This is a genomic window from Nonomuraea sp. bgisy101 (assembly GCF_057708945.1).
In genome coordinates this window covers 1-55,802 of sequence record NZ_JBYITD010000027.1, presented here as the reverse complement: position 1 = coordinate 55,802, position 55,802 = coordinate 1, and the positions used below count along the sequence as shown (strand labels likewise).

Below are 55,802 nucleotides of genomic sequence, written 5' to 3'. Positions count from 1 at the left end.
GCGGGTGTGCGCGAGCAGGTTCTTGGTCTGGGGCGAGGTACTGGTGGCCAGTTCCTCGATGACGCGCAGGTTGGCGTCGGTCCCCTCCCACTCGTTGCCGTGGATGTTGCCGTTGACGAAGACCGGCGCCTTGTACTTCCTCGCCTGGACGGCACGGCCGCTCTCGATCTGCCGGCGCAGCTGCTCCTGCCTGCGGGTCTCCGCGGCGCTCTCCGGGGCGGTGACCGTCACCAGATACATGTCGCGACCGCCCGCGGAACGGCCCACGACCTCCGCGCTGACCCTGTCGCCGACGGCCTGGAGCTGGTTGAGCTTGGCGGCGATGGCGTGGTGCGGGATGAGGCCGAGCTTGATGGAGGCGTCGGCGGGGTTCTCAGGCGGGATGGGGAGCGTGGTCCTGCGCGGGTAGCCGCGGCCGTGGTCGGAATGCCACGACAGCTCCGGCGCGAGCTCGCGAAGGGTCTTGGCCTTGGACTCGGCTACTCCCGCGGCCTCCTCGTTGCGGTCGGCGCCGTTGCCGAAGTCCCTGACGGGGGGCGTGGGGTCGGCGGAGGCCGTACCGGAGGGAAGGAGCAGGACGGACAGCAGAGGGATCAGAACACGTAAGCGCACGGAGTTCCTCCAGAAGGTTCAGTTCCGTTCGTACTGATCGCACCTGATCTGACACAAGGGGCGACATTCAATTCAGGCCGATCCGTGATCTGGAAGTGTCAGAGCGTTCCCCTACGCTGGGCCCCATGGCACGGGCAAACGACGAGGCGGCAGCCGCCCTTCAGGAGTATTCGGAGCTCTTCGCGCTCACCGGTGGAGACGCCTTCAGAGTGCGCAGCTACCAGAAGGCGGCCAAGGCGATCGCCGGGTTCCCCGAGGACATCTCGCAGGTCGACGTGCGCAAGGTGCCCGGGGTCGGCGAGGCGATCGCGTTGAAGATGGAGGAGTTCCTGCAGCGTGGCAGCTTCAGGCAGCTCGACGCGCTGCGCGAGCGCGTGCCCGACGGCGTGCGGAGCCTGACCAGGGTGCCGACGCTCGGGCCGAAGACCGCGATCATGTTGTTCGAGGAGTTCGGCATCGACTCGCCCGCCTCGCTCGCCGAGGCGATCGGCGCGGGGCGGCTCGACGGCGTCAAGGGGCTGGGGCCCAAGACGCTCGCCAACCTGGTGAAGGGCATCGAGCAGCTGGAGCAGGCGGGCCGCCGGGTCCACATCGGGGTGGCGATGTCGCTGGCCGAGAGCGTCATGGCGTCCCTGAGCGCCGAACGGCTCGCGTACGCGGGCTCGCTGCGGCGGATGAAGGACACGATCGGCGACATCGACATCCTGGCCGTGGCGCCGGAGTCGATCATGGAGGAGTTCAGGGCGCAGCCGTACGTCGCCGAGGTGATCGCCGCCGGGGACAAGAAGACCTCGGTGCGCACGACCAGCGGCATCCAGATCGACCTGCGCAGGGTGCCCGCGGAGGCGTGGGGGGCCGCGCAGATCTACTTCACCGGTTCCAAGGAGCACAACGTCGCCATCCGTGAAATGGCGGTGAAGAAGGGCTGGAAGCTGTCGGAGTACGGCCTGTTCGAGGGCGAGCGGCTGATCGCCTCGCAGACCGAGGAGGAGATCTACGCGGCGCTCGGCATGCAGTGGGTGCCGCCGACGATGCGCGAGGACGGCGGCGAGGTGCGGGCGGCGCTGCGCGGCGAACTGCCTGCCCTGGTCACCCTCGACGACCTCAAGGGCGATCTGCACACCCACACCGACCTCACCGACGGCATCGCCTCGTTGGAGGACATGGTCGCGGCGGGCCACGCGCTCGGCTACGCCTACTACGCGGTCACCGACCACGCGCCCGACCTGGCTATGCAGCGGATGACGCTCGACAAGGCGATCGAGCAGCGCGGCGTCCTGCGGAAGCTGCAGGGCCGCTACCCCGGCATGCGGCTGCTGCACGGCACCGAACTCAACATCGCCCCCGACGGCTCGGTCGACTGGCCCGGCGAGGTGCTGAGGGAGTTCGACGTGTGCGTCGCCTCGGTCCACTCCCACTTCACGCAGAGCCGCGAGGAGATGACCAGGCGCTTCATCGCCGCCTGCGAGAACCCCTACGTCGACATCATCGGCCACCCCACCACCCGAAAGATCGGCAAGCGGCAGCCCGTCGACGCCGACTGGGAGGCGGTCTTCCGCGCGGCGGCCCGCACCGGCACGGCGATGGAGATCGACTCCTTCCCCGACCGCTCGGATCTGCCTTCCGACCTCGTACGGCTGGCCAAGCACCACGGCGTGAAGTTCTCCATCGACAGCGACTCCCACGCCATCCCGCACCTGGGCAACCAGCGCTTCGGCGTCGGCATCGCGCAGCGGGCGTGGCTGACACCCGACGACGTGATCAACACGTGGCCGATCGACAGGCTGCTGGCGTTTCTCGGCCGCTGAATCCCCTCTGATCATCCCTGGGGGGCGCTCCATCACGCCAGGAGGTGGCCAGGCTGCGGGAACGCCCGGCGGGAAGGTCACGTCGCCGTGGCGCCGCCGCCCATCTGGAGGCCGCCCGGAAGGCCGACCCCGACCCGACATGGGACCTGGCCGCAGCTCGGCGCGGCCCGCCTTCCGACGGCGCCGCACGTCGCGTGACGGTGTCCTCGGCCGCGCGGGGCACCGGCGGGCTCCGGGGGAGGCGTGGCCGGCGTGGTGATCGGCGGTGACGACAGCTCCCGCGGCGGGGAGAGGTGGTGGCCGGACAGGGTGCGGGCCAGACGGAGGCGGAGGCCGGGCCGAGAAGACAGGCCGGGCCGAGCCGGGCCGTGTCGACGCCAAAGGTAGGCGAGCCGGACCGCGTCGACGCCAAAGGTGGGCGGGCCGTCAGGCTCGACGGGTCAGGGGGCGGGTGGGTGTGCCTCGGGGTCGAAGGCGAGGATCGACCGGCCGCCGTCGACGGGCACGGTGGCGCCGGTGATGAAGGCGGCCTCCTCCGACAGCAGGTGCGTCACGACCGCCGCCACCTCCTCGGGCCTGCCCACCCTGCCAACCGGATGTACCTGGGCCATCTGCGCCTCGACCTGCGCCGCCTCGTCCGGGCCGAGGTCGGCGAGGAGGCGCTCGTAGCGTTCGGTGGTGATCGTGCCGAGGGCGACGGCGTTGACCCTGATGCCGTGGGCGCCGTACTCGACGGCCAGGGCTCTGGTGAGTCCTTCCACCGCCGCCTTGGCCGTCACGTACGGCAGGCAGCCCGGCACCGCCCGCTGCGCCTGGTGGGAGGAGACGTTGACGATCGCGCCCCGGACGCCGCTCGACAGGAAGCGTCTGATCGCCACCGCGCAGCCCACGACGGCGGGGTCGAGGTTGACGCCGATGAGCCGGAGGACCTCCTTCGTGCCGGTGTCGTGGAGGGAGGCGTCCCTGAAGACGGCCGCGTTGTTGACCCATCCGGTGAGGGTGCCCGCCTTCTCGGCGAGGTCGGCGGCGCGCTCGGCGACCGCCTCGTCGGACGCGTCCCCTGTCACGGCGTGCACGCCTGCCGCGTCGGCCCATGTCAGGGCCTCGGGGTCCATCTCGATGGCGACCACCTCGGCGCCGTCCTCGCGCAGGCGGCGCACGATCGCCCGTCCGACTCCCCTGCCGCCTCCGGTCACGACATATGACTTCATGCGAGTTCCCCTTCCCGCTTGATCACCCTACGCTCCGGACGCGTCCCCGAGGGCGGGGTCCGGCCCGGCTGGCACGCGCTCGCCGCACCTGCGGGACACGAAGGTCTCTTCCCTGCCAGGATTGGATGGTTAAGAGGTAGGGAATTAGGAGAACCATGAGGCTAGCGACCGACACCATCGTCAAACCCCTGCCGGCCCACCTGTTCACCCTCCACGAAGGCAGCGCGGAGATGCGCTGGGAAGCGATGGCGGGCCGGGGCTACCACACCCCCAATGACCGATTCTTCGTCCGCAACCACACCTCCACCCCTCGCGTCGACCACACCACCTGGCGGCTGCGCCTGCACGGCAGGGGCCTGCGCCGCCACCTGGAGATCGGCTACGACCAACTGCGCGCCATGCCGTACCGCGTGAGGGACGTCGCGCTGGAGTGCGCCGGCAACGGCCGCCGCCTCTACGGCACGCAGCAGCGCGAGGCGACCCCAGGCATGCAGTGGGGGCTCGGCGCGGTCGGCGTCGCGCGGTGGAAGGGCGTCGCGCTCAGGCACCTGCTGGAGCTGGCCGGCCTGCGCGGCGACGCGGTGGACGTGCTGGCCACGGGCCTCGACGAGCCGTTCGTCCACGAGGGCGAGAACCTCGGCCACGTGCGCCGCCCGCTCCCGGTCGAAAAGGCGCTCGACGACGTGCTGGTCGCCTATGAGATGAACGGCGCTCCCCTGCCCCCGGACCACGGTTTTCCCGCCCGTCTCATCGTCCCCGGCTGGGCCGGAATCGCCTCCGTCAAATGGCTCGGCGACCTCGAAGTTTCGACCTGCGAGTTGTTCACCCCATGGAACACGCTTTTTTACCCGGGCGTGACCACCATGACGGTGAAAAGCGCGTTCGAGCTGCCCTGGCCCGCCGTGCTGAAGGCCGGCGCGCGGCACAGCCTGTACGGCAGGTCGTGGTCGGGCACGGGTCGTATCCATCACGTCGAGGTGAGCGCCGACAACGGCCTGACCTGGCATCTCGCCGAACGGCGCGGCCATCTGCGCGACGCGTGGCTGCTATGGCGGATCGCGTGGACCCCGCGCGAGGAGGGCCCGCACGCGCTGCTCGCCAGGGCCGTCGACGACACCGGGGCGCGCCAGCCCTTGCGCAGCGCCCGCCATCCCTTCGGCTACCACTTCGACGCGGTCGTGCGGCATCCTATTCTGGTTACCAGTGGATAGGAAAATGTCACTTCGATGACCTGAGCTGGGAGGTCATAAAGCTTTCCACAATGACTGGTCTGCGTCCTGGAATTCATCTGAAAGACTCTCGCAGAAACGTTCCCGAAATCCTGACGGGTCACGATGGCCGCATCGTGGAGAGGGAGGCCCGATGACGCAGCTGACCGCGCTCGACGCGCAGTTCCTGAGTGCCGAGTCCGCGACGACCGCCGCGCATGTGGCGGGGGTGGCGATTCTCGACCCGAGCTGCGCTCCATCGGGTGCGATCACGCGCGCGGGCCTGGCGGCCCTCCTGCTGGAGCGCCTGCACCTCTCACCGGCGCTGAGCCTGCGGGTGGCAGGCGTGCCGTTCGGCCTCGACCTTCCCTACTGGGCGCCCGACCCCGGCTTCTCGATCGACAATCATCTGTTCGAGGTGGAACTGCCCGCCCCCGGGGGCGAGGCGGAGCTGGCCGAGACCGTCGCCACGCTCCACGCCCGCCACCTCGACCGCGAGCATCCGCTGTGGGAGATGCACCTGATCACCGGGCTGGCCGACGGCAGGGTCGCCGTCTACACCAAGGTCCACCACGCGGCCATCGACGGAGTGTCGGGCGCTGAGACGCTGGCCACGCTGCTCGACCTCTCCCCCGAGCCGCGCTCGGTCGAGCCGCCCTCCTGCCCGCCGCCGCAGGCGCCGCACCTGTTCGACATGCTGGCGGGCGCGGCCGTAAGGGCGGCTTCGCATCCGGTCAACGCGGTGCGCTCGCTGGCCAGGGCCGCGGGCGACCTCGACGCGATCCCCGTCGCCGCCACGTTGCCGGGTTCGCGGCTGATCGCCAAGGCCGCCCGGTTCGTCACGGGCGACGCCAGGCCACGCCCCGAACTGCCGTCGCTGTCCGCGCCGCGCACGCCGCTGAACGGCCCCATCAGCGCCGAGCGGCGCTTCGCCTACGGTTCGGTGCCGCTGAAGGACGTCAAGCACGTCGCCAAGACCTTCGGCATGAGCGTCAACGACGTGGTGATGGCGGTGTGCGCCTCCGCGCTGCGCTCCTGGCTGGAGGAGCATGACGCGCTGCCCGACCAGCCGCTGATCGCCGCCGTCCCGGTCGCCACGCGTACGGCGAGCGCGCGCGACTGCGTGGGCAACCAGATCTCCGCCATGATCACGCCCATGCCGACTCACGTCGCCGACGCGCGCGAACGGCTGATCGCGACGGGCGAGACCATGCGCACGGCCAAGCGCAGGTTCGCGATGTCGCCGGCGAGCTGGCTGAACGAGCTGTGCGCGATGCTGCCCGCGCCGATCTCGGCGTTGACGCCGGCGGTGTTCAAGCTCGCCTCCGTGGCGTTCCCGCCGATCAACCTGATCATCAGCAACGTGCCGGGGCCGCAGTTCCCGCTGTACCTGTGCGGTGGGCGGGTGCTGTCGTATTACCCGGTGTCGGTGCTGACGGACGTGAGCGGCGGGCTCAACATCACCTGCTTCTCCTACGACGGCGCGCTCGACTTCGGGATCGTCACCTGCCCCAACCGCGTGGACGACGAGTGGCGGCTGATGCACCACCTGAGTGCGGCGATGGACGAGCTCACCGCCCTCACCCGCGACCTCGCCCCCGCCTGACGGGCTCGCCCCGGCCTGCGCGCCAGACGCCCGGAGGTCCACGGGCAGCCGAGCCTCAGGCGAGGGAGTGGGCGATGAGGTCGGCGACGGCGTCGGGGTCGATCTGGTGGCCGGTGAGCTGGCAGAGGTTCTCCTGATACAGAAGGACCGCCGCGAACGTCGCCGCCGCCACCTCCAGCCTGGCCTTGTCCCCCCGCGCCCCGGGAAGCGCCAGTTCCAGCGCGAACCGGGCCCGCCCGATGAGCTCCCCGTTCAGCCTGCCGAGCCGCTCGCGTACCGATCCGTGCGTGTCGGCCTCCCTGAACAGGATGCGCCGCATGGCCGGTGAGGCCCGCAGCGGGAGCCGCCGCGCGAGCTTGGACAGCGTGCCCGCGGGATCGCCGGGGACCGCGTCGACCTCTTTGGCCTCCTCCACCAGCGTCCGCTCGTCGACCAGGGCCACCAGGACGTCGATCTTGCGCGGGAAGTAGTGGAACAGCAGGCCCTTGGGCACCTGCGCCAGCTTGGCGATCAACGAGGTCGGCGTGGCCGCGTAGCCTCCCCCGGCGAACAGTTCCTCCGCCGCGTCCAGGATCCGCGTCCGCGAGTCGCTTTCCTCAAGGACCTGGGGTGAGTGTGCCGCGCGAGGCGACATGGAGGTCTCGTGCACAGCCCGAACGATAGCCAAGGCCCTCACGCCAGGTACCTGCCGTCAAGGGGAGATCACCGTACATGAAGGAATCATGTATCGTATGAGACATTGATGTCGCAAAAGAGACGGAGATGTATGATGGCGGTGACGGCCGACCAGATCGTCACAGCGGCGATCCACCACCTCAACGACCACCCCACCGCGTCCATGGCCGAACTGGCCGAGGCGGCAGGGGTGAGCAGAGCGACCCTGCACCGCCACTTCTCCAGCCGCGACGACCTCCTCGTCGCGCTGGGCAGGCGCGCTCTGGAGCGCTGGCAGCAGGCACAGGACGCCGTCGGCCTCACCGCCGCCGCCCAGGAGAACGACCAGGACCGGTTGCGGGGCACGCTGCGCGACCTGCTCACCGCCCTGGTCGAGGTCGCCGACGAGCACGGCTTCGCGCTGACCGACCACGCCATGGCCGTCCATCCCGACCTGCTGCGCCGCTCGGACGAGCTGGAGGAGCGGGAGATCGCCCTGTTCGCCGCCGCCCAGCGGGCCGGGGTGCTGCGCGCCGAGCTTCCGGTCCGCTGGATCAGCAACACGTGGTACGGCCTGCTCGTCGCCGTTCGCGAGAGCCTTCGCAGGGGCGACGTGGCCAGGAGGGACATGGCGGGGCTGCTCGTCGACGCCTTCTTCAACGGAGCCGGGCGATGACCGCCGGACGCCGCTGGGCGGCGCTGGCCGTCCTGTCGGCGAGCCTGCTGCTGGTCGTCATGGACATGACGATCCTCAACGTGGCGCTGCCCGCCATCTCGGAGGACCTGCGCCCGGGCGCGACCGAGCTGCTGTGGATGGTCGACGCCTACTCCCTGGCCGTGTCAGGGCTGCTGGTCACGGTCAGCGCGCTGGGCGACAGGTGGGGACGCAAGAGGATGCTGATCAGCGGGTTCGCGCTGTTCGGCGTGGCGTCGGTGGCGGTGGTGCAGGCTGACAGCGCCGCCGAGCTGATCGCGGTCAGGGCGCTGCTCGGCGTCGGCGGCGCGATGATCATGCCGTCGACCCTGTCCATGATCCGCAACCTGTTCACCGACCCGAGGGAGCGGGCCACCGCGCTCGGCATCTGGTCGGCGATGGCCGCGCTGGGCGGCGCGCTCGGGCCCATCCTCGGCGGGCTGCTGCTGGAGGTGTTCAGCTGGCACGCGGCGTTCCTGGTCAACGTGCCCGTCATGGCTCTGGCGATCGTGGCAGGGCTGATCCTGCTGCCCGAGTCGCGCAATCCGGCCCCAGGCCGCTGGGACGCGCTCGGCACGCTGCTGTCGATCGCCGGCATGGTCGCGCTGGTCTACGGCATCAAGCACTTCGGCGCGGTCGACGGTTGGCTTGCCCTCACGGTCGCCGTCGTGACGCTGGCGTGGTTCGTGCGCCGCTGCCTGGCCAGGAAGGACCCGCTGCTGGAGATCAGGCTGTTCGGCGGCCCTGCCTTCAGCGCGGGCACGGTGGCCGCGCTGACCACCTCGATCGCGATGGCCGCGATGATGCTGCTGCTGGCGCAGTGGATGCAGCTCGTCATGGGCTACTCGCCGCTGGAGACCGGCGTGCGGATGCTGCCGGCCGCGGTCGGCGCCTTCGTGGTGTCACCACTGGCGCCCGCCCTCGCGGCCAGGATCGGCGCCAGGACGGTGCTGGCGGGCGGCCTGCTGGTGGCGGGAGTGGGCTTCCTGGTGCTGTTCGTGGCGCCGAGCCCGCTCGGCTACGGCCCTGTCGCGCTGTCGCTGCTGCTGGTGGGCGCGGGCATGGGATCGCTGGCGATCGCCTCAGCGGTGATCATGGCGGGCGCGCCGCCGGAGAAGGCGGGCAGCGCGGCGGCGATCGAGGAGACCAGCTACGAGCTGGGGGGCGCGCTGGGCGTCGCCGTGCTCGGCAGCGTCGCCGCGGCCGTCTACCGGGCCCATCTCGCCGTGCCCGACGGTTTTCCCGCGCAGGCCGTCCAGGAGTCGCTGGGGGGCGCGCTGCGCGTCGCCCGCGAAGCGGGTGATGCGGGGGCGCTGCTGGCCCGGCAGGCGCAGGCGGCCTTCACCGACTCCCTCGCGGTCACGGGGGCGGCGGGAGCGGCGCTGATGCTGGTGGCGGGGATCGCGGTGTGGTGGCTCACGCCGCGTGCGCTCGATCTGAGCGGCCATCGGGAGCTCATCGAGCACCGATAGCGCGCATCAGCATGGGGTAGGCGCGGTGCAGCTCCCGCTGCCAGTGGGCGTGATCGTGCCTGCCCCGGTAGAAGTGCGTCTGTACGGCGATGCCGAGCTCCTCGAGCCTGGCGGCGAACGCCTTACCCGCCTTGCCCGCCAGGTGCTCGGCCGGGTCCTCCCAGAACTCGGCGGTGCCGGAGGCCACGTACAGGCGCACGCCCTTGAGCCTGCCGGCCTGGTCGTAGGGGTTGTGCGCGCGCCAGATGTAGCGCTGGGCGTCGGGGTCGCCCCAGATGCGCTTCCAGTCGGTGCCGAAGCAGCCGACCGTGGTCCCCGCCATGACCGCCTGCGGCACTCCCTCCTGCAGGATGTCGACGGCGCCGCTGAAGGAGGCCGCCGCCTGGAAGTGGCCCTCGGCCGCGTAGAGCATGGCGCCCTGCCCGCCCATCGAGTAGCCGGCGATGGCGCGCCGCCCGCCGGCCCGGTAGCGGGACTCCAGCAGCGGGAGCAGCTCCTTCAGGTGGTAGCCGGCCCAGCGGGGCGCCCCGCCTTCGCCGTCGTTCCACCAGTCGGAGTAGCTTCCACACCTGCCGCCGTCGGGCATGACCACGATGACGCCGGTGTCCCTGGTCAGGCGGTCGACGTCGGTCCTGGCGGTCCACGAGGTGTAGCTGTCGAGCCCGCCGTGCAGCAGCCACAGCACGGGCCACGTGCGGCCGGCGTCGCGCGACCAGCCCTTGGGCAGCAGCAGTCTCACCCTGGTGGTGGCCTCCAGCGCCGCCGACTCGATCGTCAGCTCCATGCGCCGCTCGTCGAGCCGCCGCTCGGTGACCTCGCCGATCTGTCCGGGGGTGTGCCGCACGGCGGGCGCCGGCCGATCGCCGGGACCGGGGCTCCTGGCGACGAGTACGGCGACCACGATCGCGACGGCCAGGACGAGCAGACCGCCCAGCACCATGACCCGGCCCGTCATCCGGCCTCCCTATGAGACCCGCGCATAATAGCCGGATGCGAACGATCAGCACCACGGCCCTGTCCGTGTTCCCCCTCTGCCTGGGCACCAACACCTTCGGCTGGACCGCCGACCGGGAGTCCTCCTTCGCGATCCTCGACGCGTACGTGGAGGCGGGCGGCAACTTCATCGACACCGCCGACGTCTACCCGAGCTGGGCGACGGGCGAGCCGACCTCGGAGATCATCATCGGCGAGTGGATGGCGGAGCGCGGCAACCGCGACTCGATCGTCCTGGCCACCAAGGTCGGCATGCTGGCCGGTTTCCAGGGCCTGTCGCCCGCCACGATCCGCGCGGCGGTGGAGAACTCGCTGCGCCGCCTGCGCACCGACCGCATCGACCTGTACTGGGCGCACATCGACGATCAGGACACCCCGCTCGCCGACACGCTCGCGGCCTTCGACGCTCTGGTACGCGAAGGCAAGGTCCGCCACCTGGGCGCCTCCAACTATGAGGGGCGGCGGCTGGCCGAGGCGCTGCGCGTCGCCGACGACGAGGGCCTGACCCGCTACGTGGCGCTGCAGCAGCACTACAACCTCGTCGAGCGCGGCTACGAGGGCGACCTGCGCGAGGTCGTGGCCCGCGAGGGGCTGTCGAGCACGCCGTGGGCGGGGCTGGCGCGCGGCTTCCTGACGGGCAAGTACGCGCCGGGCGTGGTCGTCGACAGCCCGCGCGCCGGCAAGGCCGGGGAGTACCTGACGACCGAGCGGGGACCGCGCGTCCTCGAGGCGCTGGCCACGGTGGCCTCGGGAAGGGGCGTCGAGCAGGCGTCGGTGGCGCTGGCCTGGCTGCTGGCGCAGCCGACCGTCGCCGCTCCGCTGGCAGGCGCGCGGGAGGTGGCCCAGCTCAAGCCGCTGCTGGACGCGGTCGACCTGCGGCTCGCTGCCGAGGAGCTCACCCTGCTGGACGAGGCCTCCCGCTGAGGGCGCCGCGGCCGTACGACAGTCGAAGGGCCCGGCTCCCGCGAGAGCCGGGCCCTTCGATCAGGCGGGTCAGTGCTCGACGGCCTTCTCGGCGCCGACGCCGGTGAGGGAGCGGACCTCGATCTCGGCGTACTTGCCGGCGTTGTACTCCTTGCTCAGCACGGTGCCGAGCCAGCCGAAGAAGAAGCCGAGCGGGATCGAGATGATGCCCGGGTTCGACAGCGGGAACCAGGCGAAGTTCGCGTCCTTGAACAGCGCGGTCGCCGAGCCCGACACCACCGGCGAGAAGATCACCAGGATGAGGGCGGAGACCAGGCCGCCGTAGATGGCCGAGACCGCGCCGACCGTGTTGAACCTCTTCCAGAACAGGCTGTAGAGGATCGCGGGCAGGTTGCCCGAGGCGGCGACGGCGAAGGCGAGGGCGACCAGGAAGGCCACGTTCTGCCCCTGGGCCAGGATGCCGAGGCCGATGGCGACCGCGCCGATGACGAACGCCGACACCCTGGCGACCACGACCTCCTCGCGCTCTGTGGCGTTGCCGCGCTTGAACACGTGGGCGTACAGGTCGTGGGCGAAGCTGGAGGAGGAGGCGAGGGTCAGGCCCGCGACCACCGCCAGGATGGTGGCGAAGGCGACGGCGCCGATGAGGGCGAGCAGGATCGTGCCGCCGACCGGGCCGAAGATGTCCTGGCCGATCTGCTGGGCGAGCATCGGGGCGGCGGTGTTGCCGGCCTTGTCGCCCGCCGCGATGGCCTTGCTGCCGACCAGGGCGGCGGCGCCGAAGCCGAGGACGAGGGTCAGCAGGTAGAAGGTGCCGATGATGCCGATGCCCCACAGGACGGACTTGCGGGCGTCCTTGGCGGTCGGGACGGTGTAGAAGCGGATGAGGATGTGCGGCAGGCCCGCGGTGCCGAGCACCAGCGCGAGGCCGAGGCTGATCAGGTCGATCTTGCCGGCCAGGCCCTGGGCGTCGGTGCCGTACTTGCCGCCGGGCTGGATGAAGGCGTCGCCCTTGCCGCTCTGCGCGGCCGCGTCGCCCAGCAACGCCGAGAGGTTGAAGCCGAACTTGCCGAGCACCAGCAGCGTGACCAGGGCCGCGCCGCCCATCAGCAGGACGGCCTTGACGATCTGGACCCAGGTGGTGCCCTTCATGCCGCCGACCACCACGTAGATGATCATCAGGACGCCGACGCCGATGATCGTCCAGACCTTGCCCTCGGCCGAGTGGATGTCGAGCAGCAGGCCGACCAGCGCGCCCGCGCCCACCATCTGGGCCAGCAGGTAGAAGATGCTCACCACGATCGTGGAGACGCCGGCCGCGGTACGCACGGGCCGGGGGCTCATCCTGAAGGCCAGGACGTCGGCCATGGTGAACTTGCCTGAGTTGCGCATGAGTTCGGCCACCAGCAGCAGCGCGACCAGCCACGCCACCAGGAAGCCGATGGAGTAGAGGAAGCCGTCGTAGCCGGACAGCGCGATGATGCCCGCGATGCCCAGGAACGAGGCGGCCGACATGTAGTCGCCGCCGATGGCCAGGCCGTTCTGGAATCCGCTGAAGGAGCGGCCGCCGGCGTAGTAGTCGGCGGCGGTCTTCGTCTGGCGGCTGGCCCAGAAGGTGATGCCGAGCGTGACGAGGACGAAGGTCAGGAACAGGATCGCGGAGAGGTTCACTGGGTCTTCTCCTCGACCTCGTGGCGCAGCTTGTCGGCGATGGGGTCGAGCTTCTTCTCCGCGTGCCTGGCGTAGGCCCAGGCGATCCAGAAGGTGGAGACGAACTGCAGCAGACCGAAGACCAACGCGACGTTGATGTTGCCAAGGAGCTTGATGCCCATGAAGTCACGCGCCCAGGCGGACAGCACCACGTAGAGCAGGTACCAGGCCAGGAACGCCACGGTCATGGGGAAGGTCCACGCCCTGAAGCGCCGCTTCAGCTCCTGGAACTCACTGCTTGCCTGCACCTGTTCGTAGACAGACGTGTCATGTTCTCTGGTAGTCACGGCTCAACGCCCTCCAGGGTGTGATGCGGATCACGCACAAGGTAGGAGGGCAAGCTACCTTCCGTGGAGGGGGTCAGTCCGCTCCTTCGGCGAGCCGCCACGCCGCGGCGGCCAACTGAGGAGGCCTTGCGATGAAAGGTCTGATTTGCGGGTTGAACGGTCGGGCGTGCGCCGCGATCAGCCCTTCACCGCGCCCGCGGTGAGCCCTTCGACGATGTAACGGCGGATCGCGGCGAACAGCACCAGCGTCGGGATCACCGACACCACGGTGGCCGCCGCCATCGATCCCCAGTCGATGTCGTACTGGGTGATGAAGGAGTTCATGGCGACCGGGACGGTCTTGGCATCCTCGCTGTCGATGAACGTGATCGCCAGGAACAGCTCGTTCCACACCTGGACGAAGGCGAAGATGAAGGTGGCCGCGACCCCCGGCAGCATGACCGGGATGATCACCCGCACCATCGCCTGCAGCCTCGACGCGCCGTCCACCTGCGCCGCCTCCTCCAGCGCCGCGGGCACCCGCTCGTGGAATCCGCGCATGATGATCGTGCAGAACGGCACCAGCATGGCGACGTAGACGACCATGAGCCCGGGCAGCCGGTTCAGCAGCCCCAGGTCCGACATCAGAAGATACAGCGGGCCCAGGGCGATGAACAGCGGGATCATCTGCGTGACGAGGAAGGCCAGCATGAGCGCTCCCCTGCCGGGGAAGTCGAAGCGGGCCAGCACGTAGCCGCCGAGCACCCCGATCACGGTGACCACCGCCGCCGACACCAGCGCGACCACCATGCTGTTGAGCAGGTAGCGGCCGAAGTCGGCGAAGGAGAACAGCTCGGCGTAGTGCTCGAAGGTGAGCTCGCCGGGCCAGTAGCGCAGCGGCATGGAGAAGATCTCGCTCTTGGGCTTGAGCGAGGTGACGACGATCCAGTACAGCGGAAAGACCGTGATCAGGAGCCAGGCTCCCAGCACGACCGCCTTGGCCACTCGCCGCACGCTCATCGGGACCTCTCGAAACGGGTGGCGTTGAGATAGAAGACGCTGAAGGCCAGCAGGAGGCCGAGGACGAGGAAGCCGACCGCGCCCGCCCTGCCGTAGTCGCCGCCCATCACCTGCTGGATCAGGAAGGTCGTCACGATGTCGGTGGAGCCCGCGGGACCGCCGCCGGTCATGGAGTAGATGAGGTCCGGGAAGTTCAGGATCCAGATGATCCGCAGCAGCACGATCAGCGCAAGCGTCGGGCGGATGTGCGGCAGCGTCACGTGCCAGAACTGCCGCAGCCTGGAGGCTCCGTCCACGGCGGCGGCCTCATACAGCTCGCGCGGCACCGACTGCAGCGCCGCCATGATCATGATCGCGAAGAACGTCACGCCGTACCAGACGTTGGCCACGATCACCGACGTCATGGCCCAGCCGGGCGAGGAGAGGAACCCGATGCGGGTGTCGATGAGGCCCGTCCGCAGCAGCAGGTCGTTGATCACGCCGAACTGGCCGTTGAACATCCACCGCCACAGCAGCCCGATCAGGAACCCCGACATGGCCCAGGGGAAGAACACCCACGCCTGGTAGAGCCCCCGGCCACGGAAGTGGCGGCGCAGCAGCAGGGCCAGGCCGAACCCGAGGAAGAACTGGAAGAACAGCGAGACGACGACCCAGGTGCCGGTGTTGCGCAGTGCCGTCCAGAACCGGTCCTCGGCCAGCACCGCCCTGAAGTTGTCCAGCCCGACGAACGGCGTCGAGGTCAGGTCGAACAGGTTGTAGCGCTGGAAGGCGATGACGCTGCCGCGCACCATCGGGTAGTAGGTGAAGAGGGCGACGAAGACGACCCCCGGCAGAAGGCAGAGCGCGATGAGCCCCGCCTTCCGCGTGGTGAAGGCGGGACGGCTCACGAAGCCTGACCAGCCCAGAACGCGTCCCAGCTCTTCAGCACGTCGGCCGCGCTCTTCTTGCCGGTCAGCAGCGCCTGCACGTCACGGTCGGAGTCGACGAGGAACTGGCTCCAGCCGGGCGAGTCGACGGGCCTGATCGTGATGACCTGCTTGGGGTCCTGCTGCGCCTCCAGGTAGGCCTTCCACGCGCCCTGTGAGAACTGCGGGTCCTTCTGCGCCGAGGCCGAGATCGGGATCAGCGAGTTACCCTTGGCGAAGGCGATGCTCTGCTTGGCCTCCGACAGGAACTGCACCAGCTTGACCGCCTCGGCCTTGTGGGCGCTGAAGGAGGTCACCCCCCATCCGGCGTAGCCGACGGGCTGGAAGGCGTAGCCGGTGGGACCCTTGGGGATCGGCGCGGTCGACCAGGCCTTGACCCCGCTCTCCTCCACCGTCTTGATCACCTCGGGGTCCTGGATCAGCATCCCGGTGACGCCCGAGGCGAAGCCCTGCACCATCTCCGGGTAACCCCAGGAGACCGAGTCGGGCGGCGACGCCTCCTTGAAGATCTTCACGAAGAGGTCCATGGCCTGGGCCGCCTCGGGCGTCGAGAAGATGGTCTTCTTGTCCTTCAGATAGAAGGACTTCTCGGGGTCCAGCGCCTCGCCGTTGTAGGCACTGATCATCTGGACCGCGTAGTCGGCGCCGCCCTTGCCGCCCCTGAAGGAGTAGCCGTACCGCTCGGCGGTCGTCATCTTCTTGCCCTCCTGGTAGAGCTCCTCCCAGGTCGTCGGCGGCTTGGTCATGCCCCAGTCGGTGCGGTAGAACAGCGCCCGCTGGTAGAAGCCGTAGGGGATGAGGTACGGCTTGCCGCCCACCTCCACGGCCTTCTTCTTGGCCAGCTCGGTCAGGTCGTTCCAGCCTGGCCACTGCGTGGTGGGCAGTTCGGCCAGCCAGCCGTTGTTGGAGAAGGACTTGACCGTGTGGTCGCGCACTTCCAGCACGTCCAGGTCCTTCTTCGTCTGCAGGATCTGGGTGATCTTCTGGTCCGCGCTGTCCAGCGGCGGCGAGATGAGCTCCACCTCCACGCCCGGGTTGGCCTTCTCGAACTCGGCGAGCAGACCCTTGATCAGCTTGGTCCTGTCGGGGCTGGTCAGGCTCTCGATCATGCGGAGCCTGACCGTGCCGCCGCCGTCGGACGATGAGCCCGAACCGCACGCGGCGATCGTGAGGGTGGCGGCGGCCAGGGCCGCGAGGAGGGGAGTTCTCATGGGTGCCTCCTGAGTGACAGCGCTGTCACTCAAGCTAGGGGTACAACCCCCTCGAGCGCTAGAGCCAGATCCTCGATGAGCGTGTCGGCGGGTTCGAGACCCACCGACAGCCGCACCAGCCCGACGGGGACGCCCATGGTGGCGCGCACCGACTCCTCGATGGTCAGCGCGGGCGCGGCGACCAGGCTCTCGAACCCGCCCCACGACACCGCGATCCTGAAGACCTTGAGCCGGTCGAGGAAGGCGGCCACGACCTGCCGGTCGTCGCTGCCGAGCTCGAAGCCGAAGACGCTGGAGAAGCCCGCCATCTGCCGCGACGCCAGCCCGCGGTCGGGATGGGAGGCCAGCCCCGGATGGTGGACGACCCGCACGGCCTCGTGCGCGTCGAGGAAGGCGGCCACGGCCAGTCCGCGCTCCTGGTGGGCGGCCATCCGCACGGGCAGCGTGCGCAGCCCCTTGATCACCTTGGCCGCGTCGTGGGGCGACATGGCCGCTCCGTACAGCTGGTACTCCGTCAGCGCGATCGGCCTGATCAGCTCGGTCGAGCCGGCCACCACCCCGCCGACCAGGTCGCTGTGCCCTCCCACGTACTTCGACAGCGAGTGGATCACCAGGTCGACGCCCATGGTGAGCGGCTTCTGGAACAGCGGCGTGGACCAGGTGTTGTCCATCACCGACACCAGACCCTGTCCCGAGGCCCACGCGGCCACCTCGGCGATGTCCACCAGCCGGTAGCTCATATAGGACGGCGACTCGAAGTAGAGTACTCGCGTGTTCGATCTGATAGCGCTGTCAAGGCCGGTGAGGTCGCCGACATGTGTGTGCGTGACGCCGAACTTCTCCAGGTAGCGCAGGAACTGCGTGGTCGGCCCGTAGATGGAGCCGAGCACCAGCACGTGGTCGCCTGCCGACACCAGCGACGAGATGGTCGCCGAGATCGCGCCCATCCCCGAGCCGAAGCACTTGGCCCGCTCGGCCCGCTCCAGCGCGGCCAGCTTGCGCTGCGCCAGGTCGACGGTGGGGTTGGTGCCGCGCCAGTAGACGTAGCGCTCGTCCTCGTCCTTGATCGCCTCGGCGAGCTCGGCCGCCGTCTCGAAGGTGAACAGGGAGTTCTCGAAGATCGGAGGATTGACCGCGCCCAGCGCCCACGGTTCGTCCTCGCCCAGCCTGCCGCAGATCCAGTCATCGTTCATGGGGGGACCCTATGACAGCGCGCAAGCAGGTTCCCACCATGGCCGACGTGGCCAGGCACGCGGGGGTGAGCCTCAAGACCGTCTCCAGGGTGGTCAACCAGGAGCCGCACGTCAGCGCCGCGCTCCAGGTCAGGGTGCAGGAGGCCATCAACGCGCTCGGGTTCCGGCGCAACGAGGCGGCCAGCCGCCTGGCCAGGGGCGCGGCGATGCTCACGATCGGCCTGGTGATGGAGAACATATCCAACCAGTTCTACTCCCACCTGGCCGCGGCGGTGGAGAGCGCGGCGGCCGAGCACGAGGCACTGGTGGTCTTCGGCTCCTACGAGGAACGGCCCGAGCGGGAGCGGATGCTGGTCGAGTCGATGTTCGCGCGCGGCGTCGACTCCCTCATCCTGGTGCCCTCGGCCGACCGGCACGCCTGGCTCGGCGAGCTGCTGGCCGGCGGGCTGCGCGCGGTGTTCGTCGACCGGCTGCCGTCCGGCGTGCCCGAGTCCAGCGCGGTGCTGCTCGACGACTTCAAGGGCGGGCGCCTGGCCACCGAGCACCTGATGGCGCGAGGGCACCGGCGGATCGCGCTCATCTCCGACGACGATGCGCTCAGCTCGGTGCACGACAGGGCGCGCGGCTACCGCGAGGCGCTCGGCGTCGTGGACGAGACGCTGGTGACGCGCGGCGTGTTCGACCCGTGGCGGGCGGGGCGCGAGGTGGAAAGGCTGCTGGCGCTGCCCGACCCTCCCACGGCCTTCTTCGCCACCAACAACAGGGCGGCGATCGGCATCCTGCAGGCGCTGAGGGGCCGGCAGGACAAACCCGCCTTCGTGGGGTTCGACGACTTCGCGCTGGCCGACGTCTTCGACCCGGGGGTGACGGTGGTGCGCTACGACACGGCGCTGCTCGGCCGTACCGCCGTGGACCTGCTGTTGGGCGCGGGGCCGCCGCGGCAGGTCAGGGTGCCGGTCGAGCTGGTGGTGCGCGGGTCGGGCGAGCTGCCGGTCACGACGAGCGCGGACGCCAGTCGCCGCGGTCCAGGTTGAGCGTCTCGGGCGTGTGCAGGCGCACCATGGTGCGGGCCACTCCCGCGGGCACCCGATGCGGGGTCAGGAACGACGCGACGATCATCACGGCGAACGCGATCGGCACCGTCCACGCCGCGGGCTGGGCCAGCAGCGCCCCGACGAGCCCGCCGTACGGGCCGCCGGTGATCTGCGCCATCACCGCCGCGCACGCCAGGCCGCCGCCGACCAGCAGCCCCGCCAGCGCGCCCGCCGACGACAGCCTGCGCCACCAGATGCCGAGCACCAGCAAAGGGCAGAAGGAGGAGGCGGCCACGGCGAACGCCAGCCCGACCACGTCGGCGACCGGCAGCGCCCTGGCCCAGACCGCCAGGCCCAGCGGCACCGCCACGGCCATCAGCGTCGCCAGGCGGAAGGCGCGCACCGCGCCGCCGCCGAGCAGGTCCTGCGCGATCACGCCCGCCACCGACACCGTCAACCCCGAGGAGGTCGACAGGAACGCCGCGAACGCGCCCGCGGTCACCAGCGCCGTCAGGACGTCGCCGAGCGTGCCGCCGATCACCCGCGTGGGCAGCGTCAGGACCACCGCGTCCGTGCCGGCCAGGTCGGGGGTGTAGATCCTGCCCAGCCACCCGTAGAGCGCCGGCAGCAGGTAGAAGGCGCCCAGTAGGGACAGCACCACCAGCGTCGTACGGCGGGCCGCCCGCCCGTCCGGGTTGGTGTAGAAGCGCACCAGCACGTGCGGCAGCCCCATCGTGCCGAGGAAGGTCGCGAGGATCAGCGAGTAGGTGGAGTAGAGCCCGTACTCCTTCGTGCTGGCCAGCGGCAGCTGCCAGTGGACCGTGTCATGCTCCGACAGGCCGGGCGAACCGCCGGAGTGCCACGCCATGAGCAGGAACACCAGCGGAAGCGCGAGCGCGGTCAGCTTGAGCCAGTACTGGAACGCCTGGACGAAGGTGATCGACCGCATCCCGCCCGACAGCACGTTCACCGCCACGACCACCGCGACCAGCAGCCCGCCCACCCAGCCCGGCGCCCCGGTGATCGCGCGCAGCACGATGCCCGCGCTCTGGAACTGCGGCATCAGGTACAACCAGCCGATGAGCACCACCAGCACGCTGGCCGTCCTCCGCACTGCCATCGACTCCAGCCTGGACTCGGCGAAGTCCGGCAGCGTGTAGGCGCCCGAGCGGCGCAACGGCGCCGAGACCAGCACCAGCAGCACGAGGTAGCCGCCGGTCCAGCCGACGGGCAGCCACAGCATGTCGGCGCCGTGGGTGAGGATGAGGCCCGCGATGCCGAGGAAGGAGGCGGCCGACAGGTACTCTCCGCCGATGGCCGAGGCGTTCCACAGCGGGGTGACGGTGCGGGAGGCGACGTAGAAGTCGGAGGTGGTGCGCGACAGCCGCAGCCCGAACGCCCCGATCAGGATCGCCGCGACCATCACCAGGCCGATGGCCGCGAGGCTCACGCCGCCACCCCCGCCGCTCGCGCGAGCCAGGAACGATTCACTGGCGCTCGACCAGGTCTTCGAAGTGCCGCTCGTTGCGTTCGGCCTGCCGTACGTAGAGCCAGGCGCCCACGACGAACAGCGGGTAGATCAGCCCGGCCAGCATCGCCCACGGCAGCGGCACGCCCATCAGGTCGGCCGAGCGCAGGTCGGGCGCCAGCAGGAACAGCAGCGGCAGGCCCAGCACCACGCAGGCCAGCACCGTGCAGACGAACAGGGCCAGCCTGAACTGGGTGCGCAGCAGCGAGCGCATGTAGACCTCGCCCAGGCGCGTCTGCTCGTCGATCTCCCTGCTGGCCGGATAGCGCGGACGGCGCGCGGCGGCCGTGCGCGGGCTGGTGACGGTGACGCGGCCCTTCATCGTTTCGCCCTCCTCAGCAGCAGGTCACGCAGTTCGCGCGTGTGCCGGCGGCTGACCGGGATCTCGGTGTCGCCCACTCTGACCGTGCACCGGCCCGAGTCGATGTGCAGTTCCTCGATGTGCTTGACCGCCACCAGATGGCTGCGGTGCACGCGGACGAAACCCGAGGAGGCCCACCGCTCCTCCAGCGTGGCCAGCGGGATGCGCACCAGGTGGCTGCCGGTGGAGGTGTGCAGGCGCGCGTAGTCGCCCTGCGCCTCCACGTAGACGACGTCGGCGGTGGAGACGAAGCGGGTCACGCCGCCCAGCTCGACCGGGATCGTGTCGGACTCCGCGCTCTCGACCGGCACGTCGGCGGAGACGCACACCCGCCTGATCGCCTCCGCGAGCCGTTCGGGACGCACCGGCTTGAGCAGGTAGTCCTCGGCCTTGATCTCGAAGGCGTCGACCGCGTGCTCCTCGTAGGCGGTCACGAAGACCACCCGCGGCGGGTTGGCGAACTGCGACAGCAGCCTGCCCAGCACCACCCCGTCCAGCCCGCGCATCCTGATGTCGAGGAAGACCGCGTCGATCGGCCTGCCCTCGGCGATGGCCCTGTCGAGCAGCCGCAGCGCCGCCGCCCCGTCGCGGGCGGTGGCCACCTCGCCGATCCTGGGGTCGGCCCGCAGCAGGTACGACAGGTCCTCGAGCGCGGGAAGCTCATCGTCCACCGCCAGCACCCGCAGCCCGTTCACAGCTCTCCCTCCAATCATTTGAGAGTGATGAAACAGACATCAGGCGTCAAGCCTGTCACGACCCGGTCACATGCTCGCGAAATCGTCGAATGGTCCGCGGGACACCGCCTCGATCGGTTCCGCCGCCACGTCGAGAACCCGTACGGCGTGCCCTGCCCCGCGCGCGGTCGAGGGGCCGAGGCCGGAGGGCCTGCTCAGCGGGCCGAGACGCCGGGGTGGTACTTCGGGACCCTGATGTTGACCTTGGTGCCCGCGCCCTGGGCCGTCTCGACGACGAGGCCGTACTCGTCGCCGTAGACCTGGCGCAGCCGCTCGTCGACGTTGGCCAGGCCGACGCCGCTCTCGGCCGTGATGTCTCCCGCGAGGATGCGGCGCAGGCGGTCGGGGTCCATGCCGAGGCCGTCGTCCTCGACGCTGATGCGGCACTCGGCGCCGGCGTCCTCCGCGAGGATCGTGATGCGGCCGACGCCGTGCTTGGATTCGAGGCCGTGCCGTACGGCGTTCTCGACCAGGGGCTGCAGGCACAGGAAGGGCACGGCGACCGGGAGCACCTCGGGCGCGATGCGCAGCGTGACGCGCAGGTGGTCGCCGAAGCGGGCGCGCTCGAGGATGAGGTAGCGGTCGATGGAGCGCAGTTCCTCGGCCAGGGTGGTGAAGTCGCCGTGCCTGCGGAAGCTGTAGCGGGTGAAGTCGGCGAACTCCAGCAACAGCTCGCGGGCGCGTTCGGGGTCGGTGCGGACGAAGCTGGCGATGGTGGTGAGCGAGTTGTAGATGAAGTGCGGGGAGATCTGCGCGCGCAGGGCGCGCACCTCCGCCTCCATCAGCAGGGTGCGGCTGCGATCGAGCTCGGCGAGTTCGAGCTGGGAGTCGACCCAGCGGGCGACCTCCTGGGTGGCGCGGACCAGCCCCGCCGAGGTGTGCTCGCCGTAGGCGGCCAGCGAGCCGACCACCCTGTCGTCGGTGGTGAGCGGCACGACCACCGCGTGCCTGATCGGGCACTCCAGCAGGTCGCAGTCGAGGTGGAGCACCTGGGTGCGGCCGTCCTTGAGCGTCCCGGCCGCGTGGGCGAACGCCTCGGGCGCGTGGTGCTCGCCCGCGCCGTCGTAGACCAGCAGCCGCTCGCCGTCGGTGATCGCGATCGCCGGCGAGCCGAGCAGCTCGCGCAGGTGCCTGGACGCCTTCTGGGCGCCGTCCTCCGACAGTCCGGCGCGCAGCGGCGGCGCCGCCTGCGAGGCGGTGTGCAGCGTCTCGAAAGTGGCCCGCTCGGCGGGTCCCGAGCCGAGCTCGCGGCGCCCGCGCAGCACCCGCCACAGCACGAGCGCGGGGCCGCCCACGAGCAGGGCAAGGAGCACGACGACGACCACGGGTTCCACGGGCGGAGCCTACCTCTATGCTGCCGGTGTGGACGATCTCGCGCGTCGCTACGAGCTGTTCGGGCGGGTGGAGGCGACCGGCTACCGACCGTTGACCAAGGGGATCGCCGCAGATCCCGCTCTCCTGAAGTCGCTCGCCACCCTGCCGCCCGCCAAGCAGCAGCCCAATCTGCTGTTCGCCGCCGTCCGCTACCTGGGCGGCCCCACCACCTCCTATCCCGAGTTCTCCGCGTTCGTCAGGCGGAGCTGGCCCGCGGTGCGCGCGACCATGATGGCGCGCTCCACGCAGACCAACGAGGCCGCCAGGTGCGCGGCGTTGCTGCCCGCGCTCGGTCTGCTCGAAGGCCCGCTGGCGCTGATCGAGGTGGGCGCCTCGGCCGGGCTCTGCCTGTTTCCCGACCGGTACGGCTACCGCTACACCCGGCCGGACGGGGCCGAGCACGTGGTGGGGCCACGCGAGGGCGCCTTCAGGTGCGAGGTCACCGGCCCCGCGCCGCTGCCGGACAGGGTGCCCGAGGTGGTGTGGCGGGCCGGCGTCGACCTCAACCCGCTGAGCGTGCGCGACCCCGACGCGGTGGCCTGGCTGCGGGCGCTGGTCTGGCCGTGGCAGCCCGAACGGCTGGCGAATCTGGAGCGCGCGCTCGCCGTCGCGCGGCGGGAGCCGCCCCATCTGGTGCGCGGCGACCTCAACGACACGGTCGAGGAGCTCGTGGCGGCGGCGCCGGAGGAGGCCACGGTCGTCGTCTTCCACACCGCGGTCATGCCGTACCTGAGCGAGGCCGAGCGGGAGCGCTTCGCGGCGACCGTGCGCGGGCTGCCGTGCCGCTGGCTGGCCAACGAGGGGCCCGCGCGGATCCCGTGGGCGCGCCCGCCGTACCCGCCGCCGGCCGACCGCTACGTGATGGCGCTGGTCATGGACGACAGGCCACTGGCCTACGCCGGCCCGCACGGGCAGTCGCTCAGCTGGTTCGCCTGATGGCGGCGGCGTAGGACTCGGCCTCCTCGTCGGAGTCGTACCTGACGCGCGGCCAGAAGAAGCCGCGCAGCCCGTCCTTCCTGTTGCGCGGCACGATGTGGACGTGCAGGTGCGGGACGCTCTGGCTGACACGGTTGTTCACCGCCACGAACGTGCCCGCCGCCTCCAGTCCCTTCTCGACCGCGCCCGCCAGGTGCTGGACACGCTCGAAGAAGGGCCCCACGTCGGGCAGGTCGGTCAGCGTCTCCACGTGCTCGCGCGGCACGACCAGCAGGTGCCCCTTGAAGACGGGCCTGGCGTCGAGGAAGGAGACCGCCACCTCGTCGGAGGTGACGACGAAGGCGTCCCGCTCCCCCGCGACGATCTCGCAGAACAGACAGCTCACCAGCCGACCCTAACCGCTCCCTTCAGCAGCTCCCTCGCGATCACCATGCGCTGCACGTCGTTGGTGCCCTCGCCGATGGCCATCAGCGGCGCGTCGCGGTAGAGGCGCTCGAGGACGAACTCCTGCGAGTAGCCGTACCCGCCGTGCACCCGCATGGCCTCCATCGTCACCCGCAGCGCCACCTCGGAGGCGAAGTACTTGGCCATGGCGGCCTCCGCCTTGGCCGATCGGGAGGCGGCCCAGTAGGTCATCAGCCTGGCAGCCTGGATGTCGGTGGCCATGTCGGCGAGCTTGAGCTGGATGGCCTGGAAGTCGCCGATCGGCCTGCCGAACGCCTCGCGCTGCCTGGCGTAGGCGAGAGCGGCGTCGAAGGCGCACTGCGCGACACCGACCGCGCGGGCGGCGATGTTCACCCTGCCGAGCTCCAGCGCGGACAGGGCCTGCTGCATGCCGCGCCCCTCGACGCCGCCGAGCAGCCTGTCCTTGTGCACGCGCACGTCCTGCAGCGTGATCTCGCAGGTCTCGGTCCCCTTGTAGCCGAGCTTGGGCAGGTCACGGCTGACGGTGTAGCCGGGCGTGTCCGCCTCGACCAGCAGCATCGACATGCCCTTGTGCGCGGGCGTCTCCACCGACGTCTTCACCAGGACGGGCATCGGGTCGGCGTGGCGGGCGTTGGTGATCCACGTCTTCGCCCCGTTGATCACGTAGTGGTCGCCGTCACGGACCGCGCGGGTCGTGATCCCCTGCAGGTCGGTGCCCGCTCCGGGCTCGGTCAACGCGATCCCGGTACGGCGGGCGCCGCTGGCCAGGCCGGGCAGGTAGCGGTCCTTCTGCTCGGGCGTGCCGTACCGGTCGATCATCCACGCGGACAGCGAGTGGGAGCCGAGCACGCCCGCCACACCCATCCAGCCGCGCGCGATCTCCTCGAAGACCAGCGCGTAGGAGACGCGGTCGAGCTCGAGCCCCCCGTAGCGGGCGGGGATCGTCATGCCGAACAGGCCGAGCTCCTTGAATCGCTCGACGATCTCCGCCGGGTAGCGCCCTGAACGCTCCCATTCGGCGGCGACGGGCACGATCTCCTTGTCGACGAACTCTCGCAGGGTGGCGCGGAACAGCTGCTGGTCCTCGTCGAGTTCGAAGTCCATCACATCGGTCCGTTCTTCGCGGTCGGGAAGTAGCCCTTGTCGTGCGGCGCGTCCCGCTTGTAGACCATGACGGTCCGCCGCCATGACATGATCTCGTCGCCGTCCTGGTTGAGGCCGCGGGTCGCGCAGGTGACGATGCCCGCGTAGGGGCGCGACTTCGACTCGCGCTTGTCCAGCACCTTCGACTCGGCGTAGAGCGTGTCGCCGATGAAGACGGGGTGGGTGAGCCTGATCTCGTCCCACCCGAGATTCATCATGGCGGTCTGGCTGACGTCGATCACCGACAGGCCGAGCACGATCGCCACGGACAGGCCGGAGTTCACGATGATCTTCCCGGCCGGGGCGCCCGCGGCGAAGTGCGCGTTGAAGTGGTTCTGGTTGGTGTTCATCGTCAGGAGCGTGAACCAGGTGTTGTCCGCCTCACTGATCGTGCGGCCGAGCGGATGCTGGTAGACGTCGCCGACGACGAAGTCCTCGTAGTACCGGCCCAGGCCGGGTTGGTGCACCGTCACCTGGGCAATCTATGATTAGAACTTTCTTCGGTCAACGAACGTCGTCCAGCTCGACTGGTTGGGCGCGCTCCACTCGGTGGGCGCGCTCATCGGCCCGAAGAAGGCCTCCAGGTTGCCGGGCACCTCGCCGACCTTGGCGCCCCTGCAGTGGTAGACCAGCGCGCCGGGCCGCTGGGCCATCTCCATCCACGGCAGCCACGGCGAGACCCTGCACCACGACAGCGTGCTCGGCACCGAGGACGCCTCGCCTTCCAGGTCGGCGGCGGGGGCGAAGAACTGGAACAGCTCCATCGCCCGGTAGGTGTCGCTGAAGGAGTTGTCGGGGTAGTCGGCCACCTTCAGCGGCGAGGGATAGGCCAGCAGGATGTCGGTGTTGAACACGACCGTGCCGCCCAGTCTGGTGGTCGGCACGGTGAAGCCGCGCAGCCGCTGGTTGACGGGGTCGTTGTAGACGTGCTGGACGTCCACGGCCCGGCCGGTGAACGGGTTGTCCCACGTGTCGAGGGGGTCGCGCGAGGCGGGGTCGAGGTAGGCGGCCGCCTCCCTGGTCAGCAGCTCCCAGCCGCCGTCGCCCTCCACCGCCCGTGCCACGTTGACGCCCTCGAAGCCGAACAGGTGACGTGGTCCGTCATCGGGGAGGTAGGCGTAGACGTCGCCGGTCCACCAGGTCACCGTCTCCGCCCCGTCGGCGCTGGCCCGCACCCGCATGAACTCTCGGAGATCGCTCATGCGCGGCACCCTACTGCACGGTGATCTCGAAGATCACCTCTCCCCTGCCGGTGATTTCCACGCGCGTGCTGCCGGGGTGCTTGGCGTTGAAGACGAAGTAGGAGTGGCCGTCGGCGTGCTCCTCGCTGATGAAGGAGGCCACCTTGGCGTCGGGCACGCCCTTGAGGTCCCACTCACCGTCGGTGAGCGAGAGCGAGAACCGCTGTCCCTTGGTCACCAGGACCTCGGTGGTCGCGCCGGGCCCGCGTTCGACGATCTTGCCGAGGTCGCTGACCGCGCCACCGCCCGCGCACCCGGCCATGCCGGCTGCCAGGATCGCGGCCATCACCGCGCGACGCATCATTGCGGCAGCGTATCGGGCTCGTTCGCCTCCCCCTGAACCGGTCCTACCTCCGGCCGCGCCTCAGCAGCCTGCGGGCGACGAGCAGCGCGAGCGCGCCGGCGGCCGCGATCATCAGGCGCGGCCTGCGCTTGGCCTCGGCGCTGACCTTGCCGGCGGCGTCCCTGACCTGGTCGGGCACCTTGTCGGCGACGGCGGCGACCTTGTCCTTCGCCGCGCCCGCCATCCCGCTCGCCCTGCCCTTGACGTCGGCCTTGTTGACCATGGCTTCGACGGTGCCGCCCCGTTCCCTGCGCGTCTCGGTCATGTCCTTACCCATGTCGTCCTCCGCCCCGCCTGCCGTCCGGCTGCCCGTGCCCCCGGGACGGCCGGCGCCTGTCGTCCTCGTGTCCTGGTCGTCGCGCTCTTTCCTCGCCCGCGCGGCCGCCTCCGCCTCGGCCTTCTCATCGGGGATGGGAGGCTCGGGCACGAATTCCTCGTGCGGCGTGCGCGCCTCGGCGGCCGCCTCCGCGTTCTCGGCGGCGCCCGCCCTGGTCGGCGGGACGTTGATGGATTCGTGGTCGGTGGGGGTGCCCACCGTGGCCCGGCGCGCGCCCACGTCGCCCGCGTGCGCCTCGCTGAAGCCCGGATCGGTCTCGGTCATCGTCGTGCCCTCTCTTCCACCACGTCGATGTCGGTCTTGGCGCTCTCGATCTCCGCTTCGGGAATCGGGGGCGTCGCGTGATTGACCCGGTTTCTACCGATAAGACCAAGAATGGCGGCAAGCATGAGCAAAGCTCCGGCCACGATTGCGGCCGAGCTCCGACTGTCCGCGTAGTCGGCGGGCTCCAACCGGGCCGGTCGCGTCTGGCACCGCATGACCATGACGACTACCCGCACCGCGCGGGGGAAACCTCAGCGCTTGGCGGCCTTCAGCAGCGCGCCGAGAACGCCGAGCACCGGGGACTTCGGCACCTCGCACCAGGGGGCGGCAGGCGCGGGACGCTCGCACCACGGCTGGGGCGGGCGCGGCGTTTCGCACCATGAGCCGGGACGTTTCATGCTTCCTGTCTACCACCGATGAGATGTGTCAGCGCGGCCACTCCTCTGTAGGGGTCGGTACGGCCCGCGAGCTCCTCGCAGTCGATCAGCTCGTCGAGGTCGCCGGGCGGACAGGCCACGGCGGAGTCGGCGTCGGTGAAGACGCGCACGCCGTACCAGTGGGTGACCTCCAGGCCGCGCGCGGCGAGGGCGGCGGTGAGGTCGGCGCGGCGGTCGGCCCTCGCGCGCACGCCCAGCCTGTTGGTGTAGCCGTCGGCGGTGAAGGCCTCGCGGGCCGCGCGCCAGTCGCCCGCCAGGCCCGGACGCATGGCCAGCGCGTCGCCGTTGCGCACCAGAAGTGACAGGAATCCGCCCGGCCTGACCAGGCGCGCCAGGTCGGTGAGCAGCGGCCCGGGATCGTCGAGGTACATCAGCACGCCGTGGCAGAGCACCACGTCGAACGACGCGGGCTCGAACAGCGACGGCAGAGCGGCCAGGTCGGCGTGCACGGCCCTGATCCGCCCCTCCGGCAGCAGGTCGAGCAGGTCCCTCGATGCGTCGACGCCGGTGACGTCGTGGCCCCGTCCGGCCAGGCGCAGCGCCTGCGTGCCCTGGCCGCAGCCCGCATCGAGCACGGCGGCGCGCCCGGCGGGCAGGTGCCGTTCGAGCTGCCTGGTCACCAGTTCCTGGCGCACGACGTTGCGCAGGTTACCGAGATTGTCGCGCCATCTGTCCTCGGCGCCCTTGAACCCCACAGCCACCGACCCTAGCCCCAGCGAGAAACCACAGAGGAACCGAAGTGAAACTCGGCGCCACGACACTCGGTGCATCGCACGCCGATCCCACCGCTGAAAGGGATGTTCATGCACGTCGTCATATTGGCGGGCGGCAAGGGGGTGCGGCTGCGGCCGTACACCTCCGCGCTGCCCAAGCCGCTGGTGCCGATCGGAGAGGAGTACGCGATCCTCGACATCATCCTGCGCCAGCTCGCCGCGCAGGGGTTCACCAGCGTCACGCTGGCCGTCGGCCACCTGTCACCGCTGATCAGGGCCTTCGTCGGGGACGGCGCCAGGTGGGATCTCGCCGTCGACTACACCGAGGAGATCACGCCGCTGTCGACGATCGGACCGCTGTTCTCGATCAGGGATCGGCTGCCCGAGCACTTCCTCGTCATGAACGGCGACGTCCTGACCACGCTCAACTACGCCGACCTGCTGCGCCGGCACACCGACTCGGCGGCGCCGCTGACGGTGGCCACGGCCCCGCGCGTCGTCAAGATCGACTTCGGGGTGCTCGAGGCCGCGGGCGGGCACATCACGGGCTTCAGGGAGAAACCGCTGCTCAGCTACCTGGTCAGCATGGGTGTCTACGCCCTGTCGCGGGGCTGCATCGAGGATTACCCGGAAGGGATGTCCTTCGGTTTCGACGAGCTGGTGCTCGACCTGCTGGCGCACCGGCGCCCGCCCGCGGTCTTCGAGTTCGACGGCTACTGGCTCGACATCGGCAGGCCCGACGACTACGACGAGGCCAACGCCCGCTTCGAGGAGATCAGGCCGCTGCTGCTGCCGGAGCGGGAGCGGGCGCGGTGAGGGTGCTGCTGCTGGGCGCGTCGGGGTTCCTCGGCCGCCAGGTGCGCGCCCAGCTGGAGCGCGACCCCAGGGTCGGGGAGGTGGTCTGCGCGGGCAGGTCGCGGCTCGACCTGCTGACCGCCGACGTGCAGGCCGTCGCGGAGCTGCTCTCGTCCGTACGGCCCGGCGCGGTGCTCAGCTGCGTGGGCCGGATGGCGGGCGGGCCCGACGAGCTGCTGCGCGGTAACGCCGGCGTGGTGGCGATGCTCGTGGAGGCGATGGGCGCGGTGACGCCCTCGGCCCGGCTGGTACGGCTCGGCTCGGCGGCCGAGTACGGCCCCACGCCGTACGGCCGGTCCGTTCACGAGGACGACGAGGCACAGCCGGTCACCGCCTACGGCGTGAGCCACCTGGCGGGAACGGGCCTGATCACCTCGGGGGCGGTGGACGGCGTGTCACTGCGCGTCTTCAACCCGGTCGGACCCGGCCTCTCGCAGGCGAACGTCCTGGGACGGGCCGCGGCTCTGCTGCGCGAGGCGAAGGACGACATCACGCTCGGGCCGCTGGACGCGCTGCGCGACTTCGTGGACGTGCGCGACGTCGCGCGAGCCGTGGTGGCCGCGACGTTCGCGGACCTCGGAGAGGAGCGGGTGTTCAACGTGGGGTCGGGGCAGGCGGTGACCGTGCGCGAGGCCGTGGGGCTGCTGGCCCGCGCGATGGGCTACACCGGCGGCATCCACGAGGTCGCGGGCGGGTCCGACAGGTCGGGGGCGGCGCCGTGGAGCCGGGCCGACATCACGCGCGCCGAGAAGGTGCTCGACTGGCGTCCCGTCCACGGCCTGGCCGAGTCCGTCGCGGCCATGGCGGAGGAGGGGTGAGGCGGCTTGCCGCGACGTTCCTCCTGCTGCTGGTGACGACCGGCTGCGCGCCCGCCTCGGGCGCGCAGGGGCTGCTCAGGGTCTCCTCGTTCGCCTACGTGCTGACCGGCTATCCCGGCGGCAGGCTGGACACGGTCGCCGCGGCCCCGCACGACCTGGCCATCGTCGACCTGTCGCGCGACGCCACCGTTCCCGGATACTTCACCGCCGCCGAGATCGCCGCGGTGCGAGAGAGCGGGAAGAAGGTGCTGGCCTACTTCGAGATCGGCTCGGTGGAGGAGTTCAGGTCGGAGTACGCGGGCCTGCCCGCGGAACTGAAGCTGAACGTGTGGCCGGACTGGCCGGACGAGCATTTCGTCAGATATTGGGATCCGCGGTGGTGGGAGCGGGTCATCAGGCCGCGAGTCGACCAGGCAGTGAAGGCCGGCTTCGACGGGGTCTACCTCGACACGCCCCTGGCGTACGAGGAGATCGACCTGGCACGCGTGCCCGGCGAGACCCGCCACAGCCTCGGCAGGAAGATGACCGACCTGATCGTCCAGATCAGCTCCTACGCCAAGGCCGCCAAGCCCGGCTTCCTCATCGTGCCGCAGAACTCGCCCGAGCTGCGGCACCACAGCGGCTACACCGGTGCCATCGACGGCATCGGCATGGAGGAGCTGTTCTTCAGGGCGACGGACCAGGCGTGCGCCGCGGACTGGTGCGCGGAGAACCTCGCCGAGGCCGCCGCGCTGCGCGCCAGGGGCAAGGCCGTCCTGGCCACCGACTACGCCACCACCCCCGCGAACCGCCGTACCGCCTGCGCGGCCTATCGCAGGCACGGATTCGCGGGCGACGTCACCACGGTCGCACTGGACCTGGTGAGTTCCCCCTGCGAAGGAAAGGAGTGACGATGCCGAAGACCGTCGGCGTTGTCGGCATGGGATACGTGGGCCTGACGCTCACCGCGGCGTTGGCCCGCAAGGGTTTCGTCGTCCACGGCGTGGACGCCAACCCCGCCGTCGTCGAGGCCCTGTCCCACGGCCGCGTCCACGTGTTCGAGCCGGGCGTGCAGGAGATCTTCGCCGAGCAGCTCGGCACCCGGGTCCGCATCGGCTCGGCGTTGCCTGACGAGCCACTGGACGCGGTCATCCTGTGCGTCTCCACGCCCGTCGACCTCGGCACGGGCACGCCGCGTCTGGACAACCTGGCCGCCGCCGCGCAGGCGTGCGGGGAGCAGACCCTCGTGGTCGTGCGCTCCACGGTCCCGATCGGCACGAGCCGCGCCGTCGTGCTCCCCCGGCTGCGTCCCGGCACCCATCTGGTGATGGCACCCGAGCGGACCATCCAGGGGCAGGCGCTGCGCGAGCTCGTCGAGCTGCCCCAGGTGATCGGCGGGCTCGACCAGGCGGCCCTCGACGCGGGCATCGAGCTGTTCGAGGGCCTGGCCGACCAGATCGTCCCCGTCTCCAGCCTCGAAGCGGCCGAGATGGTCAAACTCGCCAACAACTGCCACACCGACCTCATCTACGCCTACGGCAACGAGCTCGCCCTCGTCGCCGAGCAGCACCGGCTCGACCCGCTGGAGGTCATCCGCGCGGCCAACCTCGACTATCCCCGCCCCGACCTGGCCAAGCCCGGCTACGTGGGTGGCGGCTGCCTCACCAAGGACCCCTACCTCATGCAGGCGAGCGCCACGACGTCCCTGGTCGGCCATGCGCGCGCGCTCAACGAGCGGCTGCCGTCCCACGTCGCCGAGCGTCTGGTCGCCATGATCCAGGAGGTCTTCGGCGAGACCGACGGCGTCACGCTGTCGGTGCTGGGGTGGGCCTACAAGGGCTGGCCCGCCACCGACGACATGCGCGGGACCCCCGTCGAGGACATGATGCCGATCTTCGACCGGGCCGGGCTGACCGTCCTCGGCCACGATCCGCTGGTCGCCGACGAGGTCATCGCCCGGTACGGCGGGCGGCCCGTCAGCCTCGACAAGGCCTTCGCCGAGGCCGACGCCATGCTGATCATCAACGACCACCCGGACTACCGGGGCATGGAGATCGGCGACACCCCTCTCAGAGTGCTGTTCGACTCCTGGCGCATTCTCGACGAGGACCGGCTCACCGGCCGCGGCATCCGCTACGCGGGGATCGGATACGCGCGATGAGAACCCTTCTGCTCGGCGGCGCCGGCTTCATCGGACTCCACCTCGCCAGGCGCCTGCAGGCCGACGGCCACGCCGTCACCATCGTGGACGACTTCTCCAGGGGCAGGCGCGACGCGAACCTGGAGGGGATGGCGCTGGACGTCCGCCACGCCGACCTCACCGACCCCCGGTCCTACTTGGAGCTGGAGCACGGCTGGGACCAGATCTACATGCTGGCCGCCGTCGTGGGCGTCCGCAACGTCGAGCGGGACCCCTCGCGGGTGCTGCGGGTCAACACCCTGGCGCTGATGCACCTGCTGGGCTGGATCGAACGGGACGCGCCGCTGTTCTTCGCCTCCACCAGCGAGGCGTACGCCGGCGGCGTCACCGCGGGCCTCGTCCCCGTGCCGACGCCGGAGAGCGTCCCGCTGGTGATCCAGGACGTGGCGTCGCCGCGCTTCTCCTACGCGATCAGCAAGCTGCACGGCGAGGCGGCGGTGCTGCACGGCGCGCACGCCGTCGTCGGCCGCTTCCACAACGTGTACGGGCCCAGGATGGGCACCGCCCACGTGATCCCGGAGCTCTCGCTGCGGGCCATGCGCGGAGAGAACCCGTTCACGCTGTACGGCGGCGAGCAGAGCCGCGCCTTCTGCTACGTCGACGACGCGGTCGAGGCGATGGTGCGGCTGATGGCGACCCCCGAGGCGTTCGGGCGGATCGTGCACATCGGCGACGACACGGAGGAGACCAACATCGCCGACCTGGCCAAGCTGGTTCTCCGCGTCGCGGGCGAGGACCCGCTCATCGACCCGGTTCCCGCTCCGGCCGGCTCGGTCGCCCGCCGCTGCCCCGACATCTCCCTGCTGCGGCGGCTGACGGGGTTCGAGCCCAGGATCGGCCTGGAGGAGGGCGTCCGGCGCACCTTCGACTGGTACAGGCAGGCCTCAGCTGTCCTGGAAGTCTGACGGCACCATCACCCGCACCCCGTTGGGCACCACGCGGAGCCTGATCGGGGTGCGCAGCCGTACCTCTCCGTCGACGTCGGCCGCCATCGGCGGGTCGGTCTCCAGGAGCATCTCGCGGCCCATCACGAACGGCCCGCCGGCGAGGCTGCGCCACCTGCCCGTGGTGGCGCGGGCCAGGGTCTCGCCGAGCAGCCGCAGTTTCTTGCCGGAGCCGAGCTGGTAGGCCACCAGCATGCCGTTGTCGATGCTGATGTCGCGGGCGACCTGCCAGCCGCCGTGGAAGCGCCCGTTGGCGATGTTGAGCTGGTCGGTGAGCAGCTCGTGGCGCTGGCCGTCGACGGTGAGGACGGCGCGGAAGGGCTTGTGCCCCGGAAGGATCGTCAGGGCGGTCAGCGGGTAGGCGGGCCGGCCGAGGATGCGCTTGAGCCACGGCTTGACCGTGTTCGCGACCTCCACCGACACGCCGAAGCTGGCCAGGTTGGCGAACGGCCTGTCCTCGGCCATGCCCAGGTCGATGTCGGCGACCTTGCCCGTGTCGAACACGCGGATGGCGCCGGCCAGGTCGAGGGGCAGGCCGAGGCTGCGGGCGAAGTTGTTGGTGGTGCCGAGCGGCAGCACGCCCAGGGCCACGTCGCGGTGGGCGACGTGGCGCACGGCCGACGAGAGCGTGCCGTCGCCCCCGCCGACGACGAGCAGGTCCGGCTTGGTCTCCAGCGCCCTGTCCAGGTGGGCGCGCAGCCGTTTGGGGTTGACGACGGAGTACTCCGCCAGGGGCTCGAAGCCCAGGGCGTGGATCTGGTCCAGCACCTCGAAGTAGTGGCGGCGGCCACGGCGGGAACGCGTGTTGATCACCACGGCGATCCTGCGGTCCCTGCGGATGGCCTCGGTGTGCTCGGCCTTGCTGCGGAGCTCGGTCATGGATGACATGGTAGGGCCGCCGGGGCCTTCACCTCGGCGGCCGGGTGATCACTTCTTGGGCGGGGTGACCCGGACGATCGCGCCCAGGTTGCCGGGAAGCGCGGTGACAAGGGCGAATCGGACGCCGAACGCGCGCTCGCCCGGGTCGCCGGTGCCGAGGACATGGCCGCCGGCGATCTCGGTGCCGTACAGCTCGGTGGCGGGGCCGCCGTCGGCGTCGACGACCCTGGTCGAGTAGGCGCCCTTGGCGGGGATGACGGCGGAGGCGTCGAAGTCGCGGTAGTCGAGCGAGCCTTCGACCAGGTCGAGGCCCGGATACCAGGTCCTGGCGTCGGTGAAGGCGGGCACACCCTTCTGCGCGGGATAGGAGGCGCAGTGTTCGGTGAACGGCTCGCCTTCGACGCACTCCCTGAACGGGTAGGTCCTGGCCGAGGAGAAGGCGGCGTTGGACGACTGGACGCGGCCGTCGAGGTTCTTGCGCACCCTCGGGTCGGCCGCGGCCGCCTTCCCCGTACGGCGCAGCGGCTCGTAGTGCGAGTCGACGAGCAGCAGCCCGCCCTTCACGCCGAGGCTCGGCCCGTCGAACAGGGTCGGGGCGAGCACGTTGTTGGCGTAGGTGGAGTCGCGCAGCCATATCAGCAGGCCGGGGGCGTTGTACTTCACCCGCTCGACCTTCCACGCGCCGTCGCGCAGGTAGCTGGTGTCGTAGGCGTGGGCCAGGCCCCGGTCGAAGCCGTCGAGGTTGCGCCATTCGGCCAGGTAGAAGCGCGAGATCCGGCGGGAGCCCGTGCTGACCGTCCAGCCCTGGCCGGCGGTGTTGGTGAAGGTGCCGCCGGTGGCGACCCATCCGTCCGCGCCCCGTTCCACGCCGTCGCTCCAGACGGTGACCGCGCCGCTGGTGAGGGCGAGGTCGTCGGCGAACCAGCCGCGCGCGGTGGTGCCCGCGTCGGTGTTGTAGGCGAGCCTCAGCCTGATCGTTTCGCCGGCGAACGGGCTGAGATCGACGTAGTCGCGCCGCCAGCCGTTGGTCGTGCCGGTGAGGCCGTAGCGCTTGCCGCCGTAGCCGTGCAGGGCCTTGTTGGGGTCCGTGTAGTCGTCGGGCGTACTGACCTCGCCGCCCGAAGCGGTGAACACCTTCTGCTGGGCCCAGCTCGCGCCGCCGTCGGTGGAGACCTCGACGAAGCCGTAGTCGTAGTCGGCCTCGATGTCGAAGTTGTTCCACATCCACAAGCGGGGCTCGGCTCCCGCGGGAACCTCGAGTTGCCTGGTGAGCTTGACGTCGGCCCACTCCTGGTCCATGCCCGACCACCACATCCGCCCGCCGCCGTGCGGGTCGAGCATCTTCAGCGGTTCACTCGGCAGGTCGACCCTGACCCCGTCCGCGGTCAGCCGCGGCGTACGCGAGGACTGCCCGATGGTGAGCAGGCGGCTGCCGTCGCCGGGGCCGAGGATCTCGGGGTCGGCCCAGCCGAGCACCCACTTGGCCCACAGGCCCATGTGCGACGGCATGGCCTGGTAGAGCGGGCCCGCGTGCGAGCCGGCCGCCATGAGGTCCCAGAAGTCGACGGCCGAGCTCGCCGCGCCGCTGGTGTCGTAGAGGTCGGGCAGGCCGAGGTCGTGTCCGTACTCGTGGGCGAACACGCCGACGCCCGCGTCCTCCGGCTGCACGATGTAGTTGGAGACCTTGAGGTTCGTGCCGGGAACGGGGTGGCCGCCCGCGACGGCGCCGGAGTGCGCCCATAACGCGTAGGCGCCCTGCGCGCCGCCGTCCGCCGACTTGTCCTTGCCTGCGTGCACGAGCACGAGATGGTCGATCACGCCGTCGGACTCGTCGAAGTCGCCGTCGCGGTCGGCGTCGCCGAGGTCCTCGATGTCGTAGTCGGACCACCTGAAGCGGGGCTGGGCGGCGGCCAGCGCGTTCACGGCGTCGACGGGCAGCTGCGCGTGACCGCGCGGGTTGCCGGGGTGCCCGGACATGTCCTGGTACGGCTTGCCGCAGGCGGCCGCGCCGTACCAGGCCTCGGAGTGCGGCACCGTGATCCATCCGGCGGCGGCGCCGGTGACGGAGTAGGCGCCCTTGGACATCTCCTCGTACATGTTGCGCATCGTCAGCCCCGACAGGTCCACGCCGCGGGCGGTGACGCCCTGCTTGGAGTAGAGGAGCCGGCTGTAGTGGGCGGGGCTGAAGTCGGGCACCCAGAAGCTGAAGTCGTCCCTGCGGGGCAGGGTCGCGGGGTCGGGGATGCGGTTGTGGCGAGGACCGTTCGCCTTCGTGCCCGGCGGCTCCTTGACGCAGTCGTCGGGCGCGCTTCTCGGCCCTGCGAGCCGTTCGAACCCGGAGAAGTCGTCGTCGGCCCGGTCGTTGAACTCGACCAGGATCGTCAGCAGCCTGGCGGTCTTCGTCGTGCGGGACTTCTTGAACAGCAGGTCGGCGGGGTTGCGGCCGATTCTGACGGCCTGGTTCTCCCTGGCGGCCAGGACTCGGGCGGTGACCGGGTTGCCGCTGCTGAACTTCCTGTCGTGCTCGCGGGCGGGGATCCTCGCGCGGGCGTTCCTGCCGGGAGCGGGCGGGTCGAGGGGTGTGAAGCCCTCGGCGGGCTGGACGTAGTTGATGTAGGAGTCGCCGGGGGCGGGCTCGTAGCGGGCGGCGCCGTCGGCCTGGCCCGGCGGCGGGCCGCCGGTGAGCAGAGCGAGCGCGGGCAGCACCGCTAAGAGGCGCTTCGTGCTGTGCACTACATTCCCTCTCTTCCCGGGATCTACCGGGCGAATGGCCACAGAGGTTCTGCAGTGCGGACGTTAAGCGCCTAACTGGAGATCGTTCCGAATGTCGCGGAAAGCGGTATGTCAGAAGAGCAGGAGGACGGCGACCACCACTCCGGCGATCGCGGCCCCGTAGCACAGGACCGCGATGATCGGGTCGAGCCTGGCGATGCCGAGGACCTCCTCGCTGGTGAACCTGATCCGGTGGGCGGCGTGGAACAGGCACAGCAGGACCACCGCGACCAGCGCCAGCCGTACAGCCAGGGGGTCGAGCAGCGCGGCGAGCTCGGCCTGCGCGGGCCAGTCGAGCACGCCGAGGGGCATGAGCACCCCGAACAGCAGCACCAGCACGGGCAGCAGCAGCGCGGCGACCACACCTCCTGCGCTGAACAGCAGCCACAGGTAGGGCTCGGGCGTGCGTCTCATCGCAGCACCACCCACGCCAGGACGGCGGAGACCAGCAGCCACGCGGTGTGGTTGCCGCCCTGGATCATGAAGTCGGGCACCCGCCAGCCGTCCAGCCTGACGACGGTCGCCTTCGGGGCCAGGTTGAGGAAGGTGACCGCGTGGAAGGTGGTGGCCGCCAGCGCCAGCACGTTGAGCGCGATCATCCACGGGCGTGCGGCCAGGACGGCGAACTCCTGGAGGGTGCCGCCGGTCACGGCCGCGATGAGCAGCAGCAGGTAGGCGATCGTCCAGGCGACGAAGACGCTGGTCAGCTCCCTGGCCACGAAGACCGCGTAGGCCCGCGAGCGCAGGAACCACACCCTGTCGCGGGGCGGCCGATAGGCTCCGGCGGTCATCTCCTGCTCCACGGCAGGACCGACCGCATGGCCGCGGTGACCTTGTAGCGCTGGATCGCCTCGGCGGGGTCGACGTGCTTGGGGCAGACACTGGTGCACTCGCCCACGAACGTGCAGCCCCACACCCCCTCGTCGCTGTTGAGCAGGTCGAGCCGGTCGCCCTGGTCGCGTGAGTCGAGGTTGTAGCGCTGGGCGAGCGCGATCGCGGCCGGGCCGAGGAAGTCGGGGTTGAGCACGTAGACGGGGCAGGCCGAGTAGCACAGCAGGCAGTTGATGCACATCGAGTACTGCTTGTAGGCCTCGAGCTGCTCGGGCGTCTGGGCGTACTCCGCCGTCAGCGGCAGCTCTTCGCCCTCTCTGATCAGCCACGGCCGCACGTGGGAGAGCTTGGCCAGGAAGTCGTCGATCTCCACGACGAGGTCGCGGATGACGGGGAAGCCCTTGAGCGGCTCGATCCTGACCGGCCCCCTGCCGAACTCGGACAGGAAGGTACCGCAGGTCAGTCTGGGCTTGCCGTTGACGTTCATGCCGCAGGACCCGCACACGCCCATCCGGCACGACCACCGGAACGACAGCGTGCCGTCCAGCTGGTCCTTGACGTAGTTGAGCCCGTCGAGGATCGCCCAGTCCTCACTCATCGGCACGTCGAAGGACTCGAAGACCGGCTCGGTGTCCTGCTCGGGGCGGTAGCGACTGATCTCCAGCCTGATCGTCTCCGTGCCGTGCCCGTCGGCCGCCGCCTTCCTCCGCGCCGCCCGCTCGCTCTCCTTGGTGCTCATCGGCCTCCCATCCGCATCGCCGCTTCCACCGCCCGCTTCTCAGTCACGGCCGTACACCCTCTCGCCGGGGGGCCACCGGGTAAGGGTGACGGGCAGCAGGCCCACCGAGGGGACACCGGACGGGGCGCGGTGGACCAGCGAGTGGGCCAGGAACCCCGCGTCGTCGCGGGCCGGGAAGTCGAGTCGCTGGTGCGCGCCCCTGGACTCGGTCCTGTTCAGCGCGCACGCCACGACGGTCTCCGCGACGTCCAGCATCGCGTGCAGCTCGATCAGCGAGATCAGCTCGGTGTTGAACGTCGCGCTGTGGTCGTCCACCCGCGCGTCCACCGCGCGCTCCCGCAGCGACGCCAGCGTCTCCACGGCCTTGGCGAGCGGGTCGCCTGTCCGGTAGATGCCCGCCGCCCCCTCCAGCGTCTGCTGCATCTCCTCGCGCAGGTCCGCGATCCTCGGCCCGGTGCCGCGGCCGTCGTCGAGCACGCGCCGCAGCCGTCGCCGCTCGTCCTCCCCCTGGCTGCGCACGGCGGACGCCTGCCCGCCCTGGTGCGACCTGGCGAACCCCGCGGCCGCCGCGCCCGCTCGCGCGCCGAAGACGAGGATCTCGGGCAGCGAGTTGGAGCCGAGCCTGTTGGCCCCGTTGATGCTCACGCACGCCGTCTCTCCCGCGGCGTACAGACCCGCGATCGGCGTCGCGCCATCGAGGTCGGTGTGGACGCCGCCCATCATGTAGTGCACGACGGGCCTGACCGGGATCAGATCGGTGGCCGGGTCGAGGTTCTGGTAGCTCCTGCACAGCTCCCTGACGAACGGGATCCGCATGTCGATCTTCGCCTCGCCGAGGTGGCGCAGGTCGAGGTAGACGACGGGCCCGTAGGGGGTCTCGACCGTGCGGCCCTTGTTCTGCTCGGCGACGAAGGCCTGCGACAGGCGGTCGCGGGGGCCGAGCTCCATGCTGCGCAGTTTGGGCGTGTCCGTGGGCTGACCGAGGTCGTAGTCCTGCAGGTAGCGGTAGCCGTCCTTGTTGATCAGCCAGCCGCCCTCCGCGCGGGCCGCCTCCGTGATGAGGATGCCGGTGAACGGCAGTCCCGTCGGGTGGTACTGGACGAACTCCATGTCCTTCAGCGGCGCGCCGGCCCGGTAGGCCAGGGACATGCCGTCGCCCGTCTTGATCGCCGCGTTGGTGGTGAAAGGGAAGACGCGCCCGCAGCCGCCGGTGGCCAGGATGACGGTCCTCGCCGCGATGGCCTCGACCCTGCCCGTCCTGATCTCGATGGCGACGACGCCGTGGACACGCCCGTCGTCGACGATGAGCTGGGTGACGTACCACTCGTCGTACCGGATGATCTCCTGATACTTCAGCGTGGTCTGGAACAGGGTGTGGAGCAGGTGGAAGCCGGTCTTGTCGGCGGCGTACCAGGTGCGCATGCGTTTCATGCCGCCGAACGGCCTGACGGCGACCCGCCCGTCGCTCTCCCTGCTCCACGGGCAGCCCCAGTGCTCCAGGCGGATCAGCTCGCGCGGCGCCTCGGCGACGAACGCCTCCACCGCGTCCTGGTCGCACAGCCAGTCGCCGCCCGAGATCGTGTCGTAGGCGTGCTCGTCGAGGGTGTCGCCGACCCCGATGACCGCTGCGGCGCCGCCTTCGGCCGAGACCGTGTGGCTGCGCATGGGATAGACCTTCGACACGACCGCCACCGTCAGCGAGGGGTCGGTCTCCGCGACCGCGATCGCCGCCCGCAGGCCCGCCCCTCCGCCCCCGACAATGAGCACGTCGATCATGTCTCAGCTCCCGTGGTCGGGCTGGTCCTGTTCCCTGACGCGTTTGCCGTCGTGGCGCACGGCGCTCAGGTGGATGCTGCCGTCGTGGTACTCGTGGCGGATCCTGCGGCACCCGCAGTCGAAGTACTGGTCTCTGATCAGCAGCCCGTAGCCGTCGTCGTCGACCAGCCGCTCACCGCCGGACGTCCTGCCGCAGGGCGCGGTCTCCGGGCTGAAGGGAGTACGTGAACCTGTCATCGCCGATCTCCCTAGATTGGCGAAACGTCGCTTTCCACGTAAGCACCGGGCCGGGGTTTGGGAAAGCCCCGATCTGGTGCGGCGTGGTACCTCATGTCTGGGCGCCGGGCCCGCCTTCCCTCGGCGCCTCGTGGCCCTCCTCTGCGTGTGCCCGGTCTGCCGGGATGTGGTCCTTCTCGAGCCGTGCGGGCTCCGGCTCGTCGACCAGGCCGGCCTGCACGGCGAGGCGCGGGTAGTGCAGGTCGAAGGCCGGCCGCTCGGAGCGGATCTGCGGGATGCGGACGAAATTGTGGCGGGGCGGAGGGCAGGAGGTCGCCCATTCGAGAGAACCGCCGTAGCCCCACGGGTCGTCGACCGTCACCTTGGGCGCCGTGCGCGCCGTCTTCCAGATGTTGTAGAGGAACGGCAGCGTGGACAACCCGAGCAGGAACGCGCCCACCGACGAGATGAGGTTCAGGGTGGTGAAGCCGTCGGCGGGGCTGTAGTCGGCGTAGCGCCGGGGGAAGCCCACCATGCCGAGCCAGTGCTGGATCAGGAACGTGGTGTGGAAGCCGACGAACAGCGACCAGAAGTGCACCTTGCCGAGCCGGTCGTCGAGCATCCGCCCGGTCATCTTCGGCCACCAGAAGTAGAACCCCGAGAACATCGCGAACACGACCGTGCCGAACACCACGTAGTGGAAGTGCGCGACGACGAAGTAGGTGTCGCTGATGTGGAAGTCCAGCGCCGGGGAGGCCAGGATGACCCCGGTCAGCCCGCCGAGCAGGAACGTCAGGAGGAAGCCGACGGCGAACAGCATGGGCGTCTCGAAGCTCAGGTGCCCCCGCCACATGGTGCCGATCCAGTTGAAGAACTTGACGCCGGTGGGCACGGCGATGAGGAAGGTCATGAACGAGAAGAACGGCAGCAGCACCTGGCCGGTCGGGAACATGTGGTGGGCCCACACCGTCATCGACAGCCCGGCGATGGTGATCGTGGCCCCGACCAGGCCGATGTAGCCGAAGATGGGCTTGCGGCTGAAGACGGGGATGACCTCGGTGATGATGCCGAAGAACGGCAGCGCGATGATGTAGACCTCGGGGTGGCCGAAGAACCAGAACAGGTGCTGCCACAGCAGCGCCCCGCCCGTCGCCGGGTCGAAGACGTGGGTGCCGAGCTTGCGGTCGGACTCCAGCACCAGCAGCGCGGCGGCCAGCACGGGGAAGGCCATCAGCACGAGCATGCTGGTCAGAAGCGTGTTCCAGGTGAACAGCGGCATCCTGAACATCGTCATGCCGGGGGCGCGCATGCCGATGATCGTGCTGATGAAGTTGACCGAACCGAGGATGGTGCCGAGCCCCGACAGCGCCAGTCCCATGATCCACAGGTCGCCGCCGACGCTCGGCGAGTACGTCCCGGCCGACAGCGGCGTGTAGGCGAACCAGCCGAAGTCGGCCGCGCCGCCCGGGGTGACGAATCCGGCGAGCACGATGATGCCGCCGAACAGGAACAGCCAGTACGCCACCGCGTTCAGCCGTGGGAAGGCGACGTCGGGGGCGCCGATCTGGAGCGGCATGATGACGTTGGCGAACCCGGCGAACAGCGGGGTGGCGAAGAGCAGCAGCATGATCGTGCCGTGCATGGTGAACAGGGCGTTGTACTGCTGCTGGGTCACGAACTCCATGCCGGGCTGGGCGAGCTCGGCTCGGATGATCATGGCCATCACGCCCGCGATGAGGAAGAAGACGAACGAGGTGATCAGGTACAGGTAGCCGATGACCTTGTGGTCGGTCGTCGACAGCCACGAGACGATGACGGTTCCCGTGCGGCGACGTCTGACCTGCTGCATCGAGGTCTCGCGAACGGTCGTCACGGCTGCTCCCCTCCACGCGGAGTGTTGCCCCGATCACTCCATTTCACGCCAATGGCCGCCGTACCGGAAGCCGTCCGCGCGGATTTCTCCCCTCAGTGGGATTCCCTGCCGGCCTCGTGGCCGCTCGATCCCACCAGGAAGTCGAGGTCGGCGCCCTGATCGGCCTGCATGACGTGGTCGATGTACAGCCGCTGCCATCCCCGCTCGGGGGCCGCGAACCCCGTGGTCACAGGCTCCCTGGCGGCCAGTTCCCGCTGCGGGATGTCGATGTCGAGCCGCCTGGAGGGCACGTCGAGCACGATCGGGTCGCCCGTGCGCACGAGCGACAGCGGCCCGCCGATCGCCGCCTCGGGCGCGGTGTGCAGGACGACGGTGCCGTAGGCGGTGCCGCTCATCCGGGCGTCGCTGATGCGCACCATGTCCCGTACTCCCTTGGCCAGCAGCTTCGCGGGCAGCGGCAGGTTGCCGACCTCGGGCATGCCGGGGTAGCCGCGTGGCCCGCAGCCGCGCAGGATCAGCACGCTGGTCTCGTCGACGTCGAGGTCGGGTGAGTCGAGCCGCTCGCGCAGGTCCTCGACGCTGTCGAAGACGACCGCCCTGCCCCTGTGCGTGAGCAGTTCGGGCGAGGCGGCGGCGGGCTTGATGACAGCGCCGCGCGGCGCCAGGTTGCCGCGCAGGACGGCGATCCCCGCGTCCTCCAGCAGCGGCGACGAGCGACGCCTGATGACCGTCTCATCCCAGATCTCCGCCTCGTCCAGGTACGAGGTGAGCGGCCGTCCCGTGACCGTCGGCGCCGAGGGGTCCAGCAGGTCGCTCACCTCCTTGAGCAGCGCGAGCAGTCCTCCCGCCCTGAACAGGTCGTCCATCAGGTGCCGTCCTGCGGGCTGCAGGTCGGCCAGGAGCGGCACCCCTGCCCCGATCCTGTCGAAGTCGTCCAGCGTGAGGTCGACGCCGAGCCGTCCGGCGACGGCCAGCAGGTGCACGACGGCGTTGGTCGAGCCGCCGATCGCGGCCAGGGCGACGATCGCGTTGTGGAAGGCGGCGCGGGTGAGCACCTGGGCCGGTGTCCTGTCCTCGGCGACCATGGCGACCGCGAGGCGGCCCGTCTCGTGGGCCCGTTCCAGGAGCCTGCTGTCGGCCGCCGGCGTGCCCGCCGTACCGGGAACGGTCATGCCGAGCGCCTCGGCCACGCACGCCATCGTGGAGGCGGTGCCCATCGTGTTGCAGTGGCCCTTGCTGCGGATCATCGCCGATTCCGACCGCAGGAACGCCTCCTGGGAGAGCGTGCCCGCCCGCACCTCCTCGCTGAGCCGCCACACGTCGGTCCCGCAGCCGAGGGGTCGGCCGCGGAAGTGACCGGTCAGCATCGGCCCGCCCGGCACGACGACGGCGGGCAGGCCGACGGAGGCGGCGGCCATCAGCAGCGAGGGGATGGTCTTGTCGCAGCCGCCGAGCAGGACCACGCCGTCGATGGGGTTGGCGCGCAGCATCTCCTCGGTGGCCATGGCGGCCAGGTTGCGCCAGAGCATCGCGGTCGGCCTGAGGTTCGTCTCGCCGAGTGACATGACCGGCAGGTTGAGCGGGACGCCGCCCGCCTCCCACACGCCCTGCTTGACGCTGGTGGCGATCTCGTCGAGATGGACGTTGCACGGGGTGAGGTCGGAGGCGGTGTTGGCGATCGCGATGTGCGGCCTGCCACCCTCGAATGCCTCGTGGGGCAGGCCGCGGCGCATCCAGGCGCGGTGGATGTAGGCGTTTCGGTGGGTTCCCTCGTACCAGTGCGAGCTACGCATGCGCTTCTTCCATTAACCGGAACACTGATCTAACATTCGGAACGTGATCGACCCTAACCCCGAAACGCCGCGAGGAGAAGACCGGCTCGTCGGTTCCGACAGGGTGCTCGTGGTGCTGCGGGTGCTGGCCGAACGACCCGAGGGCATCGGCCTGGAGGAGATGGCCAAGGCCGTCGACAGCCCCAAGCCCACCGTGCACAGGGCCCTGGCCGCCCTGCGCCGCGCCGGGTTCGCCGTGCAGGACGGCAGGGGCCGCTACCTGCTGGGCGACGAGTTCCTCCGGCTGGCCTTCACCCACCACGAGGCCAGGCCCGACCACGTCAGGATCCGCCCCGCGCTGGAACGGCTGGCGGGCCGGTTCGGCGAGACCGCGCACTACGCGGTGCTCGACGGGCGCGAGGTGGTCTACCGGGCCAAGGTCGATCCGCCCTCGGGGCCGGTGCGCCTCACCTCCACGGTCGGCGGCCGCAACCCCGCCCACAGCACCGGTGTCGGCAAGCTGCTTCTGGCCTGGACGCTGCCCGACGACGCGGCCGTGGCCACGTGGGCGAGGCAGGGCCCGCTGGAGCGCCGCACCCCGAGGACCAAGGTCGCCGCCGAGGAGCTGTGCGCGGAGCTGGCGGCGGTGCGCGAGCAGGGCTGCGCCGTCGACGACCAGGAGAACGAGGAAGGGGTCAACTGCGTGGCCGTCCCCGTCTTCCTGACCTCCGCCACCACGCCGAGCGGCGCGGTCAGCGTGAGCGCGCTGGCCTACCGGACGCCCCTGTCCTCCCTGGTGGAGGCGCTTCCCGAAATCCACGCCATCGTGAAGGAGCTGCGATGATCGCCGACTCGCTGTCCACCGAGACCTACGAGCTGGCCGAAGGGCCCTTGTGGGACCCCGTGGCCGAGCGGCTGCTCTGGGTCGACATCCCGACCGGCCGGATCATGGAGGGCTTACTCAGGGACGGCGATCTGCGGGTCGTCAGGACCCACACCCTGCCGGGCACCGTGGGCGCGGTCGCGCCCGCCGCCGACGGCTCCCTCCTGGTCGCGGCGCAGTACGGCTTCGCCACGATCGGCGAGCGGACCACGATGGGGCCGAGGGTGCTGCCCGAGGGGACGATGAGCAGGCTCAACGACGGCCGGTGCGATCCGGCGGGGCGCTTCCTCGCCGGCAGCCTGGCCAAGGACGAGAGGCAGGGCCAGGAGAAGCTCTACCGGCTGGAGCTGGACGGCACGGTGAGCGTGCTGGCCGAAGGGCTGACCATCTCCAACGGGCTCGGCTGGTCGCCCGACGGGCGGACGCTGTACCACGTGGACAGCATCCCCGGGGTGGTGTGGGCGCAGCCGTACGACGTGGAGACCGGGCGGGTCGGGCCGCGCACGGCGATCCTCCAGGTGAGCGACGGGCTGCCGGACGGCCTGGCCGTGGACGTGGAGGGGAACCTCTGGATCGCGATCTGGGGCGCCGGGGAGGTGCGCCGCCACACGCCCGGCGGGCGGCTGCTCGACACCGTGAAGGTCGCCTCGCCGAAGACCTCGAGCGCCGCCTTCGTCGGCTCGACGCTCGTCATCACGACCGCGGGAGGCGGGCTGTTCGCCGCCGACGCCGGCGTCACGGGCCTGCCCGCCACCCCGTGGAACGGCCCCACCGACCTCCGGACCCCCTGAGCAGCGGCCGGAAGACCACCCGCTGCGCCACGTTCGCCTATGGGGAGTTCCAGCAACCCAGCGCGCGGTCGATGAACCTGGTGACCTCGGCCAGCACCTCCTCCTTGTTGGTCTCGTTGAACACCTCGTGGCGGGCGCCGGGATAGATCACCTCGGTGAGGTCGTCGCCCCTGACGGCCTCGATGCCCCTCCTGCTGCCGGCGAGGGGGACGAGCTGGTCGTCCTCGCCGTGGATCCACAGCGTCGGCAGCGGGCCCAGGCCGCCCGCCTTGGCGATCGTCTCCATGGCGGCGGCGAACGCGGCGATCGTCGGGCGCTTGAACGGCCCGTGCCAGACGAGGGGGTCCTCGGCGTAGGCGGCGCCGACCGAGAGGTCCCTGGAGAGGGTGGCGGGGTCGATGGGGATGTCGGGCATCTCCTCCAGCGACAGGAGGACGTCGATCGCCTCCCATGTGCCGATGACCGGGCCCGACAGGACGAGCGCGGCGAGGGCCTCGCCGTACCGCTGGGCGTAGCGGGCGGCGATCAGGCCGCCCATGGAGTGGCCGATCACGACCACGGGCACCGTCGGGTGGTCGGCCATGGCGCGCTCGGCGACGGCGTGCACCTCGGTGACGACGTCCTCGAAGTTCTCGATGAGCACGCGCTCGCCGGCGGATCTGCCGTGTCCCCTGTGGTCCGGGCCGTAGACGGCCGCTCCGTGCGCCAGGAGGGCGGCGGCCACGTGCTCGTAGCGGCCGATGTGCTCGCCGTACCCGTGGACGAGGATGGCGAGGTAGCGGGGGTGCTCACCGGGCCAGACCCTGGCCACGATGCCGTCGAGCGTGAGTTCGGTGGACATTCGGGGAGCGTACGCCGGGACATACAGTTTGACCATGGGCAAGTCGACGCAGCCGCGCAGGGCCGACGCCGAGCGCAACATCGCCGCGATCCTGGCCACGGCCGCACGCCTGCTGGGCGCCGACCCCGGCGTCAGCGTGGCGGAGATCGCCAAGGAGGCGGGCGTCGGCAGGGTCACGCTCTACGGCCACTTCCCCTCCAGGGAGTCGCTGGTCGACGCCGTCCTGCGCGATGCCGTCGACCACGCCGAGCTCGCGCTGTCCGGCCTCGACCTCGAAGGGGTGCCCCCGGCGCAGGCCATGGAGAGGCTGATCTCCTCCTCGTGGGAGATCCTCGACCGGCACAGCCGCCTGTTCGTCGCCGCCGACAGGGCGCTGCCGGCCGAGCGGATCCGCGAACGGCACGGCAAGCCGCTGGCCAGGGTCGAGCAGCTGATCGCGCGCGGCATGGACGAGGGTGCCTTCCGCACCGATCTTCCGCTGTCGTGGCTGGTCAGCACCTTCTTCGGGCTGTTGCACAGCGCGGCGGGCGAGATCGAGGCGGGCCGCCTGCCGCGCGCTCAGGCCGCCGACGTGCTGACCAGGACGCTCCGCTCGGTTCTCGCCGCCTGACAGGGCTGGACATACCCACCCTCCGTATGCTTGCCTCATAACTCGAACACCATTGTACGAGTTATGGGAGGGGTGTTTTCGCCATGCTGCTGGTCCTGCTCTGCCTGGCCCAGTTCATGTTGATCATCGACATCACCGTCGTGCAGGTCGCGCTGCCGTCCATCGGGACCGACCTCGGCCTGGACCGTGAGGCGCTGACCTGGGTGGTCACGACCTACACGCTGTGTTTCGGGGGCCTGATGGTGCTCGGCGGCAGGCTCGCCGACGCCTTCGGCGCGCGCCGGATGCTCATGACAGGGCTCGCCGTCTTCACCCTCGCCTCGCTGCTGTGCGGGCTGGCCCCCGGTGGAGGGGCGCTGATCGCGGGGCGCGGGCTGCAGGGGGTCGGGGCCGCGCTGCTGTCGCCTGCCGCGCTCGCCACCATCACCGGCGTCTTCCACGGCGAGCGCCGCACCAGGGCGCTGGCGGTGTGGGCGGCGATCGGCGGCACGGGCGCGGCCGTCGGCGTGCTGCTCGGCGGCCTGCTGACCGCGGGCCCCGGATGGGCGTGGGCGTTCTTCGTGAACGTGCCCGTCGGCCTGATCGTCCTGGCCGCGCTGCCGTCCTTCGTACCCGCCTCCACCCCTTCGGCCCGGCGTCCGCTCGACCTGCCGGGCGCGCTGCTGGTCACCGCCGCCACGGCGCTGCTCATCTACGGGCTGGTCAGCGCGGGCGAGGCCGGATGGGGGACGGCGGCTCTGTGGCTGGCCGCCTCCGCCGTGCTGTACGCGGTGTTCGTGTGGGTCGAGCGGGTGACCGAGGCGCCGCTCATGCGCGCGGCCACGATGGCCAGGCGGCCGGTGCTGTCGGGCACGTTCGTCATGCTCATGGCCACGGGACTGATGCTGGGGCTGTTCTTCCTCAGCTCGCTCTACCTGCAGCGGGAGCTGGGGTACGGCGCGCTCGAGACGGGCCTGCTGTTCCTGCCGGTGGCGGTCGCGATCACGCTCGGCGCGCACCTGGGCGGGCGGCTGATCGGCAAGGTGGGCGGCCGCCCCGTCGCGGTGGGCGCCTTCCTGCTCACCGCCGCGGGCGCCGCCCTCATGACCCGCGTCTCACCCGAGGCCGGCGTCGCCACCACGCTCCTGCCGGGGTTCGTGCTCGCCGCCTTCGGCATCGGGCCCGCCTTCGTCACCGCGACGGCGACGACCATGGCCAACGTCCCCCCGGGGGAGGCGGGCGTGGCCTCCGGCGTGATCAACACCTTCCACGAGCTGGGCGGCTCGATCGGGGTCGCGGTGGTCTCCAGCCTGGCGGTGGGCGGCTTCCCCGCGGCTCTTGCCTGGTGCGCGGGCGCAGCCGCCGTGGCGGCGGCCGTCGCGCTCGGACTCGTGCCGCCGGGCAGGCCCGCCGCCCTCGTCGGCCACGGGCACGGACATGTCCAGGACCCCGACCACGGGCCTGGGCACGAGCCCGCCCAGGGACACGGGCACGGACACAGGCATGGGCACGGCTAGCATGAGGCGGACCCCAAGGAGGTTGATCATGTCGTTCGCCGTACTGGGCAGCGTTCTCGGTGACGCCGCGGCTCGCGCTTCCTCGCGGAGGTCCGTGACCCGCTAGCCCGTCCCCTCCGCGTCGAAGTGCTCTTCATCGACATTCCCCATCGATCAAGAGGAGCACGCGATGCTCGACGTCCACTGGACCGAGGAAGGCCGTCCCCGTTCGGCGGGATGGCGCTCCGCCGAGCCCCCGCCCGCCGCCCTGACGGCGGCCGACGACACGACGAAGGCCGACACCGCCCACCGCCTGGCCCTTGAGGGCACGGGGCTGGTGTGGCGGGGCGACTACCACAACGCCAGGCAGCTGCTGCGCGCGATGGCCCGCCGTATCGACAGGAAGGCGGCGGCGCCGTCCGGCTTCCACGAGTACCGGCGGGCGCGCGCCGCCAGGGCGCGCCTGCTGGGCCGGCTGCTGGTGCCGCTGGCGGCCGACCTGACCGTCCCCCTGCGCAGGGCGCCCGACGTACGGCCGGCCTGCGCCGAGGCGTACGGCTCCGCCGACCGCCCCACGCTCGTCCCGCTCACCGAACTGCTCGGTGTCGTCGGCGCCCACGAGTGGCGCAGGAAGGGCGTGGAGGTGCCCGCGCTGGGCGCCAGGATCCATCCGCACTACGGCGTCTTCTCCCCGGTCCGCGGCGAGTACGTGGACCTGGTGGCCCGCGCGCCGCTCCCCTCCCTGGAGGCCGCGTTCGACGTCGGCACGGGCACCGGTGTGCTGGCCGCCGTCCTGGCAGGGCGCGGCGTCGGGCGCGTGCTGGCCACCGACGTCGACGAGCGGGCCGTCGCCTGCGCCCGCGACAACCTCGCCCGCCTCGGCCTCAGCGGCAGGGTGGAGGTCAGGAGGCACTCCCTCTTCCCCGAGGGCAGGGTCCCGCTGGTGGTGTGCAACCCGCCGTGGCTGCCCGCCGAGCCGCACACCGCGCTCGACCACGCCGTCTACGACCCGGGAGGCCGGATGCTCGGCGGCTTCGTCCGCGGCCTGGGCGCGCACCTGGCCCCGGGCGGCGAGGGCTGGCTGATCCTGTCCGACCTGGCCGAGCTCCTGGGCCTGCGCACCAGGAGGGACCTGCTGGCCGCCTTCGCCGACGCGGGCCTGCGCGTGGCGGGGCGGCTCGAGGCCAGGCCACACCACCGGCGCGCCGCCGACGCCGCCGACCCGTTGCACCGGGCGAGGTCCGCGGAGGTCACCTCTCTCTGGCGGTTGACGCGGTGACGGGGCTCCTACGCCGTTATCGTTTCGACACCCACTATTCTTCGTATCTCAGCCTAAGGAAGGAACATCCCGTGACCCTCGACGAGCTGACCGCTCAGCGCGAGCAGGCCGCAGCCGACTACGACGCCCTCGTACGGCGCGGCCTGAAGCTCGACCTGACCAGGGGCAAGCCCTCCCCCCGCCAGCTCGACCTGGCCGACGGGATGAACGGCCTGCCGTCCACGCACCTGGCGGCAGACGGCACCGACATCCGCAACTACGGCAACCTGCAGGGGCTGGCCGAGGTCCGCGAGCTGTTCGCCGAGCAGCTGCAGGTTCCCGCCGCGCAGCTGGTCGCGGGCGGCAACTCCAGCCTGGCGATGATGCACGACTCGATCGTCTTCTCGCTGCTCAGCGTGCTGCCCGGCGCCTCGCGCCGGTGGGTCGAGGAGGACGAGATCGTCTTCCTGTGCCCGGTGCCCGGCTACGACAGGCACTTCGCCCTGTGCGAGCGCTTCGGCATCACGATGATCCAGGTGCCGCTGACCGGCGATGGCCCCGACATGGACGTCGTCGAGCGGCTGGTCGCCGAGGACCCGCGGATCAAGGGCATCTGGTGCGTGCCGAAGTACAGCAACCCCTCGGGCGTCACCTACAGCGACGAGACCGTCCGCCGCCTGGCCTCGATGTCCACCGCCGCGCCCGACTTCCGCATCTTCTGGGACAACGCGTACGCGGTGCACCACCTCACCGACACCCACGCCGAGCTGGCCGACCTGCTGGCCCTGTGCGAGGAGCACGGCAACGCCGACCGCGCCTTCGTCTACGGCTCGACCTCCAAGGTGAGCCTCGCGGGCAGCGGCGTGGCCTTCTTCGGCTCCTCGCCCGCCAACGTCGCCTGGTACCTCGGCAACCTCTCCAAGCAGAGCATCGGCCCCGACAAGGTCAACCAGCTGCGCCACGTGGAGTTCCTGCGCGACGCCGAGGGCCTGGCCGCGCACATGCGCAGGCACGCCGAGCTGGTCTGGCCGAAGTTCGAGACCGTCGACAGGATCCTCACCAAGGAGCTGGGCGGCACGGGGCTGGCCTCCTGGTCGGCGCCCACGGGCGGCTACTTCATCAGCCTCGACGTCCCCGAGGGCTGCGCGCGCGAGGTCGTCGCCAAGGCGAAGGCCGCGGGCATCGCGCTCACGCCCGCGGGCGCCACGCACCCGTACGGCGACGACCCCGCCGACCGCACGATCCGCATCGCCCCCACCTACCCCGACCTGGGGGAGCTGGAGGAGGCGATCACGGGTCTGACCGTGTGCGTCCGCCTGGTCGCGACGGAGAAGCTGCTGTCGCAGGCCTGACGGGCGGCGTCAGGGGCGGCGGCGCCTGCCGTACCTGAAGCCGAAGATGTACTCACGGGTCTCGCTGGGGTGGAAGGCGACGCCCACCCCAGGCTCGAAGGCGACGTTGTCCCGCGAGCAGTAGTAGAGCTCCTGCCACACCTGGAGCGCCTGCTCGCGGGCCGGCGCCTCGGCCTGGTCGCGCTTGCGCGCGCCGTGCGCGCCCATGACGAACATCAGCCCGAACCACCAGAACACGCCGGTCGCGCAGAACGGCCCCAGCAGGTCGATCAGGACGTTCGTCCGGTCGCTCATGGCCAGCGTGAGCGCCAGCACCACGTGCGCGAGAGCGGCGAAGCCGAGCAGGACGTAGCCCTGGTGGCGCGCCCTGGGGACCTCGTGCCTGGCGGGGAAGGACAGCCACACCGCCAGCTGGGTCCTGGTCATCGGGTGCTTCCTGGTACCGAGGAGCGAGGCGGCGGGCAGGTCGACGACGGCCCGGTCCTTGGGCATGCTCGCGCGCCCGAGGTGGAAACTCGTACCGTCGGCCACGACCCCCGGTACCGACGCCACCCTGTCGGCCTTGCCGCACTCCGGACAGGAGAGATCCATCCGGGCAGTCTGGCCCTGACGTGCGGCTGGCGCAAATCGGGTCGTAGAGTCTCAACGTGATTGAGGCACTTGTGAAGAGCCTTCCCGAAGGAAGGGTGCTGACCGACCCCGACGTGGTCGACTCGTACGCGCGCGACCGCACGTTCCTCGAGCCGGGCAAGGCCCTCGGGGTGGTCCTCGCCACCTGCCGCGACGACGTGGTGACCACCATGCGGTGGGCCACCGAGCACCGGGTTCCCGTCGTGCCGCGCGGCGCAGGCACCGGCCTCGCGGGAGCGGCGACCGCCAGCGAGGGCTCGGTCGTGCTGTCACTGGCCAGGATGGCCGCGATCCGCGAGCTGAACCCCGCGGACGAGATCGCCGTCGTCGAGCCCGGCGTGATCACCGCCGACCTGGACAGGGCGGCGCGGGAGCACGGGCTGATGTACGCGCCCGACCCCTCCTCCTACGAGATCTCCACCATCGGCGGCAACCTGGCGACAAACGCGGGCGGGCTGCGCTGCGTGAAGTACGGCGTGACCCGCGACTCCGCGCTCGGCCTCGAGGTCGTTCTGGCCGACGGCAGGATCCTCAACACCGGCCGCCGCACGGTCAAGGGCGTGACGGGCTACGACCTGACCGGCCTGTTCGTCGGCTCGGAGGGCACGCTCGGCATCATCACCTCGGCGACGGTACGGCTGCGCCGCGCCCCGATCGCTCCGCCCGCGACGATCGCCGCGGAGTTCGGCTCGCTGCGCGACGCCGCCGCGGCCGTGTCGGCGATCATCGCGGCCGGCTGCCAGCCGTCCCTGATGGAGCTGCTGGACAGGGCCACGCTGAAGGCGATCGACGACTGGCGCAACATCGGCCTGGAGGACGCCACCAACGCCATGCTGATCGGCCAGTCGGACGCCTCCGACGGCCAGGCGATGGCGGAGATGATGCGGGAGCTGTGCGAGGCGAACGGCGCCTCCTTCGTGGCGGTGTCCTCGACTCCTGAGGAGACCGAGGACCTCATCGGCATCAGGCGGATGGCCTACGAGGCCAAGGAGCGTCTCGGCGCGTGCCTGGTCGAGGACGTGTGCGTGCCGCGCTCGGCACTGCCCGACATGATCTCGGCGGTGGAGGCGGCGGCCGCGAGGCACGACGTGATGATCTGCACGGTCGCCCACGCGGGCGACGGCAATCTGCATCCTGTCTTCGTCTTCGAGCACGGCACGCCTGAGCCGCCCGCCGCCGTGTGGGCGGCGGCGGACGAGGTGTTCAGGGCCGCGCTGGAACTCGGCGGCACGCTGACCGGCGAGCACGGCGTCGGGCTGCTGAAGCGCCGCTGGCTCGGCATGGAGGCGGGGCCGGTCGTGACCGAGGTCCAGCAGGGCATCAAGCGGGTCTTCGACCCGCTCGGCATCCTCAACCCTGGCAAGGCGATTTGAACGTCATCGTGCTGAACGGCGGGTCGAGCGCGGGCAAGTCCTCGCTCGCCCGCGCGCTTCAGGAGATCCTGCCCGACCCTTGGCTGACCTTCGGCGTGGACACCCTGATCGAGGGGATGCCGCCCTCGTTCGTCACGGTCACCCCCGACGGCGAGGTGCGTGTCGGGCCCGCCTTCAGCGAACTGGACGGCGCGTGGATGGCGGGCGTGGCCGCGATGGCGCGCGCGGGCGCGAGGGTGATCATCGACGAGGTCTTCCTCGACGGTACGGCGCGGCAGAACCGTTGGCGCGCGGCGCTCGAGGGGCTGGACGTCCTGTGGGTGGGCGTCCGGTGCGACCCCGAGGTGGCGGCCGCGAGGGAGCGCGGGCGCGGCGACAGGGTGACGGGCATGGCCGCCTCCCAGGCCCTGCTGGTGCACGATGGAGTCGCCTACGACGTGGAGGTCGACGCGGGGTCCATGTCGCCGTCTGACTGCGCCCGGTCGATCGCGATCCGGACCAATCGTCAAACCGGTGAGACGGCTCACGAACCACACTGATAGCGTTTTGCCCCACCTATAGATGGAATACGGGGGTTCGACGTGACTCAGTTCCAGCCGTTGACCGCGGACGACCCGCGTCGGCTGGGTGCGTTCGAGATCACCGCGCGGCTCGGCGAGGGCGGGCAGGGCGTGGTCTACCTGGGCAAAGGCCCGGCAGGCGAGCAGGTGGCCGTCAAGCTCCTGCACAACGCGCTGGTGGCCGACGCCGACGCGCGAACGAGGTTCCTGCGCGAGGTGGCGGTGGCGCAGCGTGTGGCGAGGTTCTGCACCGCGCCCGTGCTGCACGCCGATCTGGAGGGCAGCCGGCCGTACATCGTGACGGACTACGTGCCGGGGCCCTCCCTGCGGCAGCTGGTCGACGGGGAGGGGCCACGCAGGGGAGCGGCCCTGGAGCGGCTGGCCATCAGCACGGCCACCGCCCTGGCGGCCATCCACCGTGCGGGGATCCTGCATCGCGACTTCAAGCCCGCGAACGTGCTCATGGGGCCCGAGGGCCCCGTTGTGATCGACTTCGGCATCGCCCGCGCCCTGGACTCCCCCGGCGCGACGGCCACGGGGATGGCCATGGGCACGCCCGCCTACCTGGCGCCCGAACAGCTCAGCGGCGATCCCGTGTCGGAGGCGGCCGACGTGTTCGCGTGGGGCGTCACGATGGTGTTCGCCGCGACGGGCAAGCCCGCCTTCGGCTCCGACTCCATTCCGGTCGTGATGAACCGGATCCTGAACGAGGAGCCGGAGACCGGCGGGCTCGACGGGGTGCTCGGCGAGCTGGTGGCCGCGTGTCTGTCCAAGGATCCGGCGCTGCGGCCCACGGCCGAGCAGCTGATCGCGCGGCTGACGGGGCAGACGACCGGGGAGACGGCGATGGCCGTCCACCAGACCGGCAGCAAGCTGCCGCCGCCGTTCCCCCAGCCCGGACAGCCGGGCCAGGCCGGACAGCTCGGACAGCAGGGCCACGCCGGACAGCCAGGTCAGCCCGGACATGCCGGCCAGGCCGGTGGTCAGCTCGGGCAGGCCGGTGGCCGGCCCGGCCATCCGGTGGCGCCAGGCGGCCAGCCCATGCCTCCGCAGCAGGGACAGCCGTTCGCCCCCGGCGCTCCTGTCCCCGGTCAGCGTCCGCCCTCCGGTGACACGGCCCAGCCCGGTGGTTCGAGCACGCGCCGCCGTACGGTGACGGTCGCGGTGTCGGTCGCGGCGGCGGGGGCCGTCCTGCTGGCGGGCACCGTCGTATGGGCGAACGCGGGCGGCAGGATCCCGGCGGAGCTGGTCGCGATCGACTCCCCTGCCAGCCAGGCCGCGAAGGATCCGACCGCCGGCTCCACCGAGGTGCTGCCCCCGGCCGAGCAGCCGGCCGAGCCCGAAATCTCGCCCGAGCTGACGCAGGACACCCCGACGCCCGAGGTGACCAGGTCGAAGAAGAAGGAGGTGGACGAACCGGCGGTCTCCGTGCCACACACCACGGTGCCTCCAGCCCAGCAGCAGCCGTCGCCGTCGCGGCCTGCGGCGAAGAAGCCGACGGCCAAGCCGACCAAGAGCACGGGCATGGTCGACCCCGATCCCGAGCCGACGGGGCTGACCGAGCCGACGGTCGGCGACGCGTACGGCAAGCCGACGCCCAAGCCGACGCCCAAGCCGACGGTGAAGCCCACGAGCAAGCCCACCACGACGCCCAGGCCGACCACGACGCCGAAGCCGAACCCGTACACGGCGGGCGGCGTCTGCGGGTCGGGCTACAAGGTGATCGACTCGCACGCGCTGAGCACGAAGGCCACGATCTACCTGCTGTACAACACCAGCGCGGGCAGGAACTGCGTGGTCACGATGTCGAAGTACGTGGTGCCCGCCAAGGTGTCGATGAACGCCGTCCTCCAGGTCAAGGACGGCGGCAGCGGCTCCAACCCCGGCTCGTTCACCGCGTACGCGGGGCCGGTGAGGCTGCCCGCGGTCAAGAAGTGCGTGATCTGGGGCGGCTCCTGGGGCACGTTGTCGTGGAAGAGCGGCTGGAGCCACTGCG

General features: G+C 70.8%; 56 protein-coding genes (1 of these 56 running past the window's edge). 22 read left to right on the top strand and 34 right to left on the bottom strand.

Annotated features, from left to right (window positions below):
• Positions 1–612 carry the beginning of a M14 family zinc carboxypeptidase gene (locus AC3EO4_RS39135; protein ID WP_431900485.1) on the bottom strand. The gene continues 1,905 nt to the left of window position 1, outside the view, so only the first 612 of its 2,517 coding nucleotides appear in the window; its start codon is at positions 610–612; the stop codon falls past the left edge of the window.
• Positions 613–737: 125 nt separating this feature from the next.
• On the opposite strand from AC3EO4_RS39135, the gene polX reads away from it, so the two are divergent.
• Positions 738–2,420 carry a DNA polymerase/3'-5' exonuclease PolX gene (gene polX, locus AC3EO4_RS39130; RefSeq protein ID WP_431900484.1) on the top strand — a complete coding sequence of 561 codons (1,683 nt, stop codon included), beginning with the start codon at positions 738–740 and terminating at the stop codon, positions 2,418–2,420.
• A gap of 440 nt (positions 2,421–2,860) precedes the next feature.
• On the opposite strand, the gene AC3EO4_RS39125 is transcribed toward polX, so the two are convergent.
• Positions 2,861–3,631: an SDR family NAD(P)-dependent oxidoreductase gene (locus AC3EO4_RS39125; RefSeq protein WP_431900482.1), complete on the bottom strand. Its 771-nt coding sequence runs from the start codon at positions 3,629–3,631 to the stop codon at positions 2,861–2,863.
• A gap of 155 nt (positions 3,632–3,786) precedes the next feature.
• On the opposite strand from AC3EO4_RS39125, the gene AC3EO4_RS39120 reads away from it, so the two are divergent.
• Both AC3EO4_RS39120 and AC3EO4_RS39115 read left to right on the top strand, forming a co-directional pair.
• Complete coding sequence (locus AC3EO4_RS39120) at positions 3,787–4,842, top strand: sulfite oxidase (protein ID WP_431900480.1); 1,056 nt, start codon at positions 3,787–3,789, stop codon at positions 4,840–4,842.
• Positions 4,843–4,993: 151 nt separating this feature from the next.
• Entirely contained in the window at positions 4,994–6,445 is a 1,452-nt protein-coding gene (locus AC3EO4_RS39115) for a WS/DGAT/MGAT family O-acyltransferase (protein WP_379574330.1), read from the top strand.
• 55 nt (positions 6,446–6,500) lie between these two features.
• Here AC3EO4_RS39115 and AC3EO4_RS39110 read toward each other — a convergent pair whose 3' ends face one another.
• Positions 6,501–7,094, bottom strand: a complete 594-nt coding sequence (locus AC3EO4_RS39110; RefSeq protein ID WP_379574329.1) for a TetR/AcrR family transcriptional regulator — start codon at positions 7,092–7,094, stop codon at positions 6,501–6,503.
• A gap of 117 nt (positions 7,095–7,211) precedes the next feature.
• Here AC3EO4_RS39110 and AC3EO4_RS39105 point away from each other — a divergent pair, with 117 nt between their 5' ends.
• Both AC3EO4_RS39105 and AC3EO4_RS39100 read left to right on the top strand, forming a co-directional pair.
• Positions 7,212–7,775, top strand: coding sequence for a TetR/AcrR family transcriptional regulator (locus tag AC3EO4_RS39105; RefSeq protein ID WP_379574328.1), 564 nt, complete (start codon positions 7,212–7,214; stop codon positions 7,773–7,775).
• Positions 7,772–9,265 carry an MFS transporter gene (locus AC3EO4_RS39100; RefSeq protein WP_431900479.1) on the top strand — a complete coding sequence of 498 codons (1,494 nt, stop codon included), beginning with the start codon at positions 7,772–7,774 and terminating at the stop codon, positions 9,263–9,265. The genes AC3EO4_RS39105 and AC3EO4_RS39100 overlap by 4 nt, the downstream gene beginning before the upstream one ends.
• Here AC3EO4_RS39100 and AC3EO4_RS39095 read toward each other — a convergent pair.
• Complete coding sequence (locus AC3EO4_RS39095) at positions 9,249–10,220, bottom strand: alpha/beta hydrolase (RefSeq protein WP_431900478.1); 972 nt, start codon at positions 10,218–10,220, stop codon at positions 9,249–9,251. The two genes, AC3EO4_RS39100 and AC3EO4_RS39095, sit on opposite strands and share 17 nt — an antisense overlap.
• A gap of 35 nt (positions 10,221–10,255) precedes the next feature.
• On the opposite strand from AC3EO4_RS39095, the gene AC3EO4_RS39090 reads away from it, so the two are divergent.
• Positions 10,256–11,182, top strand: a complete 927-nt coding sequence (locus AC3EO4_RS39090) for an aldo/keto reductase (protein WP_431900476.1) — start codon at positions 10,256–10,258, stop codon at positions 11,180–11,182.
• A gap of 69 nt (positions 11,183–11,251) precedes the next feature.
• On the opposite strand, the gene AC3EO4_RS39085 is transcribed toward AC3EO4_RS39090, so the two are convergent.
• From AC3EO4_RS39085 to AC3EO4_RS39060, 6 genes are all read right to left on the bottom strand, one after another.
• The gene (locus AC3EO4_RS39085) at positions 11,252–12,853 is read right to left on the bottom strand and encodes a solute symporter family protein (protein ID WP_431900474.1); all 1,602 of its coding nucleotides are present in this window, start codon (positions 12,851–12,853) and stop codon (positions 11,252–11,254) included.
• On the bottom strand, positions 12,850–13,179 hold the full coding sequence (locus AC3EO4_RS39080) for a DUF485 domain-containing protein (RefSeq protein WP_379574323.1): 330 nt from the start codon (positions 13,177–13,179) through the stop codon (positions 12,850–12,852). The genes AC3EO4_RS39085 and AC3EO4_RS39080 overlap by 4 nt, the downstream gene beginning before the upstream one ends.
• Before the next feature lie 177 nt (positions 13,180–13,356).
• Positions 13,357–14,178 (bottom strand): carbohydrate ABC transporter permease, encoded by an 822-nt coding sequence (locus AC3EO4_RS39075; RefSeq protein WP_379574322.1) that lies wholly within the window; start codon positions 14,176–14,178, stop codon positions 13,357–13,359.
• On the bottom strand, positions 14,175–15,065 hold the full coding sequence (locus AC3EO4_RS39070; RefSeq protein ID WP_379574321.1) for a carbohydrate ABC transporter permease: 891 nt from the start codon (positions 15,063–15,065) through the stop codon (positions 14,175–14,177). Before AC3EO4_RS39070 ends, AC3EO4_RS39075 begins: the two co-directional genes overlap by 4 nt.
• Positions 15,062–16,315, bottom strand: a complete 1,254-nt coding sequence (locus AC3EO4_RS39065) for an ABC transporter substrate-binding protein (RefSeq protein ID WP_431900472.1) — start codon at positions 16,313–16,315, stop codon at positions 15,062–15,064. Before AC3EO4_RS39065 ends, AC3EO4_RS39070 begins: the two co-directional genes overlap by 4 nt.
• A 29-nt stretch (positions 16,316–16,344) precedes the next feature.
• On the bottom strand, positions 16,345–17,508 hold the full coding sequence (locus AC3EO4_RS39060) for a trans-sulfuration enzyme family protein (protein WP_379574319.1): 1,164 nt from the start codon (positions 17,506–17,508) through the stop codon (positions 16,345–16,347).
• An 11-nt stretch (positions 17,509–17,519) separates the two neighbouring features.
• On the opposite strand from AC3EO4_RS39060, the gene AC3EO4_RS39055 reads away from it, so the two are divergent.
• Positions 17,520–18,542: a LacI family DNA-binding transcriptional regulator gene (locus AC3EO4_RS39055; RefSeq protein WP_379574318.1), complete on the top strand. Its 1,023-nt coding sequence runs from the start codon at positions 17,520–17,522 to the stop codon at positions 18,540–18,542.
• Here AC3EO4_RS39055 and AC3EO4_RS39050 read toward each other — a convergent pair.
• The 4 genes from AC3EO4_RS39050 to AC3EO4_RS39035 form a co-directional block, all read right to left on the bottom strand.
• On the bottom strand, positions 18,502–19,992 hold the full coding sequence (locus AC3EO4_RS39050; RefSeq protein ID WP_431900470.1) for a sodium/solute symporter: 1,491 nt from the start codon (positions 19,990–19,992) through the stop codon (positions 18,502–18,504). The two genes, AC3EO4_RS39055 and AC3EO4_RS39050, sit on opposite strands and share 41 nt — an antisense overlap.
• Before the next feature lie 37 nt (positions 19,993–20,029).
• Positions 20,030–20,392 carry a hypothetical protein gene (locus tag AC3EO4_RS39045; protein WP_379574316.1) on the bottom strand — a complete coding sequence of 121 codons (363 nt, stop codon included), beginning with the start codon at positions 20,390–20,392 and terminating at the stop codon, positions 20,030–20,032.
• The gene (locus AC3EO4_RS39040) at positions 20,389–21,126 is read right to left on the bottom strand and encodes a LytR/AlgR family response regulator transcription factor (RefSeq protein ID WP_379574315.1); all 738 of its coding nucleotides are present in this window, start codon (positions 21,124–21,126) and stop codon (positions 20,389–20,391) included. The genes AC3EO4_RS39045 and AC3EO4_RS39040 overlap by 4 nt, the downstream gene beginning before the upstream one ends.
• A gap of 194 nt (positions 21,127–21,320) precedes the next feature.
• Positions 21,321–22,499, bottom strand: coding sequence for a sensor histidine kinase (locus AC3EO4_RS39035; protein ID WP_379574314.1), 1,179 nt, complete (start codon positions 22,497–22,499; stop codon positions 21,321–21,323).
• A gap of 28 nt (positions 22,500–22,527) precedes the next feature.
• Here AC3EO4_RS39035 and AC3EO4_RS39030 point away from each other — a divergent pair, with 28 nt between their 5' ends.
• Positions 22,528–23,475, top strand: a complete 948-nt coding sequence (locus AC3EO4_RS39030; protein ID WP_431900469.1) for a DUF2332 domain-containing protein — start codon at positions 22,528–22,530, stop codon at positions 23,473–23,475.
• Here the strand turns inward: AC3EO4_RS39030 and AC3EO4_RS39025 are convergent.
• From AC3EO4_RS39025 to AC3EO4_RS38985, 9 genes are read right to left on the bottom strand one after another with little or no spacing between them, the layout of a single operon-like run.
• A complete protein-coding gene (locus tag AC3EO4_RS39025; RefSeq protein ID WP_379574312.1) occupies positions 23,459–23,860 on the bottom strand; it encodes an HIT family protein in 402 nt (133 codons plus the stop codon). The genes AC3EO4_RS39030 and AC3EO4_RS39025 overlap by 17 nt on opposite strands.
• Entirely contained in the window at positions 23,857–25,005 is a 1,149-nt protein-coding gene (locus AC3EO4_RS39020) for an acyl-CoA dehydrogenase family protein (protein ID WP_431900467.1), read from the bottom strand. Before AC3EO4_RS39020 ends, AC3EO4_RS39025 begins: the two co-directional genes overlap by 4 nt.
• Positions 25,005–25,517, bottom strand: coding sequence for a MaoC family dehydratase (locus AC3EO4_RS39015; RefSeq protein WP_379574309.1), 513 nt, complete (start codon positions 25,515–25,517; stop codon positions 25,005–25,007). Before AC3EO4_RS39015 ends, AC3EO4_RS39020 begins: the two co-directional genes overlap by 1 nt.
• A 15-nt stretch (positions 25,518–25,532) precedes the next feature.
• Positions 25,533–26,246: a DUF1838 family protein gene (locus tag AC3EO4_RS39010; protein WP_379574308.1), complete on the bottom strand. Its 714-nt coding sequence runs from the start codon at positions 26,244–26,246 to the stop codon at positions 25,533–25,535.
• Positions 26,247–26,256: 10 nt separating this feature from the next.
• Complete coding sequence (locus tag AC3EO4_RS39005; RefSeq protein WP_379574307.1) at positions 26,257–26,589, bottom strand: hypothetical protein; 333 nt, start codon at positions 26,587–26,589, stop codon at positions 26,257–26,259.
• A 43-nt stretch (positions 26,590–26,632) separates the two neighbouring features.
• Positions 26,633–27,229 (bottom strand): hypothetical protein, encoded by a 597-nt coding sequence (locus AC3EO4_RS39000; RefSeq protein WP_431900465.1) that lies wholly within the window; start codon positions 27,227–27,229, stop codon positions 26,633–26,635.
• On the bottom strand, positions 27,226–27,444 hold the full coding sequence (locus AC3EO4_RS38995) for a phage holin family protein (protein ID WP_379574571.1): 219 nt from the start codon (positions 27,442–27,444) through the stop codon (positions 27,226–27,228). The genes AC3EO4_RS39000 and AC3EO4_RS38995 overlap by 4 nt, the downstream gene beginning before the upstream one ends.
• Before the next feature lie 36 nt (positions 27,445–27,480).
• The gene (locus tag AC3EO4_RS38990; RefSeq protein ID WP_379574305.1) at positions 27,481–27,627 is read right to left on the bottom strand and encodes a hypothetical protein; all 147 of its coding nucleotides are present in this window, start codon (positions 27,625–27,627) and stop codon (positions 27,481–27,483) included.
• The gene (locus tag AC3EO4_RS38985; RefSeq protein WP_431900463.1) at positions 27,624–28,361 is read right to left on the bottom strand and encodes a class I SAM-dependent methyltransferase; all 738 of its coding nucleotides are present in this window, start codon (positions 28,359–28,361) and stop codon (positions 27,624–27,626) included. The genes AC3EO4_RS38990 and AC3EO4_RS38985 overlap by 4 nt, the downstream gene beginning before the upstream one ends.
• A gap of 108 nt (positions 28,362–28,469) precedes the next feature.
• Between AC3EO4_RS38985 and AC3EO4_RS38980 the strand changes: the two genes are divergently transcribed.
• The 5 genes from AC3EO4_RS38980 to AC3EO4_RS38960 are packed head-to-tail and all read left to right on the top strand — an operon-like array spanning position 28,470 to position 33,136.
• The gene (locus AC3EO4_RS38980) at positions 28,470–29,195 is read left to right on the top strand and encodes a sugar phosphate nucleotidyltransferase (protein ID WP_379574303.1); all 726 of its coding nucleotides are present in this window, start codon (positions 28,470–28,472) and stop codon (positions 29,193–29,195) included.
• Positions 29,192–30,052, top strand: a complete 861-nt coding sequence (locus tag AC3EO4_RS38975) for an NAD-dependent epimerase/dehydratase family protein (RefSeq protein WP_431900461.1) — start codon at positions 29,192–29,194, stop codon at positions 30,050–30,052. The genes AC3EO4_RS38980 and AC3EO4_RS38975 overlap by 4 nt, the downstream gene beginning before the upstream one ends.
• Positions 30,049–30,942: a glycoside hydrolase family 191 protein gene (locus AC3EO4_RS38970; protein ID WP_379574301.1), complete on the top strand. Its 894-nt coding sequence runs from the start codon at positions 30,049–30,051 to the stop codon at positions 30,940–30,942. The genes AC3EO4_RS38975 and AC3EO4_RS38970 overlap by 4 nt, the downstream gene beginning before the upstream one ends.
• A gap of 2 nt (positions 30,943–30,944) precedes the next feature.
• Positions 30,945–32,192, top strand: a complete 1,248-nt coding sequence (locus AC3EO4_RS38965; protein ID WP_379574300.1) for a nucleotide sugar dehydrogenase — start codon at positions 30,945–30,947, stop codon at positions 32,190–32,192.
• The gene (locus tag AC3EO4_RS38960; RefSeq protein ID WP_431900459.1) at positions 32,189–33,136 is read left to right on the top strand and encodes an NAD-dependent epimerase/dehydratase family protein; all 948 of its coding nucleotides are present in this window, start codon (positions 32,189–32,191) and stop codon (positions 33,134–33,136) included. Before AC3EO4_RS38965 ends, AC3EO4_RS38960 begins: the two co-directional genes overlap by 4 nt.
• Here the strand turns inward: AC3EO4_RS38960 and AC3EO4_RS38955 are convergent.
• The 9 genes from AC3EO4_RS38955 to AC3EO4_RS38915 form a co-directional block, all read right to left on the bottom strand.
• The gene (locus AC3EO4_RS38955) at positions 33,116–34,054 is read right to left on the bottom strand and encodes a diacylglycerol/lipid kinase family protein (RefSeq protein ID WP_379574298.1); all 939 of its coding nucleotides are present in this window, start codon (positions 34,052–34,054) and stop codon (positions 33,116–33,118) included. The genes AC3EO4_RS38960 and AC3EO4_RS38955 overlap by 21 nt on opposite strands.
• A 48-nt stretch (positions 34,055–34,102) precedes the next feature.
• Entirely contained in the window at positions 34,103–36,787 is a 2,685-nt protein-coding gene (locus AC3EO4_RS38950) for an immune inhibitor A domain-containing protein (RefSeq protein WP_431900458.1), read from the bottom strand.
• Positions 36,788–36,898: 111 nt separating this feature from the next.
• On the bottom strand, positions 36,899–37,240 hold the full coding sequence (frdD, locus tag AC3EO4_RS38945; protein WP_379574296.1) for a fumarate reductase subunit FrdD: 342 nt from the start codon (positions 37,238–37,240) through the stop codon (positions 36,899–36,901).
• Entirely contained in the window at positions 37,237–37,617 is a 381-nt protein-coding gene (locus AC3EO4_RS38940; RefSeq protein WP_379574295.1) for a hypothetical protein, read from the bottom strand. Before AC3EO4_RS38940 ends, frdD begins: the two co-directional genes overlap by 4 nt.
• The gene (sdhB, locus tag AC3EO4_RS38935) at positions 37,614–38,396 is read right to left on the bottom strand and encodes a succinate dehydrogenase iron-sulfur subunit (RefSeq protein WP_379574294.1); all 783 of its coding nucleotides are present in this window, start codon (positions 38,394–38,396) and stop codon (positions 37,614–37,616) included. The genes AC3EO4_RS38940 and sdhB overlap by 4 nt, the downstream gene beginning before the upstream one ends.
• Positions 38,397–38,435: 39 nt before the next feature.
• Positions 38,436–40,172, bottom strand: a complete 1,737-nt coding sequence (gene frdA / locus AC3EO4_RS38930; RefSeq protein WP_431900457.1) for a fumarate reductase (quinol) flavoprotein subunit — start codon at positions 40,170–40,172, stop codon at positions 38,436–38,438.
• A gap of 3 nt (positions 40,173–40,175) precedes the next feature.
• The gene (locus AC3EO4_RS38925; RefSeq protein WP_379574292.1) at positions 40,176–40,409 is read right to left on the bottom strand and encodes a hypothetical protein; all 234 of its coding nucleotides are present in this window, start codon (positions 40,407–40,409) and stop codon (positions 40,176–40,178) included.
• Positions 40,410–40,500: 91 nt separating this feature from the next.
• Positions 40,501–42,237 carry an aa3-type cytochrome oxidase subunit I gene (gene ctaD / locus AC3EO4_RS38920; RefSeq protein WP_379574569.1) on the bottom strand — a complete coding sequence of 579 codons (1,737 nt, stop codon included), beginning with the start codon at positions 42,235–42,237 and terminating at the stop codon, positions 40,501–40,503.
• 116 nt (positions 42,238–42,353) lie between these two features.
• Complete coding sequence (locus AC3EO4_RS38915) at positions 42,354–44,054, bottom strand: IlvD/Edd family dehydratase (protein WP_431900456.1); 1,701 nt, start codon at positions 44,052–44,054, stop codon at positions 42,354–42,356.
• Between the two features lie 43 nt (positions 44,055–44,097).
• Between AC3EO4_RS38915 and AC3EO4_RS38910 the strand changes: the two genes are divergently transcribed.
• Complete coding sequence (locus AC3EO4_RS38910) at positions 44,098–44,877, top strand: IclR family transcriptional regulator (RefSeq protein ID WP_379574291.1); 780 nt, start codon at positions 44,098–44,100, stop codon at positions 44,875–44,877.
• Entirely contained in the window at positions 44,874–45,707 is an 834-nt protein-coding gene (locus tag AC3EO4_RS38905) for an SMP-30/gluconolactonase/LRE family protein (RefSeq protein ID WP_431900455.1), read from the top strand. The genes AC3EO4_RS38910 and AC3EO4_RS38905 overlap by 4 nt, the downstream gene beginning before the upstream one ends.
• A gap of 37 nt (positions 45,708–45,744) precedes the next feature.
• On the opposite strand, the gene AC3EO4_RS38900 is transcribed toward AC3EO4_RS38905, so the two are convergent.
• Entirely contained in the window at positions 45,745–46,548 is an 804-nt protein-coding gene (locus tag AC3EO4_RS38900; RefSeq protein WP_379574289.1) for an alpha/beta hydrolase, read from the bottom strand.
• Between the two features lie 34 nt (positions 46,549–46,582).
• Between AC3EO4_RS38900 and AC3EO4_RS38895 the strand changes: the two genes are divergently transcribed.
• The 4 genes from AC3EO4_RS38895 (at position 46,583) to AC3EO4_RS38880 (ending at position 51,243) form a co-directional block, all read left to right on the top strand.
• A complete protein-coding gene (locus AC3EO4_RS38895) occupies positions 46,583–47,158 on the top strand; it encodes a TetR/AcrR family transcriptional regulator (protein WP_379574288.1) in 576 nt (191 codons plus the stop codon).
• An 83-nt stretch (positions 47,159–47,241) separates the two neighbouring features.
• A complete protein-coding gene (locus AC3EO4_RS38890; RefSeq protein ID WP_379574287.1) occupies positions 47,242–48,654 on the top strand; it encodes an MFS transporter in 1,413 nt (470 codons plus the stop codon).
• 169 nt (positions 48,655–48,823) lie between these two features.
• Positions 48,824–49,912: a methyltransferase gene (locus AC3EO4_RS38885; RefSeq protein WP_379574286.1), complete on the top strand. Its 1,089-nt coding sequence runs from the start codon at positions 48,824–48,826 to the stop codon at positions 49,910–49,912.
• A gap of 71 nt (positions 49,913–49,983) precedes the next feature.
• Positions 49,984–51,243, top strand: coding sequence for an aspartate aminotransferase type Ic (locus AC3EO4_RS38880; protein WP_431900453.1), 1,260 nt, complete (start codon positions 49,984–49,986; stop codon positions 51,241–51,243).
• Positions 51,244–51,252: 9 nt separating this feature from the next.
• Here AC3EO4_RS38880 and AC3EO4_RS38875 read toward each other — a convergent pair whose 3' ends face one another.
• The gene (locus tag AC3EO4_RS38875) at positions 51,253–51,834 is read right to left on the bottom strand and encodes a hypothetical protein (protein WP_379574283.1); all 582 of its coding nucleotides are present in this window, start codon (positions 51,832–51,834) and stop codon (positions 51,253–51,255) included.
• A gap of 56 nt (positions 51,835–51,890) precedes the next feature.
• Here AC3EO4_RS38875 and AC3EO4_RS38870 point away from each other — a divergent pair, with 56 nt between their 5' ends.
• The 3 genes from AC3EO4_RS38870 to AC3EO4_RS38860 all read left to right on the top strand — a co-directional run.
• Entirely contained in the window at positions 51,891–53,246 is a 1,356-nt protein-coding gene (locus AC3EO4_RS38870; protein ID WP_379574281.1) for an FAD-binding oxidoreductase, read from the top strand.
• On the top strand, positions 53,243–53,785 hold the full coding sequence (locus AC3EO4_RS38865; protein ID WP_379574279.1) for a chloramphenicol phosphotransferase CPT family protein: 543 nt from the start codon (positions 53,243–53,245) through the stop codon (positions 53,783–53,785). The genes AC3EO4_RS38870 and AC3EO4_RS38865 overlap by 4 nt, the downstream gene beginning before the upstream one ends.
• Before the next feature lie 42 nt (positions 53,786–53,827).
• On the top strand, positions 53,828–55,802 hold a 1,975-nt coding region (locus AC3EO4_RS38860), incomplete at its 3' end, for a serine/threonine protein kinase (RefSeq protein WP_431900451.1).

Coding starts and splice junctions, on each gene's coding strand:
- AC3EO4_RS38885 (WP_379574286.1), top strand. CDS start 48,824: ATGCTCGACGTCCACTGGACCGAGGAAGGCCGTCCCCGTTCGGCGGGA.
- sdhB (WP_379574294.1), bottom strand. CDS start 38,396: ATGAGCACCAAGGAGAGCGAGCGGGCGGCGCGGAGGAAGGCGGCGGCC.
- AC3EO4_RS39120 (WP_431900480.1), top strand. CDS start 3,787: ATGAGGCTAGCGACCGACACCATCGTCAAACCCCTGCCGGCCCACCTG.
- AC3EO4_RS38925 (WP_379574292.1), bottom strand. CDS start 40,409: ATGACAGGTTCACGTACTCCCTTCAGCCCGGAGACCGCGCCCTGCGGC.
- AC3EO4_RS39090 (WP_431900476.1), top strand. CDS start 10,256: ATGCGAACGATCAGCACCACGGCCCTGTCCGTGTTCCCCCTCTGCCTG.
- AC3EO4_RS38905 (WP_431900455.1), top strand. CDS start 44,874: ATGATCGCCGACTCGCTGTCCACCGAGACCTACGAGCTGGCCGAAGGG.
- polX (WP_431900484.1), top strand. CDS start 738: ATGGCACGGGCAAACGACGAGGCGGCAGCCGCCCTTCAGGAGTATTCG.
- AC3EO4_RS39060 (WP_379574319.1), bottom strand. CDS start 17,508: ATGAACGATGACTGGATCTGCGGCAGGCTGGGCGAGGACGAACCGTGG.
- AC3EO4_RS38895 (WP_379574288.1), top strand. CDS start 46,583: ATGGGCAAGTCGACGCAGCCGCGCAGGGCCGACGCCGAGCGCAACATC.
- AC3EO4_RS39000 (WP_431900465.1), bottom strand. CDS start 27,229: ATGACCGAGACCGATCCGGGCTTCAGCGAGGCGCACGCGGGCGACGTG.
- AC3EO4_RS38960 (WP_431900459.1), top strand. CDS start 32,189: ATGAGAACCCTTCTGCTCGGCGGCGCCGGCTTCATCGGACTCCACCTC.
- AC3EO4_RS39065 (WP_431900472.1), bottom strand. CDS start 16,315: ATGAGAACTCCCCTCCTCGCGGCCCTGGCCGCCGCCACCCTCACGATC.
- AC3EO4_RS39020 (WP_431900467.1), bottom strand. CDS start 25,005: ATGGACTTCGAACTCGACGAGGACCAGCAGCTGTTCCGCGCCACCCTG.
- AC3EO4_RS39075 (WP_379574322.1), bottom strand. CDS start 14,178: ATGAGCGTGCGGCGAGTGGCCAAGGCGGTCGTGCTGGGAGCCTGGCTC.
- AC3EO4_RS39095 (WP_431900478.1), bottom strand. CDS start 10,220: ATGACGGGCCGGGTCATGGTGCTGGGCGGTCTGCTCGTCCTGGCCGTC.
- AC3EO4_RS39125 (WP_431900482.1), bottom strand. CDS start 3,631: ATGAAGTCATATGTCGTGACCGGAGGCGGCAGGGGAGTCGGACGGGCG.
- AC3EO4_RS39045 (WP_379574316.1), bottom strand. CDS start 20,392: ATGAAGGGCCGCGTCACCGTCACCAGCCCGCGCACGGCCGCCGCGCGC.
- AC3EO4_RS39010 (WP_379574308.1), bottom strand. CDS start 26,246: ATGAGCGATCTCCGAGAGTTCATGCGGGTGCGGGCCAGCGCCGACGGG.
- AC3EO4_RS38915 (WP_431900456.1), bottom strand. CDS start 44,054: ATGCGTAGCTCGCACTGGTACGAGGGAACCCACCGAAACGCCTACATC.
- AC3EO4_RS38890 (WP_379574287.1), top strand. CDS start 47,242: ATGCTGCTGGTCCTGCTCTGCCTGGCCCAGTTCATGTTGATCATCGAC.
- AC3EO4_RS39055 (WP_379574318.1), top strand. CDS start 17,520: ATGACAGCGCGCAAGCAGGTTCCCACCATGGCCGACGTGGCCAGGCAC.
- AC3EO4_RS38900 (WP_379574289.1), bottom strand. CDS start 46,548: ATGTCCACCGAACTCACGCTCGACGGCATCGTGGCCAGGGTCTGGCCC.
- AC3EO4_RS39005 (WP_379574307.1), bottom strand. CDS start 26,589: ATGATGCGTCGCGCGGTGATGGCCGCGATCCTGGCAGCCGGCATGGCC.
- AC3EO4_RS38955 (WP_379574298.1), bottom strand. CDS start 34,054: ATGACCGAGCTCCGCAGCAAGGCCGAGCACACCGAGGCCATCCGCAGG.
- AC3EO4_RS38980 (WP_379574303.1), top strand. CDS start 28,470: ATGCACGTCGTCATATTGGCGGGCGGCAAGGGGGTGCGGCTGCGGCCG.
- frdA (WP_431900457.1), bottom strand. CDS start 40,172: ATGATCGACGTGCTCATTGTCGGGGGCGGAGGGGCGGGCCTGCGGGCG.
- AC3EO4_RS38965 (WP_379574300.1), top strand. CDS start 30,945: ATGCCGAAGACCGTCGGCGTTGTCGGCATGGGATACGTGGGCCTGACG.
- ctaD (WP_379574569.1), bottom strand. CDS start 42,237: ATGCAGCAGGTCAGACGTCGCCGCACGGGAACCGTCATCGTCTCGTGG.
- frdD (WP_379574296.1), bottom strand. CDS start 37,240: ATGAGACGCACGCCCGAGCCCTACCTGTGGCTGCTGTTCAGCGCAGGA.
- AC3EO4_RS38990 (WP_379574305.1), bottom strand. CDS start 27,627: ATGAAACGTCCCGGCTCATGGTGCGAAACGCCGCGCCCGCCCCAGCCG.
- AC3EO4_RS39115 (WP_379574330.1), top strand. CDS start 4,994: ATGACGCAGCTGACCGCGCTCGACGCGCAGTTCCTGAGTGCCGAGTCC.
- AC3EO4_RS39100 (WP_431900479.1), top strand. CDS start 7,772: ATGACCGCCGGACGCCGCTGGGCGGCGCTGGCCGTCCTGTCGGCGAGC.
- AC3EO4_RS39105 (WP_379574328.1), top strand. CDS start 7,212: ATGATGGCGGTGACGGCCGACCAGATCGTCACAGCGGCGATCCACCAC.
- AC3EO4_RS38995 (WP_379574571.1), bottom strand. CDS start 27,444: ATGCGGTGCCAGACGCGACCGGCCCGGTTGGAGCCCGCCGACTACGCG.
- AC3EO4_RS38940 (WP_379574295.1), bottom strand. CDS start 37,617: ATGACCGCCGGAGCCTATCGGCCGCCCCGCGACAGGGTGTGGTTCCTG.
- AC3EO4_RS38875 (WP_379574283.1), bottom strand. CDS start 51,834: ATGGATCTCTCCTGTCCGGAGTGCGGCAAGGCCGACAGGGTGGCGTCG.